Here is a 57,671-nt window from a genome sequence, read left to right as displayed (position 1 = left end):
GGCGTGCGGAAACCATCGTCGGACTGGGCTTCCGCGAGGGGCTCGACGTGGTGCAGGACATGTGCCTGGTCATGGACGTTGCGATGACCGGCGGTGCCCTTTTCTATGACGAAACCGCGGCATTCATGTACCGCCGCCACAAGGCCTCCGATTCCTCGTGGCGCGCACTGGACGGCACGCGATTCGACGAAGAGCGCCGCTTCTTCGAGACCATGGCGGAAGAAATGAGCGCTCTGGGATGGAAGAAAGCCGCGGCGGTTGCACGCCTGCACGTCTCCTCCCGTCTCCACGCGGCGAGCTTGCTGCCCAAGGCCGCGAAGACCAAAAACTGGGGTGGCGTCAAAAACCTGGCATCTCACCTGGTCAAGTAGGGGATCGAATGGTCCGAGCAGGCGAAGGGGAGGCCCCCGAGGTCAGCGGTGTGGGGTCCGAAGTAACCGGCGAGAATAAGGCCGGGCAGAGGTCCGTCACCAAGAAGGAATCCACCGGGATCCTGTTGGCCTCCATGATTTCGGCTGTCTCGGCGCTAGGCGCAACCTTCATCGCGAAGCACGCGCTTGCCGGCGAACAGGTCACGGAATTCCTGGTTTTCTGGTCGGCGCTCTTCGGTATCTACGGAATCGTTGCGGGGCTTCAGCAGGAGACGACTCGCGCGGTCGGTGCCGCCGAGCTGCGAACGAATCTGGACAAGCCGGATCGTCCGGGTGCACATGTGATGACGATAGCCGCGGGTTTCGGAATCGTCATCGCGGTGATTGTCGCCGCGACCTCGCCCGTGTGGGCACACGGACAGGTTCCCAGCGGTACGGGATTTGCGGTGCTGATGTTGTGCATCGGGCCGTGCCTGTACGCATTGCACTCGGCCATGAGCGGTGCCGCCGCCGGGCGCGAGAAATGGTTCCAGTTCGCCGGACTCGGCGGGGGCGAGGCCGCGTGGCGTCTGGTCGCCATGGTCGCGGTGGCTCTGATCGCCGGGTCGATTGGGGGTCTCGAGGCGGCTGCGGTGTCTCCCGTGCTTCTCTGGATCCTCATCGCCCTGTTCACTCGGGAAGGTCGTCGAACGTTCGCCGCTAAGGCCGACGTCGGGACCGGACGGTTCGTCCAGAACGTTCTCTTTGCGATGGGTTCCTCAGCGGCGTCGGCCGTGTTGATGGTCGGCTTGCCGGTGATCCTCAAGGCCAGTGCCGGGGCGGAGGCCTCGACCTACACCAAGATCGCAATGGGTGCATTGATCCTCGCGATCTCGATCACGCGTTCGCCGATCATGATCCCCTTGCAGGCGTTCCAGGGCGTGGCGATTTCCGCGTTCCTGAAGCAGCGTCATCGCCCGTTGGCGGCCATGGTCAAGCCTTCCGGAGCCCTCCTCGGGATCGGGCTCTTCGGGGCGGTTCTGGCGTGGATCATCGGTCCATGGCTGTTCTTCCTCATCTACGCGCCCAAACCGGAGGAATCCGCCGCCTATCACGATGTCATCCACGGGTGGTTGCTGGGGACGCTGACTTTCGGATCGGCGATCATGGCCTTGCTGGTTCTGTCCGGTACCGCGGTCCTGGCTCTCAATGCGCACCGGCTGTACATTCTCGGGTGGGTTGTAGCGGCGGTCGTCGCGGTCGCGCTGCTCTTCTTGCCTCTCGACCTCGTGCCCCGCACGATCATCGCCCTGTATGTGGGGCCCGCGTGCGGATTTACGATCCACCTCGTGGGAATGTCAGTCGTCTCCCGTAAAGCTGTAACCGGCTGACGCCGCCGCCTGGTCGTGCATCTCCCGGTGTGCCGTCATGAGGCACCGGTATCTTTACTTCGGGCGGACGGTGCCCACGCACGTTTGAAGATGCGAACGGGCTCAGCGCGGAAAGCTGCGTATTTACCCTGGTCATCTCCCTCATCAGGGCGGGTTGTGGCTCGAAGTCGTGCCCGGCGTCAACCCTCGGCTAGAGGCTGATCAAAGCGACGCCGCCCACCACGAGCAGCGCCCCGACAAGGCGTCTGCCAGGTCGTGGTTCCCTGAAGATGAGCCAGGCGAGCAACGAACCGACCACAATGCTTGTCTCGCGCAATGGCGCGACCAACGAAACGGGCTGGGTTTGCATCACTGTGAGCACGAGGATGTACGCTGCGGGCGAGAGAACCCCGATGGTTGCAATGATGCGCCAATTCGATTTCAGGGAACCGCTTAAGGCGGAACGGCGTCGCCGTCCCAACCCCACGGTCATGAATACCGCCTGATATACCGATGACAGCGCAAAATAGGGAATCGGGGATTGGTTCAGAGCGGTCACCGAATGGTCGTCCCACAAGGTGTATCCGGCGATGAAAGTGCCCGTGAGCACTCCCCAGCGGAGGCCCGCGAGAATTCGCGAGCCGGAGGAATCGGACGGGCCGTCCGTGGCGGCCACGGAGTTTTCGAGCAGGCTCCTGCTGGGATCCGGGTTCCTCCCGGGCACCGCCGTAACCACGATCCCGCCAACGATCACCAATGCCCCGGCAAGAGCCCACCAACCGGGGCGTTCGGACAGAAATGCCACCGCCACGATCATGGTCAGGATCGGCCCGGTTCCTCGAGCCGCGGGATAGACGACGCCGAGGGGAGCGCGATCGTACCCGGTCTGAAGTGCGAGGTTGTAGCCGATATGGATGGCAGCGGAAAGAGCCGGAGCCCACACGAGTGCTGGTCCGACCATGTTCCACCCGCCGGACTGGATAATTTGCCCGATGCCGATCGGTGCGGTGACCGCCGCAGTCGCCACCGCGTACCACCAGACGAAGGTGTATGCGTCACCACGCTTCGCTTTGGCCGCCAGATTCCACGCCGCATGGAGAACGGCGGCGACCAGGACCATGGCGAGGGCGGAGGAAGTCACCCGCCCAGTCTAGGTCTGTCAGGGAATTCTGCAGGGTGGCTTGGTCGCTTACGCTATCCATACATATCCACGGTTCTGCGTGTATAGCGTTGCAGCGCTGCTGCGTCCCAGGGCGGAGCGGAGGGTCTAGGCCTTTGCCGAGCCGTCTACGTCGCCGAACTGGTGAGTGAAGGACGCGGCTCTTGTCTCTGACGCGGTCCCCGGAGAGATACAGCGCGGATTGGCCCGTGTTCTTCACCCGGACGTATTCCTGGTTGTAGCCGCGACTCGCGGGTCGTTATTGGCCTTGATGATGTCCCGAGGCTTGACGACGGCTGCCGCAGGGACGCTCAGAGACAACAAATGTTGCCCATAGCAAAACTCGCCCTGGTCGAGGCTGAATTTCGTGTGGTGGGATGAGTATCCTAGTGGAGTAAAGACGACCACAACGAGGTGGTCCCGTCTTCGAGGAAGGTTATTGACGTGCCCTTAAACCAGCAGTCCGATCCCGCCGAACCCGAATCCAAGAGCTCCCCCAGCTCGAACGGGAGCCCTGGAGGCAACGGAGGGGACCGAGAGTCCTGGATCTCAACGTATTATCAGCACGCAACCCAAGATGACCTGGCCGAATTCAGCGAAGAAGAGCTGGTCGAGCGGGCCCAGTTGCACCGCGAACTTGCCGAGACGCGCGAGCCGAACGGAACTAACGTCAAGGTCATCCACCACGGAAACTCGTGGATTCTCATGGTTGTCACCGACGACATGCCGTTTATCGTCTCCTCGGTCACCGCCGAGGTTGCAGCCAGGTACGGCGGCTCCAACGCCTTGTTCCACCCGCTGTTCCTGGTGCACAGGAACAAGCAGACCGGCACGATCGAAAGCCTTCGCGGCCTCAACCTCAAGCAACAAGTGGCCAGCGGCGATACCGCGGCCCTGCCGTCCCTGGGAGGTGCTGCAGGACGCGACAGCGCCGTCGAGTCCTGGATATCGGTCGAGCTTCTGGGATGCGACGACGAGGAAACCGCACAGAACGTCGTCGAAAGCGTCCGTTCGGTTCTTCGCGATGTCCGACACGCGGATACTGATGCCGAATCCGTCCGCGAGAAGGTCCTGAACCTCTCCGACCGCGTCGGAAACCTTCCGGAACCCTCGAGGAACAATTCCCAGGGCACTCCGGATGCCGCGGAACACCCCAAAGTGGTTCAGGAGTTCCTGAACTGGATTGCCCGTGACAACTTCCTGTTCTTCGGGTACAAAGAGCGTGATCTCCGGGACGGGCCGGAAGGGCTGACAATCTCGGATCGACCCGGAACCGGGCTCGGAATCCTGGCCGAGCACCGCGAGGACGGAATCCAGCAGGACCCGATGACCCCTCGCTCCAAACACCTCACCGGTCTTTCCCAGGACAATGCGCGGGATTCCAAGATCGTCTACGTGACCAAAGCGAACTCCCGCTCGACGATCCATCGCCATGAATACCTCGATTACGTGGGCATTCGCGATTTCGATTCGAGCGGCCGGGTCGTCGGCGAGTACGTGATTCTGGGCCTGTTCTCTTTGCAGGCATACTCCTTGCCGGCTACCGAGGCCCCGCTCATGCGGGAACGTGTTCGCGTGATCCGGAATCGACTCGGCTTCCAGCCGGGTTCGCATTCGGACAAGACGCTCACGGGCATGATCGAGGACTACCCGCGCCTCGAAATGCTGCAGGCCGACCAGGACTCCCTGACGGAGACGTTCGCCGGAATCATCGGCCTTGAAGAACGACGCCGCACACGCCTATTCCTTCGCCCTGACGAGTTCGGGAGGTTCGTCTCCGCGGTGGTATTCCTGCCCCGCGACCGATACAACACCGGCGTTCGAATTCGCATCGAAAAGGTACTGAGCGAGGCGATGGATCTGGCGTCGATCGACTTCGAGGTCCGGCACTCGGCATCCGCCCTGGCGAGACTGTTCCTGCGCCTGCGCCTTGCAGAACCCAATCACATCCCGGATATCGACGTGGCCGATCTGGAGAAGAAGCTCCAGGCCGCGACGCGTTCTTGGCCCGAATCCCTCGAAGCGGCACTCGGCAGCCAGAGCGCCGAGATCGCGAAGCGCTGGTTCGACGCCGCGCCGGTAACCTATCGTGCCGATTACGAGATCCCCGAGGCCGTCGCCGACGCTGGAATCTTCGAGGCTCTCGAGGTCGCCGGTCCGGATCGCCCAGCAGCCGTGAGGATTCACGGCAGGCAGAGTCCCGCGGACGGGAGCGATGTCGAGAACGAATACCGTCTCAAAACCTACCTGCGTGAGCCCAAGACACTGACCGAGCTCCTGCCCATCATGCAGAACCTCGGTCTGACCGTCATCGACCAGAAGCCCTACGACCTGACCACCGCGGACGGTCGCGACTTCTTGCTCTATGACTTCGGAGTCACGTTTCCGGCGGGGGTGAACCCGAAAGAGATCGGCGATCTCTATGAAGACGCGCTGTGTGCCGTGCTCTCGGGTCGGGCCGAATCTGACTCTCTGGACCGATTGGTCCTCGCAGAAAAGCTCCCGTGGCACACCGTGTCCGTGTTGAGGGCCTATGTCCGCTACCTGGTCCAGTTGGGCACGGGTCTTTCGCACGCTTTCATGGCCGATACTCTGCTGGCCAATCCGAAGGTCACGCGCCTGGTGGTTCGGCTCTTCGAGACCAGCTTCGATCCTTCTCGGAACGAATCGGTCGAGGAACGCAAAGCGCGTCGGGCAGAGATTCTGGACGAGATCGAGTCCGCGCTCAACGAGGTGCCGACCCTCGACGCCGACAAGATGTTGCGGGCCCTGACCGGGGTGGTCTCCGCGACCGTCCGGACCAACGCTTATCAGGACGGGCCGTCGATCGCGGTGAAACTCCTCCCGCAGGAGATCTCCGCGGCGCCGTTGCCGCGTCCGGAATACGAGATCTGGGTTTACTCACCCCGCGTCGAGGGTGTGCACCTTCGGTTCGGTGACATCGCGCGCGGCGGCCTGCGGTGGTCCGACCGGCGCGAAGACTTCCGAACCGAGGTCCTCGGTCTGGTCAAAGCCCAGATGGTTAAGAACGCCGTGATCATTCCGACCGGCGCGAAAGGAGGGTTCTTCGCCAAGCAGTTGCCGGATCCCTCGGCAGACCGCGAGGCGTGGATGAACGAGGGGCGAGGAGCCTACAGCCTCTTCATCCGTTCTCTCCTAGACATCACCGACAACTTGGTGACTACAGGGAACGGGGAACAGTCCGTAGTGACTCCGGAGAACGTCATCGCCCTGGACGGCGATGACACCTACCTGGTGGTTGCCGCCGACAAGGGCACCGCATCGTTCTCGGACCTCGCCAATTCGATCTCCCAGGAATACGGTTTCTGGCTGGGTGACGCGTTCGCCTCGGGTGGCTCCGTGGGTTACGACCACAAGGCCATGGGAATTACAGCTCGCGGTGCTTGGGAATCGGTCAAGCGGCATTTCGCCGAACTCGGGATCGACTGCCAGACTGAAGAATTCACGGCCGCCGGCATCGGCGACATGTCCGGCGACGTCTTCGGTAACGGCATGTTGCGTTCCGAACACACGCGCCTGGTCGCGGCATTCGACCACCGGGATATCTTTATCGATCCGAATCCAGACGCCGCAGCTTCCTTCGCGGAACGCCAGCGCCTCTATGATCTGCCGCGTTCTTCCTGGCAGGACTACGACCGTTCGCTGATCTCCGAGGGCGGCGGGGTCTTCTCGCGGTCGGAAAAATCGATCGCGCTTACACCTGAAATCCGAAAAGTTCTGGGACTGGACGAAAGGATCACTCAGCTGTCTCCGGCCGAATTGGTCTCAGCGATCCTCAAGGCTCCGGTAGACCTGCTGTACAACGGCGGCATCGGGACCTATATCAAGGCCTCCTCGGAATCCAACGCCCAGGTCGGAGACAAGGCCAATGACACCTTGCGCGTCAACGGGTCCGAGCTGCGCGCTCGCGTGATCGGTGAGGGTGGCAACCTCGGACTGACACAGCTCGGCCGCATCGAAGCTGCGCGCCAGGGAATCCTGGTCAATACGGATGCGATCGACAACTCTGCCGGCGTCGAAACCTCCGACCGCGAGGTCAACATCAAGATCATGGTAGATCGCCTGGTCTCCCGGGGACTGTTGGACGCCGACGAGCGCGCCTCGTTCATCGAGGCACAGACAGATGCCGTCCGCACCCTCGTCCTGGAAACCAACCGGGAGCAGAACGGTCTGCTGCAGGCCGAACGCCTGGGAACCATGCCGACCACCGCGACGGCTGCTCGCCTCATGGATCATCTCGAGGAACGCGCGGGACTCAATCGCCAGATCGAATTCCTGCCCTCCGATGACGAGCTGGAGGAGAGAGTCGCCGAAGGCTGGGGACTGACCGGACCCGAGCTGGCCGTTCTCACCGCATACGTCAAGATCGATATCACCAATTCGTTGCTGGCCAGCGGTTTCGGCAACGACCCGTGGCTCTCGCAAATTCTCGACGAGTACTTCCCCGAGGCAGTCACGGAGCGATTCCGGGCCCAGCTGGACGACCATCCGCTGCGTCGGGAGATCATCTGCACGCGCGTGGCTAACGAGATGGTCAACCTGGCCGGAATCACGTACGCATACCGCGCCGTCGAGGAAACCGGTGCCTCCGTTGCGACCGTGGCCAGCGCATTCCTCGTGACTCGGGAGCTGTTCGATATTCGCGAGCTGATGAGGGCTCATCGCGAGCTTCCTGCGAATATCGACCCCGCTGCGTGGCGGGCCATCGCACGGGAAACCCAGCGATTGATTGACCGTGCGACCCGCTGGCTGATCAACGAGGGTTCTCTGGCCACCGGGGATCTGCGCAGCGAAGTTCCCGAACACCTGCAGATCAGGGCCGTGATCGACCGGTATGCCCCGGCCCTCGAGCTCGGTTCGGAAGTGCCCGGATTGCTCGGAGAGCAAACCCGAAAGCGCCTGGAGGAACGCGAAAAGCAGGCGCGCTCCTGGGGCATTCCCGAGGACTTCGCGGCCACGTGGGCGCGACTGCTCGACATCTACCCGCTCATGGACATCGCTGTTCTCAACGAGGAAACCGAGTGCGACCTGCGGGAATCGGCCTTGCTGTACTATGCGCTGTCGGATCGATTCGATATCGATCGGTTGCTCGTGGCGATTTCTCACCTCTCCCGCGAGGACCGCTGGGAAACGTTGGCTCGTTCATCACTGCGATCGGACCTCTACGAGACGGTCGCGGCTCTCACGGTGACTGTTGCCCGGGAGGTCACGCAGGGCGACTTGCATCCAGCGGGTGCCACTTCGTGGCCGCGGGACACCGAGGCAGCCCAAAAACTTGTGGCGGCCTGGGAGAACCAGCATCCGGTGCATTCATCGCGCATCGAACGGCTCATGGGTGAGCTGGACCAGGAGCTCGGACGGGAGAACGCCGCACCCCGTATCTCGACGCTTTCAGTCGCGGTTCGCACGTTGCGCGGTTTGATCTAGAGCAAACAACGCCTCGACGCCGGGTCGGAACGCCAACGTTCCGGCCCGGCGTCATGCGTTGGGGGAGAAGCTGGCTTTCGGCGTCGGCGAAAGTAACCACCGTGGGTCACGGGTGAGGGCCGACGGCGCGGTTAGCCGCGGGTCACCAGGATGATTACGACGCCGATCACGCACAGACACGCGACCGCGGCCCCGGTTCCAAGGACCGCGACCGGGGCGGCGGACAGAGAACCGTGGCGGACGCCCCGGGACTGCCGCCGGTAACGGCGACGTTGGGTCCCGTAGATCGACAGAGAAACGAGCCAGGCCAGAAGGGCCAAAAGCACCACCCACCACCCGAAGTAGGGGAGCCACCTCAGGAATCCGGCCCCGACCACGCCGACAGCGAGAAGCGTGCGGCCCCAAGCGAGCGCAGTCCGCTCCGGCTGCAGACCAGGATCGGCGGGCGAATCGGCCTCGGGGTTGATATGCACGATCAGCCGAGGATCATGCCGAAGATGAGGCAAGCCGCAACGGCTCCGCCCAGGCTGAGCAACGGGACAATAAGGGGCAGGCTCAACGGCCGGCCCTTGCGCATATTGTTCTCGATGCGCCACCAGCGAACCGCCGCCCCCAAGCTGATCAGGAATGCGATCGCGATGACCAGAATCGACAACGCCCGGTGGACACCCTCCGGGAAGATTCCGTCGCCGATGGTCTCCAGCGCGATACCGCCGGCGAGGAAGGCAAGGGACGTGCGGATCCAGGCGAGAAAAGTGCGCTCGTTGGCGAGGGTGAACCGTGGGTCCGGCTCCTCGCCGCCGGGAAGGACAGTGCGGGAAATCCAGTCTCGGTCAGTGCGTTCTTCGCTCATTCATCCTCCGGATCGATTCACCCCAACCCTATATTGCTCCGTGTGACAACGGTGGCCATTTTGCGACGTCATGAAAAGGCACCGCGGGCCGGGACGCGCGCGGCTTCGTGAAGGGCGAAGAGACGAACGATATTGCCCATTCGGCGGGCCACTCGCGCACGTAACGTTTTTCCACATCTTGGTCTTGGCTCTATTTATGACGCACCCGAGCCTTAACCTTGGAAAAACGTAACTTGAGCCACCTGTGCGGCTCATGTCTGTAGGGAAGGGGGAGTCGCATGGCTCACCAGGAGAAAACCGGTACAACTGTGGAACGCGTGCGGTACGAGCTTCCCGAGGAGCACACTGACACCTCAATACTGCAGGATTTGGCACAAGCCGGCCCCGAGCGTCCCGCTGCGATTCGACTTTTCCGTCCCTCAGAAAATGACAACCAGAATCCCGTTTCGGAGAAGGAAGTTCGACTCCGCGTCTACCTTCGTGAACCCCGGGCCCTCTCGGATCTTCTGCCGATCTTGCAGAACCTGGGTCTTCACGTGGTGGACCAGATCCCCTATGATGTCCGAAACGCCGATGGTGCAGTTTTTGCGCTCTACGACTTCGGAGTCGTCTTCCCCGAAACCGTGAACGTTGACGAAGTGCTGCCTCTCTTGGAAGAGGCCCTTTGCGCGGTGCTCGCGGGTCGGGCCGAAGCCGGTTCCGCCAACCGATTGGTCATGTTCGAGTCTCTTTCTTGGCGCACCGTTGCGGTGCTGCGGGCCTACTGTCGTTACTTGCTGCAACTCGGGGTCGGGTACAGCAGAGATTTCATGTCGGATACCTTGGTCGCGAATGCCCACGTCACCAAGCTGTTGGTCGAGCTGTTCGAGGTGGGACTGGACCCCAAGTGGGAAAGTGGTGCTGCCGCGGATCGGCGTCGCGAGAAGCAGGAAGAAATCCGTGGGCGGATCCTCGATGCTCTCGACGACGTCCCTGACCTGACACAGGACCGTTTCCTCCGGACGATGACGGAGGTCGTCTCCGCGACTGTCCGCACCAATGCTTACCTGGGCAAGGAATCCATAGCTCTCAAGCTCCTCCCGCGAGAAATCGAAGAAGCCCCCTTGCCTCGCCCCGCCTTCGAAATCTGGGTCTACGCGCCCCGGGTCGAGGGCGTCCACCTCCGGTTCGGGAAGGTAGCCCGAGGCGGGTTGCGCTGGTCCGACCGCCGGCATGACTTCCGCACCGAGATTCTCGGCCTGGTCAAGGCCCAGATGACCAAGAACTCTGTCATCATCCCGACCGGTGCCAAGGGAGGCTTCTTCCCCAAGAACGCCCCGGGCCGCGACGAAGACCCCGAGGGCTACCAGAAAGAAGGCGAAGAATCCTACCGTCTGTTCATCCAGTCTTTGCTGGACGTCACCGACAATATGGTGACCCGAGACAACGGAGAACACGAGGTCGTCTCGCCTGAGGGCGTGGTCGTGCTGGATGAGCCGGACCATTACCTCGTGGTCGCCGCAGACAAGGGAACCGCGACCTTCTCCGATTTTGCCAACTCGATTTCCCAGGACAACGGCTTCTGGCTGGGAGATGCCTTCGCCTCGGGCGGGTCTGTGGGATTCGACCACAAGGAAATGGGCATCACGGCCAAAGGCACGTGGGAATCGGTTAAGCGGCATTTCGCCTCGTTGGGTGTGGACTGTCAGACCGAGGACTTCACCGCCGTCGGCATCGGTGGCATGGCCGGAGACGTCTTCGGCAACGGGATGCTGCTGTCCGAACACACCAAACTCGTGGCCGCCTTCGACAGCCGGCACATCTTCCTCGACCCCAACCCGGATGTCACCCGGTCCTTCGCGGAGCGCCAGCGTCTGTTCGACCTGCCGAGGCCGTACTGGACGGATTACGATACGTCTCTCATCTCCGAGGGAGGCGGGGTCTACAAACGGACCGACAAGTCGATCACGATCACACCCCAGGCGCGCGAAGCGCTGGGGCTGGGTGAAGACACCAAGCGGCTTTCCCCCGCGGAACTGGTTTCCGCGATCCTTCGCGCACCCGTGGACCTGCTCTACACGGGAGGAGCCGGAACGTACGTCAAGGCATCCACCGAAACTCATCAGGACGCCGGGGACAAGGACAACGACCCTCTTCGTATCGATGCCTCAGAGCTTCGCGTCCGTGTGGTCGGCGAAGGCGGAAACCTCGGTCTGACCCAACGTGCACGCATCGAGGCGGCCAAGAACGGGATCCTGGTGAACACCGACGCGGTGGACAACTCTGCCGGGGTCGAGACCTCAGACCGGGAGGTCAACCTCAAGATCCTGGTCGACCGACTGGTCGAGCGGGGAGAAATCAACCGTGAGGAACGAGCTCGTTTTATCGAAGAACAGGTCGACGAAGTCTCCGAGATGGTTCTGCGGAGCAACCGTGACCAGAACATGTTGCTCCATGCCGAACGGCTGGGAACCCGACCGACCAACAGCAGCGCGCCGAGATTCATCCACTTCCTCCAGGAGCACGCCGGCCTCAACCGCGACGTCGAATTCCTGCCGTCGGACAAGGAGCTCGAGAAACGGCGTGAGAACGGTGAGAGGCTCACGAGCCCCGAGCTGTCCGTCCTGACCGCTTATTCCAAGATCGAACTGACACAGGCTCTGTTGGACGCCGGGTTTGGCGACGATCCTTGGCTCGAGGAAGTCCTTCACGAGTACTTCCCCGAACCCGTTACGGAAAGGTTCGGACAGCACTTCGGCGAGCACCCTTTGCGGCGCGAGATCATCTGCACACGCGTTGCCAATGAGATCGTGGATACAGCGGGCATCGTCTTCGCTTTCCGGGTCATGGAAGAGACCGGTGCTTCGGTCGTGACCGTCGCGCGCGCCTTCCTGGCGATCCGCGAACTGTTCGACGTGCGGAAACTGCGCAGACTTCACCGGGAGATCCCGGCCGACGCCGACCCCGAAGCGTGGCGGACGGTCATCCAGGACATTCAGCGGTTCACGGACAGGGCCGTTCGCTGGGTCATCCGTCACGGACTCGTTGCGAAGGGCGACGACACCCGGGCGGGTCGCGATGTTATCGCCTCCGTCATCGAAGAGCTATGCCCCGGCGTCGCACTCCGCGACGACGTGCTGGAGCTCGTGGGACAGAAGTCCGAGGCCTCGATCCGCCGCCGATTCGACCAAGCCGAGGAGTGGGGCCTCAACGACGAGCTGGCACGTTCTTGGGCGCAGCTCTGGGAATCGCTGACTCTCCTGGACGTCGGGCTGGTTGCAGAGGAAACCGGCGTCGAACCTCGTCAGGCCGCGTTGGTGTACTTTGCGGTGATGGACCGGTATGCCGTGCACGAATTGTTGAGGGCGGTCACCGAGTTGCCTCGTGTCGGTCGGTGGGAATCGATCGCGCGCGCATCGTTGCGATCAGACCTGTACCGGGCGACCGAAGAGTTCACGAAGCGTGTGCTCGAGGACCTTCCCGGGACTGCCCGGATCACCGGGCCCGAAGAAGCCCGTTCGGCGTTGCTCGAGTGGGAAGATGACCACCCGGCCTATGCTCCGAGCATCGCGAGGCTGACCGACGAGATGGACCTGGAAATCCAGGGCTACTCGGAAGGCTCCCAGCAGGTCGACTTGGCGACGCTTTCGGTCGCGGTTCGGACGCTGCTCCACCCGACGGGAGAGTTCTAGAGTGCACCCTTGCGGGGCGTCCCCATGAGGGCGCCCCGCAAGCCGATTAACCAGGAGAGGGACAATGACGACCCCAAAAGGCCCTGAGGCCAGTACTGACGCGTTGAAAGATCGCCTCGGCGGCCGGCTTCTCACAGACCCGGTAACCCTCCGTGACTTTTCGGACGACCGTTCACTCGCTGTGCCGGAAGGCGCGCCGCTGGGTGTGGTCCTCGCACGAAACGCCGAACACGTTTCCGCGGCCTTGGCATGGGCTAACGAGACACGCACTCCGGTTTCTGTGCGGGGTGCAGGCTCGGGCCTTTCAGGAGGGGCGGTCTCCTACCCGGGAGGGCTGGTCATATCTCTCGAGGCAATGAATCAAGTACTGGACATCGACGTCGAAAACAGGTTGGCCGACGTCGAACCCGGGGTCATCACCTCGAAGCTGGACGAGGAAGTTCGGCGGCACGGCCTGTTCTTCGCCCCGGATCCGGCAAGCGTGCATTTGTCCACTGTCGGCGGCAACATTGCAACCGACGCGGGCGGGCTGAGATGCATTGCTCATGGAACCACCGCCGCGGCGGTTGCGGCACTCGAGGTGGTCCTAGCGGACGGCAGCATCATCCACACCGGTGCGCGGACCATCAAGAATGCGACAGGGCTCAACATGACACCTCTTTTCGTGGGCTCGGAGGGGACCCTCGGCGTCATCACGCGAGCCACCGTTCGCCTCAAACCGGTCCCGGAAGGAACGCCGCGGACGTTCTTCGCGAGCTTTGGCGATATCGAGTCGGCGGGCAGGGCCGTCACCTCGATCGTCTCGACCAACCCGCGGCCAGAAGTCCTCGAGCTGATCGATTCCATCTGCGCTCGCCTGATCGAGGAATTCGAGCCGAGCGGGCTTCCTCAGCCCGAGGCCGCGTTGCTTCTGGGCCAGACCGTGGGGCCGACGGCGCAGCGTGACGCGGAAATTCTGGCGGCAACCTGTGAACGATTGGGGGCAACACGTACGCACGTGCAGGAGGGTAATGACCTGCTGGAGGCGAGACGATTGGCCAACGGGGCGCTCATGGCGGGGAAGTACGCGGTTCATTGCGACGTCGGGGTTCCGGTCGGTCAACTGGTCGAGATGATCCGCGGCGTTGAAGCAATCGCGGAAGAATCCGGGCGAGGGGTCAGTATCCTGGCCCACGCGGGCGACGGGAACCTGCACCCGGCCGTCGAATCCGATGAGACTCCCGAGGACCGAGCCCGTGCCGAAGAAGTGGTCGACCGCATCACGGAACTTGCGATCAGCCTAGGTGGGGTGATCACCGGAGAGCACGGTGTCGGGTCGATCAAGCACCGTGAGCTTCCTCTCCAATTCGACGAGCCGACCCTCCGCGCGCAGCGGGCCCTCAAAGCGGCCCTCGACCCCAACGGAATCCTCACGCCTGGCCGCGGCATCTAGCGCGTCCCGACGGCCCTATCGCCAAGTCCCCGAAAAGGCACCACCATTGGGTATCTTGGTGGCGCCTTCTCGGTTCTCCGGCGATCGAAGTGCGGCGCTAGACGAGGCTGTCCGCGGCACGCTCGGCGATCATGATGGTCGGAGCGTTGGTGTTGCCCGTAGGAATCAACGGCATCACCGAAGCATCCACGACGTGCAGACCCTCCGTGCCCTTGACCGCAAGACGATCGGGGTCCACGACGGAGCCCTTGCCGTTGCCCATGGCGCAGGTTCCCACCTGGTGGTGGTACGTGACGACCGAATCGCGAACATATTCCTCGAGGTCTTCGTCGGCGACATCGGGACCCGGCCATATTTCTTGAGCGCCCCACGCGTCCGCGAGGGCCGGTTGCCGACCGATCTCCCGACAGTGGCGTACCGATGCGACAAGGGCGTCGACGTCGGTCTTCTGGCTCAGTGCGCCCAGATCTACTTCGACCGGCTCATCGAGACTGGAGCCTGTCAGAGTCACGGACCCTCGGCTGACGGGCCGCACGAGTCCGCCGAGCAGGCTGAACGCCTTGTCCGGCCCGTTCATCGTGCCCTTGCTGTACCCCTCCGAATACATGGGAACCGAGAAGAAGATCGGTTGCGTGTCCGGAACCGTCAAATCCGGGCGAGACTTGGCGAACAGGTGAACCTCTGCCGGAGCCACATTCGGGTCAGGGACGGGGTACGAGTCCTCCGTCGTGAAAATTACGGGGGACAACAAGTGATCCTGAAGGTTCTTCCCTACCCCGGGAACATCGGCGACGACGTTGATCCCCAGAGCCTCGAGCTCTTCCCGCGGTCCTACGCCCGAGCGCAGGAGGACTTCCGGACTTCCCAAGGCGCCCGTGCACAGTATGACCGTGCCGCCGTGAACTTCGTGCGTGGCCCCGCCCTGGTCGTACTCGACCCCGACCGCCCGCGTTCCCTCGAAAAGGACCCTTCGAACACGGGCCCCCGTGATCAGCGTCAGCGCTTCGAGGGACGCAACGGGCTCGAGGTATGCCTGCCACGTGTTGTAGCGCTCCCCGTCCCGGACGTTGAGCTGCATGCGGGAAACTCCCTCCGGGTCTCCGGAATTGTAATCCGGGTTCAACGGGAAACCGGCCTCTTGGGCGGCGTCGACCATAGCCTCCTGGATGGGGTTCCGCTCGAACTCTGTCCGAACGTCTAAGGGGCCGTCCGCCCCATGGAGGTCCGAGGCCGGGCCGTCGAAGTTCTCGATCTTGATGAAATACGGCAGGACTTCGTCCCACGTCCACCCGGGACAACCCAGGTAGGCCCACGTGTCGTAGTCCCGCCTGGCTCCTCTGACCCAGATGCAGGCGTTCAATGCGTGCGAACCGCCCATGACCTTGCCGCGCGGTAGGTGAAGTCGGCGTCCCGAGCAACCTTCCTGGGGAACCGTGAAGTAGTCCCAGTCCTGGGGGCTGTGCCATATCTTCCCCAGGTCGTAGAGATGCCGGATATCGGGATTGGTCTCTTCGCCTCCGGCCTCGAGAAGAGTCACGGAATGACCGGCGTCGAGAAGTCGGCGGGCCAGAACGTTGCCGGCCGATCCGGCACCAACGATCACATAATCAGTGGTACTCATGATTTCTCCTAACCGTTGATGACCTGGGGAACGCCCAAAGCTTTGAGTCCTTCTACACCGAATTCGAGGCCATAACCCGACTTCTTGACACCGCCGAACGGAATCCTAGGATCCACGCCGCCGTGTCCGTTGATCCAGATTGTGCCGGATTCGATGCGGGAAGCGACTTCGCGGGCCTTGTCCGTATCGGAGGACCACACGGAGGCTCCGAGCCCTACGTCGACCGAGTTCGCGGCCTCGATCGCTTCCTCAACCGTGGAATACCGAATGATCGGCAACGCCGGTCCGAATTGTTCCTCAGTGACCAACGGATTTTCCGGGTCGATGTCCGCGACCAGAGTGGTGGGATAGAAATAACCCGACTGGTCGGCAGCGGGGTCACCGCCCATCAAGATGCGGCCGCCGCCGTCCTTTGCGGCCTCCACGAGTCGGTGCACGACGTCGTACTGTGCCTTGTTCTGCAACGGACCCAATACATTGTCTTCGTCGAGCCCGATGCCCATCGGCATCTTGTCTGCGATGTCCACGAGGGCCTGGCAGACATCGTCGTAGATCGAATCCGGAACGTAGAGGCGTTTGAGGGCGGCGCAGGTTTGGCCCGTGTTGATGAATGCGCCCCAGAACAGCCCTTCGGCGATGTCGGACGGGTCGACGTCGTCGAGCACGATGCCCGGGTCGTTGCCGCCCAACTCGAGGGTGAGACGTTTGACGGTTTCGGCCGAGGACTCGATGATCTTCTGGCCGGTTGCTGTGGAACCGGTAAACATGATCTTGTCGATATCCGGATGGCTGCTGAGGGCAGCTCCGACCTCCCGGTCACCCGAAACGACCTGGAGCAGGCCGTCGGGCAGAACAGAATTGAGGACCGAACACAACGCCAGGACGCTAAGAGGTGTGTATTCGGACGGTTTCACGACGACGGTATTTCCCATGCGCAGGGCCGGGGCAATTTGCCATATGGTGATCATCATCGGCCAGTTCCAGGGACCGATCGCTCCGACGACACCGATCGGCCGGTACCGCAGGATGGCGTGCGTCTCCTCGTCGTCGACCAAGGTGGTTTCGTCAAGTTCGAAACTCGCGTTGGCGCGCAACCAGGATGCGGCGGCACCGACCTCGAAGCGGGCATTGGGGCCGTTCAACGGCTTTCCCTGCTCGCGGGAGAGCAGTTCGGCCAATGGCTCTGCGCAGGATTCAACGGCATCGGCGGCCTGAAGAAGGAGGTTGCTGCGTTCTTGGTGGCTGACACTGCCCCAATCGGGTTGCGCCTTTCGTGCCGTGGATACTGCCCGGTCGAGATCGTCGGTGGTGTGCCGAGGCGCATGAGCGACCAGCTCCCCGGTGGCCGGATCATGGATTTCACGGCCCCGGGGGCCCGCGTCGACACTCGACAGAAGCTCGCTGTAGGTGGACGGCAGCTTACTCATGGAGGCTCCTCGCTTCATTGGGATGAGATGTTTCCATGTTCTCTGTATTCCCATGCCGACTAGTTGCTTTACAGTGCAGGCCTTTTGGCCTGAAGCGTGTTCCGGGTCACTGCGATGATAAATTCGACAAGGAATGGCCGGCGTGCAGACTCCGCCGCAGCGACGGGCAATGGGGCCTCGTCGGAGAGCTTGGAAGGTGATGACGTGACCCAATATCCGGCAGATGTGACCCGTGCTTCACGATCCGGACTGACGAAGCAGGAGTGGCGGGACTTCGCTGCGGAATTCTTCGCTCCGCTGCGGATGACATTTCCTCCGGGACATGACTTCCGGGCCGAAGTCCACCAGGTTGCGGTAGGGGATGTGCACCTGCATGACATGGTGACTGACCCACACATTGTGACCAGGAGTCCCGACCTCATTTCCGGCAACGAAGCGGCCTTCTGTAAGTTGAGCCTTCAGCTCGCGGGGACGTCGAGGCTAGCCCAGGACGACCGTGAGTGTTTCCTGTATCCGGGGGACTTGGCCCTGTACGTCACGCAACGGCCTTACGAGCTGTCCTATACCGAGCCTCAGCACGGGCTGGTGGTTCACTTCCCGGCATCCTACGTTCAGATGCCCCCGGACCAGATGAGCATGGTGACGGCGCGACCCATCAGCCGCGATCAGGGGCTGGGAAAAGTAGCGGTACCGCTCTTCGAACAGTTGGCGCAGAATATGGATCTGCTCCACGGGGCGCACGCGATGAATCTCATTCGTTCGGCCTTGGACATGTTGGTCACGGTCCTGTCGGCCGAATCCCAGGATCACGGCCAGGACCTGGCGGACAGTTTCCTGCTCCACGAGGCGATGTCCTTTATCGAGCACCACCTCGCGGACCCCGATCTCGGGCCCAGCCGGATAGCCGCACATCTTTACGTTTCGGTGCGTCAGCTGCACAGCCGATTCGCGTCGCACCGGCTGACGGTTGCTTCCTACATCCGCAATCGACGGCTGCAAGCGATCCGGCAGGACCTCGCGAATCCGTTATTGAGCAACGAGACGGTGCACACCATCAGCGCCCGATACGGGTTGTTGGACCCCTCGCACGTCAGCAAGGCGTTCAAGGCCGAGTACGGCGAATCGCCGTCGGTTTACCGAACGCGTGTCCTCCAGGACGACGCCGCCTGACGAGGTCGGCCGGGTCGCGGCCGCTCACCGCAAAGGACCCGATTTCGGAGGAAATCGGGTCCTTTGCGGTGTTTCGGTCGGACGGGAGGGGCAGTGGTGAGAGCCTCTAGGCGGCGTTCAGGCGTTCGAACGCGAGGGTTGCCAGTGCCGCGGACTGGGTCGGCAGGACGGCGTCGTCAAAACGGACTTCTGCGGAATGATTCATCGGCTGAGTCATGGGGTCCACTCCCGGGTAGCTTGCGCCGACGAACATGAATGTCCCCGGGACCTCTTCCAGAACGAAGGAGAAGTCTTCCGAGCCCATGCGGGGTTCGGGGATCTCCCGGGTGGATTCCTCGCCCAGTGCATTCCGGAGGGCTGCGGCGGCCCACTCCGTCTCGGACTGGTCACATACTGTCGGTGGATAGAGGGTCGAGAATTCGACCTCTGCCGTGCAACCGTGTGCCGCGGCGATGTTTTCTGCAAGGCGGTGAACGACGACGCCAAATTTGTCGCCCGATTCACGAGACATGGCGCGCACCGTTGCGCCGAGGCGGGCGTCGTCGCCGATGACGTTGACCGCAGCAGTTCCCGCTTCGAGCTGGGTGATCGTCGCAACCACGGGATCGAATACGCTGAACTGCCTGGTCACGGCATTCTGAAGGGCCGAAGCGATCTCGGTGAGCGGCGGCACGGGGTCCAGGGAGGAATGCGGGGCCGAACCATGACCGCCCTTGCCGTGCACCGTGATGCTCAAGTTGTAGGCACCCGCCATGACCGTGCCGGAGCGGTATGCGAAAGTACCGGGTTCGCCCGGGGCCACATGGAATCCGTAAGCGGCGATCGGGCGTTCACCGGTGACCTCGAGGAGTCCCTCGTCCAGCATGGGCTTCGCGCCGCCGGGGCCCTCTTCTCCGGGCTGGAACATGAAGACGACCTTGCCGGGGAGCTCGTCCTGATGCGCGCTGAGCAATTTGGCGGCTCCCACCAAACCTGAGGTGTGGAGGTCGTGTCCGCATGCATGCATATTGCCGTTGGTGGATGAGAACTCTTCGCCGGAATTCTCCCGGATGGGCAGGGCATCCATATCGCCCCGGAGAAGAACGGTCGGGCCGGGCTTGCCTCCCTCGAGGACCGCAACGGCGGACGAGACGTTCTTGCCGCGGTGGACCTCGAGCGGCAACCCGTTCAGGGCCTCGATGACGGTCGCCTGGGTCTGGGGCAGATCATTGCCGAGCTCCGGGTTCTGGTGAAGGGTCCGTCGGAGATGGCTGAGCTCGTTGGCAATCGCGTCTGCTTCCGAAAGGAAGTTGGGGGAATTGTGTTGCGGATTTCGGCTCTCAGCCATGTTTCACTCCGTCGCGTACAGACATTGGATTATCAGTCCATCATGTCCACGTGCGCCGGACGTGTCCACCAACTCGCCGGGCAGGGAAGGGCCTCAGAATTTGATCAGACGCCCACCGGCAGGATTCAAGGGGCAGAGGAACGGAACCGCCTGAAATGTTAAGCGTGGCTATGTTTATGGCGTGGCCGTTTTGCTCCGGCAGTTTCCGATTCCGCCCCTCGAAGTGCTTGTGGAGCGGAGCCGGACCCGGACGATCCTGTGGCCCTTCGGATCGCCCCGTCCGGCTTCTGCCCTATCAGCGTTCCGCGAGGATCGGCTCGAAGAACGTCGCGAGGCCTTGCCGGTCGTTCAAAGGCAGAACTGCGGACACGTACTGATCCGGGCGCACGACGATGATCGCTCCGTCCTTGCTGATCCCGCGTTCTACGAAAATGTCGTCGTCCGGGAGCGTCGCATAGACCTTGTCCAAGCAGGTCAGGCCGAATTCTCCGACCGACGGCTTGAAGATCGGGGGAACCCGCATGATGTCGACCTCCGTGTGAGGCTGCTGGTACACGACCTTGGTGTCGAAGACGGCGTCGTCATCCCCGGTTCGCGGCGTGTACCTGACCTGGGGCGAGGCCGGATCGTGAGCGAACCAATCCGCGAATTCGGTGAGCTGGGAATCCTCTCCAGCGGCCGGTGAATCGGCGAAAACATAGATGCGCCAGCGTCCGTCCGCTTCGGCCAGGTGCCCCAAGTGCAGTGGGTTGGCATCGCAGACTCGGTTGACCCTGGCCGACTTGAAACGCTTGCCGATTGGGAAGCCACTGGCCAGCTCCTGATGATCTGTTCCGGCCGTGACCATCGACGGGGCATACTCCGTCATGAACCCCGCGGGGAACTCTGCCGTTTTGACGTAGAAGTCTTCCAGATAGGATTCGTCGGGCAGGTCCTCGGGCTTGGCGGCCATCAGGGTCGACCACTCTTTGTCGAAGTCGATAAGGTTCTTCGCGATGACCTGCCGTTCCTCGGAGTAGGTGGTCAACAGGGATTCCGGGCTCAGGCCCGTCAGGACGTGCCCGAGCTTCCAGCCCAAGTTGAACCCGTCCTGCATCGAGACGTTCATGCCTTGACCGGCCTTGGCGGAGTGCGTGTGGCAGGCATCGCCGGTAATGAACACGCGAGGCGTGCGCTGACCCGTTTCCTCGTCGGGGACGTCGTCGAACTTGTCCGTCAGTCGGTGGCCCACCTCGTACACGCTGTGCCAGGCCACGGACTTCACATCGACGGAATATGGGTGCAAGATCGCGTTGGCTTTGGCGACGATCTCGTCCAGGGTCGTGTTGCGCACGGCGTGGTTGTCATCCACGGGCACTTCGCCCAGGTCCACGTACATCCGGAACAAGTGTCCGCCTTCGCGGGGGATGTGCAAGATCGAACCGTTCACCGACTGAATTGCACATTTGGTGCGAATGTCCGGGAAGTCGGTCGTGGCCAGCACGTCCATGACGCCCCACGCGTGGTTTGCCGCGTCTCCGGTGAGCTTCCGGCCGATCGAGGTGCGGACGGGGCTACGGGCGCCGTCGCATCCGACGACGTACTTGGCGCGAACCGTGCGCTCCTCGCCGTCGCGTTCTCCGGCGGTATACCGCAACCGGGCGGTGATGGGGTATTCCCCTTCGCCCGTGTTCTGAAGGTCCAAGAACTCGATGCCGTAATCGGGGGTTATGCGTCCCGGAGCCTGGCGTGCGAAATCCGCGAAGTAGTCGAGTACTCGTGCCTGATTGACGATCAGGTGAGGAAATTCGCTCACGCCTTGAGGGTCGTCGCTGGGGCGGGCGGCACGAACAATGTTCTCGGGATTCTGGGGATCGGGTTTCCAGAAGCACATTTCGGTGATGTGGTATGCCTCGTCGATGATCTGACGGGCGAAACCGAAGGCCTGGAAGGTCTCGACGCTGCGTGCCTGAATACCGTCCGCTTGGCCGATCTCGAGGCGCCCGGGGCGGCGTTCGATGATGCGGGCGTTGACCTCCGGGAACTGCGAGAGCTGCGCTGCGAGGATCATCCCGGCGGGCCCCGTCCCGACAATCAGAACGTCCATCTCGTCGGGCAGTTCCTCGGATCGGTCGATGCCGTAACCGGCTGGTTCCTTAATCTTCGGATCCCCCGAGACGTATCCGTGATGGTGGAACTGCATGTGAGACGAACTCCTTCCCCAACCGCGCTGTTGGAGTTTGATTGATATTCGATGTTCTATATGCGAACGTATTGTTCACATAGCGAATCTGGAATAAATCATATACGACCCACGTCACACGTGGCAAGGATCTCAGTGAAGGTGAAATATGCCCATGTCCTCCGCGCCGAATGGAGCAGGATCGCAAACTCTCAGTAGGGGGCTGAGGGTCCTGGAGATCCTGGCGGATGCCTCTGAACCCCTGAGTATCGACGACGTCGCCCGGCAGCTCGGGGTGCACCGTTCGGTGGCCTACCGTCTCATTCGCACCCTGGAAGAGCACGGGTTGGTGGTTCGGAAAGATACCGGCGGATTGGCACTGGGGACTCGGCTCGCGGCGCTCGCGGCCGGCGTCGAGCGGGACTTGCAGGCAGTCGCCGTGCCCGAGTTGACCCTCGCCGCCCGTGACTTGAGGATGACGTGTTTCTTGGCGGTTTACGATCGGGGCGAATGTCTGACGTTTGCGAGCGTGGAGCCGCCGCAGACCGTCGCCGTTGTTGCCCAACGTCCAGGAACTCGCCACCCGGTGACGTTGGGTGCACCGGGCAAAGCGATCCTTTCGATACTCCCGGAGGAGCAGTGGCCCGAAGGAATCACTCGGGAGCAGAGAGCGCAGGTTGAGAATGCGGTGGCCAAGGGTTGGGCCGAGACGACCGATGAGGTCATTATGGGGCTGCATTCCGTCGGTGTGCCCCTCACCCTGGATGACGGTCAGCCGGCAGCCCTTGCGGCAGTTTTTGTGGGGGAAGGCGACCGAGCGGAAATTGCCGCGAGGCTCGGACGGGCAGCCGCCGTGATCTCGCATGGAGAGGGCTCAGGCTCCTGAGGCGGGCTTGGGCGAGGTGATGGTCCGGAACCGCGCGGGACTTCCTTCTTGATGCCCTCGCGCGGTAACGGTTGCGCAATCCGCCGGAAAGGCCTATGTTAGGCGTGTCCGACATCACAGGTTATGTCCGGTGTTCGAAAAAGGGACACTCAGCTACGGCGATCCCGGAGCGAGACATATATGGCTTACAAGTTCATATGTGGTTCCGGAGGAACATCATGCAATCCGTATCCGAAACGGTTGCGCGCGCCCTGACGCGCCATGTCGATCATTTTTTCTGCCTCATGGGCAACGGCAACGCCTATTTCATTGATGCCCTCGAACGTCTGGGCGTCCCGCCCATCCCCGTTCGCCACGAGACCGCTACTGTGGCCTCGGCCGATGCCTATTACCGGATGACCCGCAAAGTTGCGGTTGCGACCGCAACCTACGGGGCAGGGTTCACCAACGCGTTGACCTCCTTGGCCGAGGCCTCGCTGGCCAAAATGCCGCTTGTGCTGGTCGTGGGCTCCAAACCGACCACAGGCCCGCGGCCGTTGGACATCGACCAGACCATGACCGCCGAATCCATGGGCGTGCCCACATACACGGTGGGGGTGCAGGACGCGGGCAGCGTGACCATTGAGGCGCTCGCGGACGCGATCAGCAATTCGCGCCCCGTCGTCCTGGCGATCCCCTACGACCTCGCGCCTGAATTGATCGGCGAACGGGGGGAAATCATTCCGGATCTCCCCGAGGCAGAGCCGTTGCCTCGGGCCGACCAGGTGCTTGCGGCCAAGATCGCCCACACACTCGCCGACGCACAACGTCCCCTGATTCTCGCCGGACGTGGGGCTCTGGAGGCTCGTTCCGATCTCCGCTCGCTCGCGGAAGCCCTCGGGGCCGACGTCGCAACGACCGTCCCGACGCAGGGGTACTTCTCCGTTGCGGCCGACCGGGTCCCCAATTATCGTGACCTCGGAGTATGCGGCGGGTTCTCCGCACCGTTGGCGGCCCGGGAGATCGCCGCGGCTGACGTCGTCCTCGTGGTCGGTGCGGGGCTCAACCAGTTCACGATGGCTCTAGGGAATGCATTCGGGGACAAGGCGTGCGTGATTCAGATTGGTATCACCGACGAAGCCACGAACCCCCGGGTGGACCAGTATTGCCGGTCCGATTCCCGCGACGCCGTTCGTTCGATTCGCGAGAACCTCGACCGGTTGGGCGTCTCCGGGCGCAAGCCGATCAGTTCCCCCACATCGGACGAGGCCCAGGAGCGGACCGAGGGGGTCGAGATCGCACCGGATGGCCGGCTCGATCCTCGACGCATCATGAGCCGCCTTAATGAGGTCCTGCCCGAGGACCGCGTGGTCTTCACGGACGGGGGCCATTTCATGCAGTGGCCGCTGACCTATCTCCGCGTTACCGAGCCGGACAGCCACATCACCGTGGGCACGCAATTCCAATCGATTGGGTTGGGCTTCCCTTCGGCTGCTGGTGTCGTGACCGCCGCGGGCGACCGTTTTCCCGTGCTGGTCTCTGGGGACGGTGGTGGTCTCATGGGGATCGCAGATGCGGAGACTTTCGTGCGAACGACCCGTCGCGGCGTGATCGTTTTCCTGAACGACGCCGGATACGGAGCCGAGGTGCATCAATATGCAGCGCGCGGATTGGCTCCGGAGCCCATGCTGATTCCCGATGTCGACTTCGCGGGGATCTTCGCGGCTCTCGGCGCGCGAGGGAGCACCGTTCGCAGCCTGGGCGACCTCGCCGACTTCGAGCAATGGGTGGCCAGTGGCGAGGACGGGACGTACGTCCTGGACTGCCGCATCACCAATAGCATCCGAGCAACGTGGATCGTCGAGGCCGTCGAAGAATCACGCAGGACGTCGCCGCACGTCGAAGAAATGTTGGGGATGGGCCGGCCTGCCCCGGAATCGCCACAATCAGCCGGAGCCGCTGCCTCGCAAAGCGGCGACGAAGGGAAAACGGGCGGGGCCGGTGACCGGCACATGCACGTCTAGTCCTCTACGGCGCACGTCTTCATGAGCAGGCGGCCAGGAGCCTCGAGCTCCTGGCCGCCTTGTGATTGTCTGCCCTATCTGCGCTCGGCCGTGATCGGGCGGTCCCTGTGCCAGGTCACGGTTCCGTGCTGGAACGTTTGCCGGACCCCGCCGTCGCCGGTGGGGGACTCTTCACCGGTCGGGTAACCGAGCCACCCGTTTTCCCAACCGGAGTCGGCCCAATAGGACTTGATCGCACCGCCGGTGGCATGTGCGCCCGTGCTCGGCGACCAGTGGATCTGGCCCCCATCGAAGACCTGGGAGGCTCCATTTCTGAGTTTCTGCTCGCCGGTGCGGGGATACCCGAGTTTTCCGGATTCCCACTGATATTGACCGTATCGCCCGAGGATCGCACCGTTGACAGGATGTACTGTGCCTGTGCGAGCGTCCCAGAAGAGGGTTCCGTTCTGGAAAGTTTGGGATGCTCCGCCTCCGGCGAGGCCCGTGAACTCATCGCTGGTCGGATATCCGAGCCAACCGTTCTCCCAGCCCTGACCTGCCCAGTGCGCCTGGATGGCCCCGCCGCTGGCGTGTCCGCCCGTGCTCGGCGACCAGTGGACCTGACCGCCCTGGAAGCTTTGCGACGCGCCACCCTTCAGCTGGCGTTCATCCGATGTGGGCAGGCCGAGCAGGCCGCCCGCCGCACCGTGGGCTTCATAGGACCCCTTGATGCCGCCACGGACGGAGTGAGCCCCCGTGCTCTCGGACCAGTAGACCAACCCGTTCTCGAAAGTCTGGACCCGGGATCCCGGTACTTCTGCATCGCGTTCACCCGTCACCGGTTCTCCGAGCCAAGCGGATTCTTTCCACTTGGACTTGATGGCGCCGGTGGGGAAGACATCCTCGCGGGGCGACATGCGAATGTAGTCGACCTTGTCCACTCGTGCAGGGAACGGCCGATCGGCGCGGGGCGGGTTGATCCAGCCGGTGTCGGTCGGGAAAGCCAACGAATCGATGATCGCCTGATATGGGTTCTCGTTCAGGGTCGCGCGGAACTCCTCGTCGCTCATCCCTACCGTGGAACTCGTGGTTTCGGGGGTTTGACCCCAGCTGGAGGGAACCAGCTGACCATCCAGGTAATACCGGATCGCGTACCCGTCCCACGTCATTTTGAAGTTGTGCCATGCGCCTGCGATCTGGGTATCGAGCTTGTGGGCATCGCGCTTGGTCCCGCTTCCTCCGTCGTCCTGTTTGGTGCACGAGATATGTGAGGTATTGGTTGTGTAGGAGTGCTGGCTGAACACCTCCATGGTGTCCAGCTCCGAAATGGCCGATTTCTCGATCCCTGCTTGCGTGCAATACGGCTGGTTGTTGCGGATCCATGCCGCGAAGTGGAGGCCATCGACAACGTCATCCGACATTCGCGCCCGAACGTCCATTTCGAAAGGCGCGTTGTAAATGAAGTCCGTATTGATCCGGCCCGAGGTGTATACCGTTCGGGTTCCGCTGGGGCATACGGCACCGCCCGGGCTGACGGTTTGGGCCGAAGGCTCTTGCGAACCGGCCAGGCAGTGGCGCTCGGTCCTGATCTCGAGGTTTCCGTCTTTGACCGAAACATTTTCCGGCGTGTACACGGTGTTCCCGTTGTTTCCGAGGTTCGCAGCACGGGTCGTGTAGACCGACCATTGGCTCGACGGCAGCGCGGAGGGGTCGTTGAACTCGTCCCCTGCCTCGAGAGAATAGGAGGGACGATCTCGGTACGTCGTCTCCCACCGTGTCGTACCGGTCAGAACGGTCGCCGAGCCCGCTGATTTGGCAGTTACCGTGATGGGGGCGCCGGGGGCTATGCCCTCGTCCTCGGTGTAGGTGCCGGGTTTGGCGTAGGGGAGACCCTCTTTGGTGATGTTCTTGCCGGCGACGTCGATGTAGTAGCGCACACCGGCGTCTGACGGGATATAAACGGTCCGAGCGATTTCGTTGAACGTTGGTCCCTTGGGGGTGACTTCGGTGGCTGCGGCGGTACCCGACTCGACGGCTCGGGCAGGAGCGGTTACTGCAGGAGCGGGGCCGCACGACAGGGTGATGGCAAGGACCGTTGCGACGCTTATGCGCGTGATCCTCCTCGACAGTGGGGAGAAATTCATTGTGGACTCTTCACAGTTTGGCCATTGAGGCGGAAAAACCTGGGTACTACCAGTGAAGATACCCCAAATTCTTGATTTGTCCGGCCTATGCCGGAAAGTTAACGTTTGTAGCCGGTCAATGATGTTTATATCGAAGTTAGGCTGAAGTGTAACCTCTATCAGTCGGGTCGTGTTCGAAGACATCGTCAGGACACGTTGCGAAGGGGTACCGAGGACCAGTTCGCTGATTTTTGTGGAAAGGACCCTAGTGGCGGTCGACCAGCCTGTGACCATGTGGAAAGTGCGAACCGGAAAAACCATAGTTGTTTTCGTGGTGGTTCTGCTGCTCGTCTCGTGCACGGCACATTCATCCGACGAACCCCCTCACCTGAGTGTTCAGAATTCCACCGTGGCGTTGGCCGAGCAGCCCGTGGCGGAAAGAAGCGGGCTGCAAATTGAACGAATCAATTACCCCGTTCAGGGGCAGGCGGATCCGTCCCAGAATTGGGGTGACTTGTATCTACCGGGTGGGATTCACAAAGAAAAGACGGTTCCCATGGTCGTTCTCGTCCATGGAGGGGCATGGCATCACTCCATCGGCGCGGACAAATTCAGCAAATACGCCCGAGCAATCGCGGCTCGTGGCGTGGCGGTTTACAACATCGAGTACCGACGCGTCGGTTCCGGCGGGGGCTGGCCGACGACCTTCACCGACGTCTCCTCGGCCTTGGATTACGTACCGCAATTGATGAACAATCATGCGGAGCTGTCCGGACGATCGGAAGTGGTCGGTCACAGCGCCGGAGCCCAACTGGCCGTTTGGGCGAGTACCCGCGGCGCTGCCCACAGGGATCGATTGGGCGGACAGCCGAAGTACCGGCCGGACCGGATTGTCTCCCTGTCCGGACCTCTGGACATGACCTACGCGTCCAGGAAAAGTGGCGAGGACATGTACAACGCATTGGGCGGTCCCCCGTCACAGGTCGCCTCCCGGTATGCCGAGGTCGACCCCATACAGAATATCGATACGGGCATCCCCGTGACCGCGGTCCACGGCACCGCGGACTCGGTGGTCACCTGGCAGAATTCGCAACGGTACATCCAGGCGGTCCAGCAGGGCGGTGGCCTTGCGAGCCTTCATTTAATGTCCGGAGATACTCACGGCTCATTCCTCAAGCCCGGGGGCGTGCATTACAACGACGTCCTGGACATCATTACCCAGGGCATGTGAGGTTCGGCAGGCAGCCGAACCTAGGTGAAGATCCCGGACACGAGGCTCACACCGGTTGCCAGTATCACGGTACCGAAAACGAAGGACAGCAGCCCGTGGCGCAGCACGATGGCGCGCAATCTTCTCGTCATCACTCCGACGTCGGTGGTTCCATAGGTCATGCCGACCATGAAACTGAAGTAGAGAAAGTCGACGTAACAAGGTTTCCCGGGCTCCCCGAAATCCAGGCCCCCTGCCTTGTCGCCGCTGAAATAGAAGTGGGCGTACTGGGTCGTGTACATCATGTGGAGCATCGCCCAGGAGAGAAAAACCCCGGCCAAGCCTATGAGAGCTGCGAGGGAACCGCGGCCCGAATCGTCGATGACCATGACCATGACCATTCCAACCATGCTGACGACCGCGGCGATGGTGATCAGGAGTTCTTCCAATACCGGGTTGTACTGCTCGCGCAGTGAATGCCGTTGTGTCTGGTCCGCGTCCATGGGCCACAGGATGGCCCCATTGAGTGCCACGAAAGCCAGTGCCACGACGGTCAGGCCCACCAGGACTCCCCATTTCACGTCCGCGCCAAGCGTCGTGAAGAACGCCGCCAAAACCCCCAGCGCCAGGGAATACAGGAGACGCATGTGGGCGGAGAGCGGAAGGAATCTGCGCATGGCCTCACCCTATAAGAGGTGCACTCTCGCGGAGACCCCCCCCGGCGGACCTCTAGATGTCCGACATATCCGGTGGAGCCTGCCTGAACCCTCGGGTAATGAACCCCAGCACGACGACGCCGAGGCAGAACCAGATGATGCCGACCGTGAGCGCATGGACGTCGAGCTGCGTGATGAGGAAAATGCTGATGACCGCCCCGATGATGGGGAGCAGGACGTAGGCAATGACGCTGTGGCGCCTACCCTGGCGCCGTTGCCTGAAGAAGTAGAAGATCACCGAGACGTTCACCGCTGTGAAGGCAATGAAGGCGCCGAAGTTGATGAACGACGTCGAGGTCGCGACGTCCATCAGCATTCCGCCCAGACCGATCACACCGGTGATCACGATGTTGATGACCGGGGTGTGGAACTTGCTGTTGAGCCGGCCGAAGATCTTTTTCGGGAGCGTGCCGTCGCGGCCCATCGCGTAGAGCAAGCGCGAGGCACTGGCTTGTGCCGCAATACCGGACGCGAACTGGGCGATCACGAGTCCGGCAAGGAAAATCGCCGCGAAGAGAGAGCCGCCGATCTGCAGGGCGACGTCGCTCGCGGCCGAGTCGGGGTCGGGGAAACTGCCACCGGGGTGGACCAGCTGCGTGGCGTAGGAAACCACGACGAAGATCGCTCCGCCGATCAGGGCAATCAGGAGGATCGCCCGGGGCATGTTCTTCTTCGGCTCGATCGTTTCTTCGGTGAGAGTCGTGATCGCGTCAAAACCCAGGAAAGAGTACGCTGCGATGGCTGCTCCGCTGGTGATCGCGGTAATGCTGGTGGACGAGTTCACGAACGGTTGCACGCTGAGCAACGAACCTGCGCCCCGGTCTGAGACGACCGAAGCGATGCACAGCGCAACGAAGATCACAATGACCAACATCTGAAAGGCCATCAGAAGGAAATTGGCTTTGTCGGCGACCTTGATTCCGAGGATATTGAGCGCGGTCGTGATCGCCATATACATCACGATCCATATCCCGATCGGTACTGACGGGAACTGTGCCGTCAGGTACGAACCGCCGATGAGCCAGATGACCAGTGGCAAGAAGAGGTAATCCAGCAACATGGTCCAGCCGACCAGGAAACCCGTGCGGGGCTCGATCGAGCGCCGCACATACGTGTATGCGGAACCCGCCACTGGGTGAGCGATTGCCATGCGCCCGTAACTGTGGGCGGTGAACATCATGGCCACGAGGGCCACGAGGTACGCGGACGATGCCGCCCCACCCGTCGTCTCGGCGATGACGCCGAAGATGCCCAGAACGATCAAGGGCGCCAAGTAGGCGAGCCCGAAAAGGACCAGCGAAGGGAGGGTGAGAGTTCGCGTCAGGTGTGTGCCTTCGCTGGATGCTGTGCTCATGGGATAACTGCCTTTGTGCCGGGACAACAAACGTGACCTGAGCGATACTAAACCACGCCGTGCAGTCTGACCGCATTGAAGGTCCTGGTCCCAGATCCCGACACGCCCCGGTTGTGTTCGCAAACCGGGGCGTGTCGGGGACTCGTCGGGTGTTACTTCTTGGCGAAGACGAGCGGGCTGACCGACTGCTCCTTTTCGCTGCCGTGGCCCAGCGGAATGCCCGTGCGGTCCCGGAGCAGGAGCGTTGCGACCATTCCCAGGACCACCATGATGCACAAGTAGATGGTGATGGAATGAGTACTGCCGGTTGCGTTCAGCAGTGCTTGGGCGATGGTCGGTGCAAAGGCGCCGCCGACGATCGCGCCGATCGCGTACGAGATCGAGACTCCTGAGAACCTCACCGAGGCGGGGAAGAGCTCGGTGTACGTCGCCGACTGCTGTCCGTAGGTGAATCCGAGCCCAATCGTCAGAATGGTCAGGCCCAAGAACAGCATTCCGATGCTTCCGGTGTTGACGATGGGGAAGAGCGCCACAATTCCTGCGAAGAGGAGGATCCAACCCAGGATGTAGGAGTTGCGTCTGCCCATCTTGTCCGACGCCCAACCGGCGATGAGCGTGAAGATCAGCCACGTGACCGCGGATCCGGTGACGGCAAGAAGTACTGGGCCGCGTTCGAAGCCGAGGGGGCCGTCCGGATTCGTCGCGTAGCTCTGGATGAATCCACCGGTGGTCATGTATCCGGCGGCATTGTTGCCCGCGAAGATCAACGCCGCGAAAATGACGAGGAGGCCGTGCTTCTTGAACAAAACACCGATGGGGGCCTTGCGCTCGTCCTTGAGTTCAGCGATTTCGGTGAAAACGGGTGATTCTTCCACGCCGTGACGAATCCAGTATCCGACGGCAATGAGCACCACGCTCATCAGGAACGGAACGCGCCATCCCCATTCCATGAAGGCATCGCCCGGTGCGATGGCAGTCATGAGGGTCAGCATTCCCGAGGCCATGAGCAGTCCGAGGGGGACGCCGATCTGCGGTGACGAGCCGTAGAGGCCGCGACGATCCACAGGAGCATGTTCCACGGCCATCAAGGCAGCTCCGCCCCATTCGCCACCTGCGGAGACGCCCTGGAGCAGGCGCAGAAGGATCAACAGAATGGGGGCGGCGGCGCCGATGCTCGCGTGCGTCGGAAGAACGCCGATCAATGTGGTCGAGGCTCCCATTCCGATCAGGGTGACCATCAGAACTCGCTTGCGGCCCCACTTGTCGCCCAAGTGACCGGCGATGAATGCGCCGAGAGGTCGGAAGAGAAAGCTGAGACCCACGCTCATGAAGGACACGATTACGGAGGCTTGCGGGCCCAGCGGTCCGAAGAACAGTTTGCCGAAGACCAGCCCGGCGGCCGAGGCGTAGAGGAAGAAGTCGTACCACTCGATGCTCGTGCCGATCACTGTTCCGGCAATCACACGACGTTGTTCCTTGGCTTGCTCGACGGTACGCAGTGCGGCCGTCGTGGTGGTTGGGTCATGTTGGGCCGTCATCTCAGACTCCTTTGTCTTACGGTGCGGGATTGGTACGGCACTGAGTGTCAGCGTGGTAATCCAGGAGGTAACGTGATCCAGGATACGAAGTATATGATTTTGAATAATATACGATCCCATCATCGGGTCAAGATGAGACGTCGAAGACACCGAGGTCTCACGATCGCAGTTCGGGGTGGGTGATCCGTTGGGGTGATGGTTTTGCGCGGCATGGCAGGCTTCTGGTCGTCAGTAGTGTCATCTCTGCCGGGCGCCCCGGCCCCGAATCCCACTGCGAATGTGACGCGGTGTACTTGTTGCCAAATCTGAAATGATATACGATCTGACATGAATCAAGCATCAATGAGGAGGCTGGATGTCCACCCCGTATGAGGTCCCCGAGCAGGCAGTGAACCGGCAGGAGAGCGGCATCGCCGAGGTGCCGGTGCAACCCGGCAAGATCATCGCGGTTCACGTCGCGTACGAGTCGCGCGCTGCACAGCGAGGCCGACGTCCCGCGAATCCTTCCTATTTTATGAAACCCGCGAGCTCCCTGGCCGGATCCGGCGCTGAGATCGAGCGTCCGGCAGGAACCGAGCTCTTGGCTTTCGAGGGCGAGATCGCCCTGGTGATCGGCCGGCAGGCGCGCAATGTGGCGCTCGAGGAAGCCTGGAATTACGTTGGCTCGGTCACGGCCTCCAACGACTTCGGTATTTACGATTACCGCGCGGTGGACAAGGGCTCGAACCTTCGCAACAAGGGCCGTGACGGTTATACACCGCTCGGCCCCGATCTGATCGATGCCCGTCAGGTGGATCCGACGGCCCTCCGGGTGCGTACCTGGGTCAACGGAAGCCTGGTCCAAGAAGATGGCACATCTTGCGAGCGGTTGATCTTCCCTCTCGCGCAATTCGTCGCCGACCTTTCCCAGCACGTCACGCTCGACCCGGGCGACGTGATCCTGACCGGAACGCCCGCAGGATCGAGCGTCGTGAAGCCCGGCGACGTCGTCGAGGTCGAGGTAGATGCGCCGAGCGCCTCCGGTGCCCCCACTTCCGGGCGGTTGTCGACGCGCGTTGTCGAAGGAACCGGCCAATTCGACGAAACCCTGGGCGCTCTGCCCTCCGTGGACGACAAGCAGCGCGAAGAAGCTTGGGGCTCCCGCGAAGCGGCCGGACTCCCCGAACCGGCGAATTCTTGCGAACTTCCCGGGGACCTGCGGGAACGACTCGCTGAATTGCCGACCGCGGGTCTGTCGGCCCAACTTCGGCAACGTGGGCTGAACCAGGTCAGCATCGAGGGCGTGCGCCCCTCGATCCCAGGAAGCAAGCTTGTGGGGGTGGCCAAAACCCTGCGGTTCGTCCCTGCCCGCGAGGACCTGTTCACAAAACACGGCGGCGGCTACAACGCTCAGAAGCAGGCGTTCGACGCCGTCGGTCCGGGTGAGGTCATCGTGATCGAAGCACGCGGAGAATCCGGTTCGGGGACCCTCGGAGACATTCTGGCGCTGCGGGCCAAGAGCCGCGGGGCCGCAGGTGTGGTGACCGATGGCGGGGTTCGTGATTCGGCGGCCGTCCGGGACATCGGGCTGCCGGTGTTCTCAACCGCATCGCACCCGGCAGTGCTGGGCCGAAAGCACGTTCCGTGGGAATCCGACGTAGCCGTGGCATGCGGCAACGCGACCGTCCTACCCGGCGACGTCATCGTGGGGGATGACGACGGAGTCATCGTAATCCCGCGGGATTTGGTCGAAGACGTGGTGTCCGGGGCCGAGGCCAAGGAGACCCAGGATGCCTGGGTCGCGGAACGGGTCGCCGAGGGCCATCCGGTGGACGGTTTGTTCCCGCCGGTCGGACAGTGGAAAGAGCAGTACCAGACATGGCTGTCCTCCCGTGAGGATTCCGCCACTAACCAGGAAGATCACGCATGATCCAGACCCAGGAGACTCGGGTGCCGTCGAGCGGCTTGAGCAAAGCGCAGCGAGCTTACCAGTGGCTCAAACAGAAGATTTCGCGGCAGGAATTCACCCCGGGATATCGGCTCGTCCTGAGCACCATCGCCCAGCAACTCGATATGTCGGTGGTGCCGGTACGAGAGGCCATTCGGCAACTTGAGGCGGAAGGCCTGGTAACTTTCCAGCGGAATGTCGGCGCCCAGGTGGCCATGGTCGATGAATCCCGGTACCGCTCGTCGATGGAGACCCTGGGAATTCTGGAAGGTGCGGCAACCGCGCTCGCCGCACCGAACCTCGGCACGGAGGACCTTCGCCGAGCACGCGAACTCAATGACCGCCTCGCGGCTTCCTTGGACGACTTCGATCCTCATGCATTCACTCAGACCAACCACGAGTTCCACCAGGTTCTCTTCGCTCGGTGCCCCAATGAGCGACTCACCGAATTGGTCAGTGCCGAATGGGAGCGACTGGGTCACTTGCGAGATTCGACCTTCTCCTTCGTCCCCGGGCGTGCTCGCGAATCCGTCGAAGAACATGCTCACGTGCTCGAACTCATCGAGAACGGGGCGAGCGGTGTGGAGATCGAGCGGGCGGCACGCGGACACCGTCAGAACACCCTGACGAGCTACCTGAAGAACAAGCAATCGACCGCAGATTCTGAAGACTTCACCACGAATTCCTGATCGAAGGGAGCATTATGACAACCGAAAACACCACATCCACTGCCCAGCCGAAGGGTCTTCCGGAGACCATCCGCCACTACATCGGCGGGACATCGGTTGATTCCAAGGACGGCGAGACCTTCGACGTGATCAATCCCGTCACGAACAAGCCGTACATCACGGCAGCCGCGGGCAAGAAGGCCGATATCGACGACGCCGTCGCCGCGGCGAAGAAGGCGTTCGACGAAGGCCCCTGGCCCAAGATGCTCCCTCGGGAACGTGCGCGAATTCTGAACAAGATCGCGGATATCGTGGAGGAACGCGGCGACCAGCTGGCAGAGATGGAGTGCTACGACACGGGCCTCCCGATCACACAGGCCTTGAGCCAAGGGCGGCGCGCCGCGGAGAATTTCCGTTTCTTCGCGGACCTGATCGTTGCCCAGCACGACGACGCCTTCAAGGTCCCGGGACGCCAGGCCAATTACGTCAATCGCAAGCCCATCGGTGTCGCGGGCCTGATCACGCCGTGGAACACGCCGTTCATGCTGGAATCCTGGAAGCTCGCCCCCGCGATCGCGACGGGCAACACCGTGGTCCTCAAGCCGGCGGAGTTCACCCCGCTCTCGGCCTCGTTGTGGGCCGGAATCTTCGAGGAAGCCGGTCTTCCTGAGGGCGTCTTCAACCTGGTCAATGGCTTCGGCGAAGATGCGGGCGATGCCCTCGTCAAGCACCCGGACGTCCCCCTGATCTCTTTCACGGGCGAGTCCAAGACCGGCCAGTTGATCTTCTCCAACGCTGCACCGTATCTCAAGGGGTTGTCGATGGAACTGGGTGGCAAGTCGCCCGCGGTCGTCTTCGACGACGCCGATCTGGAAGCCGCGATCAACGCGACCGTCTTCGGCGTCTTTTCCTTGAACGGCGAGCGGTGCACCGCCGGTTCTCGTATTCTCGTGCAGCGCGGTGTCTATGACGAATTCGTCGAGCGCTACGCCGCACAGGCCAAGCGGGTCAAGGTCGGCCTGCCCTCCGAATCCACGACCGAGGTCGGTGCGCTCGTACACCCGGAGCATTTCGAAAAGGTCATGAGCTACGTGGAACTCGGCAAGTCCGAGGGTCGCTTGGTCGCCGGCGGGGGCCGTCCCGAAGGCTTCGAGGAAGGAAACTTCGTGGCTCCCACGGTATTTGTGGATGTCCCCTCGGACGCGCGGATTTTCCAGGAAGAGATCTTCGGCCCGGTCGTCGCGATCACCCCCTTCGATACCGAGGAAGAGGCTCTGGAGCTGGCCAACAACACCAAGTACGGGCTCGCCGCATACATCTGGACCAACGACCTCAAACGGGCACACAACTTCTCTCAGGCCGTCGACGCCGGGATGGTGTGGCTCAACTCCAACAACGTGCGTGACCTTCGCACGCCGTTCGGGGGTGTCAAGGCTTCCGGTCTTGGGCACGAAGGTGGTTACCGTTCGATCGATTTCTACACCGACCAGCAGGCCGTTCACATCAACCTCGGTGAAGTGCACAACCCGGTCTTCGGCAAAGCCGAGTGACCTTTTCGGCCGCAGATCTTGCGGCCGCCCGAATGGCCTGGCACGTGCGCCCGGCCTCCCAACCAACCCATCGATAGAGCAAGGACGCTTGAGATGACAGAAACAGTCGATAACCCGATTCCCACCCCCTCGGTCCCTGCGCCGGACATCCTTCGTTGCGCGTACATGGAACTGATCGTGACCGATCTGAAGAAGTCCCGCGAATTCTACGTAGACCTCTTGGGCCTTGTCGTGACGGAAGAAGACGACGAGGTGATCTACCTCCGGTCCATGGAGGAGTTCATCCACCACAATCTGATTATCCGTCAGGGTCCGGTGGCCGCGGTCCGCGCCTTCTCCTACCGTGTGCGCACGCCGGAGGACGTGGACAAAGCCGAGGCCTACTTCAAGGAAATGGGCTGCCGTACCGAGCGACGTCGCGACGGCTTCGTCAAAGGCATTGGTGACGCGGTCCGCGTGGAGGATCCGCTCGGATTTCCGTACGAATTCTTTTACGAAGTCGAGCACGTGGAGCGTCTCGCATGGCGTTACGACCTGTACGGGGCCGGTGCGCTGGTGCGGCTTGATCACTTCAACCAGGTCACGCCGGATGTTCCGCGGGCATGCCGGTACATGGAAGGCTTGGGATTCAGGATCACCGAGGACATTTCGGATTCGGAAGGCACCGAATACGCCGCGTGGATGCGTCGCAAAGCGACTGTGCATGACACTGCCATGACCGGCGGAAACGGTCCCCGGATGCACCACGTGGCCTTCGCAACCCACGAGAAGCACAACATTCTCTACATCTGCGACAAGATGGGCGCCCTCCGTCTTTCGGACCGGATCGAGCGCGGTCCAGGGCGCCACGGCGTGTCGAATGCGTTCTATCTCTACATCCTTGACCCGGATGACCACCGCATCGAGATCTACACCCAGGATTACTACACCGGCGACCCGGACAACCCCGTGGTCCACTGGGACGTCCACGACAACCAGCGACGTGACTGGTGGGGCAATCCCGTTGTGCCCTCGTGGTACACCGAGGCGTCCTTGGTTCTGGACCTCGACGGCAATCCGCAAGAAGTCCGTGAGCGTGACGACAAGTCGGAGATGGACGTGACGATCGGCGCGGACGGATTCTCCTACACGCGGTCCGACGACGAACAAGGCACCTACCGTGGGCAGGCGTCCAAGGGGTTCAAACTGGGGCACCAAGTCTAAAGAAACTCGATCCGAGGGGCTCCGCCGCCGGCAACATACACGGGCGGCGGAGCCCGTGCACCATCCACGGAATGCATCGACACGGAATGCATCGAAGGAGAGAAATGCTCGAGAACGAACAGCTCACGTCGATCGCGGACGAGCTCGCTTCGGCGGAGGAATCCCGCGGGATGATTCCGCGGCTGACCGCTCGGTTCCCCGATATGACGGTCGAGGATGCATACGCCGTCCAGAACGAATGGCGACGTCGAGGTGAGCAGGCGGGTCGCCGACTCGTTGGCCGTAAGATCGGCCTGACCTCCAAGGTCATGCAACAGGCCACCGGGATCACCGAACCGGATTATGGCGCGATCTTCGGCGATCAGGTTTATGAGAACGGTACGGTGATCGACCACGGTCAGTATTCCAATGTCCGTATCGAGGTCGAGCTCGCATTCGTGCTCAAGGAGGACCTTGAGGGCCCTGACGTCACGATCTACGACGTCCTCAGAGCTACCGAATACGTGACTCCGGCTCTGGAGGTCCTGAGCTCGCGCGTCGAGATGGAAGGTCGCACGATCGTCGACACCATCAGCGACAACGCTGCGCTGGGCGCCATGGTCCTAGGTGGCCGCCCGGTTGCCCCCGATGCCGTGGACCTGCGGTGGGTCTCTGCGATGCTGTACCGCAACGAGACGATCGAAGAGACCGGTGTCGCGGCGGCTGTGCTGAACCATCCGGCGGCCGGCGTCGTCTGGCTCGCGCGGAAACTCGCCGAACACGGGGATTTGCTCAAGGCGGGGGAGATCATCCTCGCCGGTTCCTTCACTCGCCCGATGTGGGTCGAGAAGGGGGACACCGTTCATGCCGATTACGGAGATTTGGGGTCCATCACATGCCGTTTCGTGTAGAACTTCCGGAAACCTTCGCCAGCGCGTTGGACGCCGCGGACCGGCCCCTTGTGGGCATGTGGGTTTGTTCGGGCTCCCCGGTCGCGGCAGAAATCGCCGGGTGCTCGGGACTGGACTGGGTCCTGCTGGACGGGGAGCACTCTCCGATCGGGCTGGAAACCACCGCTTCGCTGCTCAGAGCACTCGCTGCATATCCGACGACGCCGATGGTTCGAGTCCCCGAGCTGAATCCGGCGCTCATCAAGCAATTCCTCGACCTGGGTGCGCAAAACCTTCTGGTCCCCATGATCGATACCGCCGAGGAAGCGCGGCGGGCCGTCGAGGCCGTTCGATACCCCACAGGCGGGGTGCGCGGCGTCGGCTCGGCCCTGGCCCGGGCTTCTCGGTGGGGAGCCGTTGAGGGATATCTCGGTAGGGCGGAGGAGACCATCTCGCTCACCGTGCAGATCGAATCCGAGACCGCCGTGGCCAACGCCGACGAGATCGCGGCGGTCGACGGGGTGGACGCGATTTTCGTAGGCCCCTCGGACCTGGCCGCGTCGATGGGGGTATTGGGAGAACAGACCCACCCGGACGTCACCGCGGCCGTTCTGTCGGTCTTCGACAAGGTGCGTGCCGCGGGCAAGAGGGTCGGCGTCAACGCGTTCAACCACGAGCAGGCGCAGAAATACCTCGACGCTGGTGCGTCATTCGTACTGGTTGGCGCGGATGTTCAATTGCTGACGCAGGCCTCCCGGGACTTGGCGGAGAAGTTCATCGACTAAGGGCCCGCTCTTCGGCCTTTCCGAGCCAACATCGCGGTCCCGCCTTTGAGCACCCATTGCTCCGGATGATTTGCCTTGAAGACGCGAGAAAGAAACCGTCGAAAACATTCTTGCCGGCATAATGCCCGCATGCTGTGTCCGTAGCGGTGGCTTTGATCGCAGAAGTATTCGCTCGGTGGACGCCCTGGGTCCGCGCCTGGGCAGAAGTGATCCTGCCCCACAGCTGCTCCGCGAGCTCGCGGGTGATCTGGAGTCGTCGCACCAGAGTCGAATACGGACGTCGATTCTGTGCGTTTGGGGGTCGTGCGAGTGTGCCGTTTCCTTCTGCCGCCCGGTCCTCATCGATATCCCGAATTGTGTTTCATGCCGATATAATTCCAAAGCTATTCTTTTGATTTTAACTTTTCTCTGCAAGTGTTGTACTTTTCTTTTTGGACGTGACGAACCTATCTGTCCGTCCGATACCGCTGCGAACCAGTCCGGTATTCCGCCGCGGTTTCGTCATCAGTCATCACTTAGCTGAGGATAAGAAATGCAAAACTCTGACAAAGTCCCTTTGGACAAGATAAAACGTAGGGGTTCATTCATTGCCGTCCCCGGGTTTGCCCGCCGGTGGGCATGCACGCTGACCGCCGCGACCATGATCGCGGGCTCGTTCGGTGCGGCCACGGGCGCGACGACCGCAGCCCGAGCCGTCGACGCCCCTTCGTCCGCGTCCGCGGAGGCGCTGATCGAGGACAGCCGGCTCGACCTGAATCAGGGCGAGGCCGACAGATTCGTCGTCAAGTACAAAGACGGCTACCACCCCGCTGAGGAGCGTGACCGGATCCTCAGCGACGCGGAACGGTCCACGGGCACGGAAGCGACTGAGATTCGCGAGGGTGCCGACAACCGCTTCGTCGTCGTCACCGAAGAGAAACTGGACCAGCGCGAGTCTGGCGAATTCATCCGCTCCTTGGAGAGCGATGCCGCCGTCGACTACGTCAAGCGGGATTCGCGGGTGACTATTGACGAGGACGCACTGAAGACGTCCGAAGTTCAGAAAGCCACCGACGCGCCGAAGACTCCGGCACCAACCGACGACGAGTTCTACGCCAGCCTGTGGGGCCTTCATGGCGAGTGGGGTGCGAACGTTCCCGGCGTATGGGAGAGGTCTACGGGCAAGGACGTCACCGTGGCGGTGCTGGACACGGGGATAACCGATCACCCGGACCTCCAGGACAACTTGATTCCTGGTTATGACTTCATTTCCGACCCTGGTTCCGCTCGGGATGGTGACGGCAGAGACTCTGACCCTCATGACCAAGGGGACTGGTACGGCGCGAACGAATGCACGGCAGGCAATAAGCCCAAGAGCTCCTCGTGGCACGGCACGCACGTCGCCGGAACCATAGCCGCCCTACAGAACAACCGCCAGGGGATCTCCGGGGTTGCGCCCCATGCGAAGATCCAGCCTGTGCGTGTTCTGGGCAAATGCGGTGGGTGGACCTCCGACATCGCCGATGCGATCACGTGGGCTTCCGGAGGTAAGGTTCCCGGCGTCCCGATGAACGATAAGCCCGCTCAGGTCATCAACATGTCCCTGGGTGGCCGTGGACAATGCGGAAGGATCTACCAGGACGCCGTTAACGGGGCCGTTGCACGTGGGACCACTGTGGTCGTCTCCGCAGGGAACAGCACGGCCGATGCCGCAGGGTTCACGCCGGCCAACTGCAGCAACATTGTGACGGTAGGGGCGAGTGACGCCAAGGGTGAGCTGGCCTACTACTCGAACTTCGGATCTACCCTGGACATCATGGCACCGGGTGGCGACGTGCGAACCCGGGGAGGCGGCATTCTTTCTACGCTCAACTCCGGAACGACGACGCCCTCTGCGCCCGTCTACAGCTGGTACCAGGGAACTTCGATGGCCTCGCCTCATGTCAGTGGGGTCGTCGCGCTGATGAAGTCGGCGGCACCCGAGCTGACGCCGTCTCGCATCAAGGAAGTTCTGAAGTCCTCCGCCAGGCCGATGGGTGTGGCCTGCGGACTTGGGTGTGGCGCCGGGCTGATTGATGCCCAAAAGGCGTTCGATGCCGTCGCGCCTGCCCCGGAGAAGCCCGCACCAAAACCCACTCCGGAGCCCAAGCCGACTCCCGCACCCGTGGTGCCTGCACCCCCGACTCCCGCACCCGAAAAGCCGAGTCCAGGACCTCAGCCGGTGAAGCCGAAGCCCGTAAAGCCGAAGCCGACGCCTGTGAAGCCCAAGCCGAAGCCGAAGCCGGTGAAGCCGAAGCCGACGCCCGTAAAGCCGAAGCCGACGCCTGTGAAGCCCAAGCCGGATAAGCCGTGGTACGCCTCCTGGTGGGAGCGGGTCGTCGACTGGTGGAATAACCTGTGGTACCGCCTGAGCTGATCTAGGATCACGCTCCCTCATTCCCTGCGCGCCGAGGCAACGAGTCCGTACTTCGGATGCGGGCCTGCACATCGGGTAATCAGGTTGCCTGATATGCATGCCCCTCGTGTTGCCCGGCGCGCGGGGACCACGGGTTTCGGGTAGGGCGGCCCGTCTCCGGCCGCTAGCGCCACCCCAATGCCGGGGCGACGTGGGTCAGGATCGACTCGATCACGTGGGCGTTGTAATCAACACCCAATTGGTTCGGCACGGTCAGCAGGAGAGTGTCTGCGGCCTGGATCGCTTCGTCGGCGCGCAACTGCTCAATGAGGGCCTCGGGCTCGTCCGCGTAGGAGCGGCCGAATACGGATCTGGTGTTGTCGATGTACCCGACCTGGTCATCGCGTTCTCCGGTACCCAGGAAATAGCGCCTGTCCTGGTCGTTCGTGATTGCGAAGATCGAACGGGAAACCGAGGTGCGGGGATCGAAGCCGTGGTCGTGCTGGGCCCACTCCTCTCGGAAGGCCTCGATCTGCTTGCGCTGTTGCACGTGGAAGGGCTCACCCGATTCGTCGTCCTTGAGCGTGGAGGACATGAGGTTCATGCCGTTCTGAGCTGCCCAGCGTGCAGTCGCATCCGATCCGGCACCCCACCACATGCGGTTGCGGAGCCCCTCGGAATAGGGCTCAACACGTAGAAGCCCGGGCGGATTCGGGAACATCGGCTGCGGGTTGGGGCGCGCAAAGTGTTTGCCCGACAGAGCCGCGAGGGCGACCTCGGTGTGCCGGCGTGCCATGTCCGCGTCGGATTCGCCGTCCTCCGGTTCGAAGCCGAAATAGCGCCACCCGTCGATGACCTGTTCGGGCGAGCCTCGCGAAATGCCGAGTTGCAGACGTCCGCCGGCGATGAGGTCAGTTGCCCCGGCGTCCTCGGCGAAAGCGAGAGGATTGACGTAGCGCATGTTCGTGTTATGGCTCTCGTTTTCTCGGTCCGCGTCCCTCTACAGGTACCGGCAGACCTGGTCTGGGCTGCATGTGTCGGGGTCCGGGTGCGCGGCGTCGTGCCGGAGGTCGGCGATGGTGCCGTGCAGGGCGGTGAGCTGGGCGATCTGCTGCTCGATCTCGGCCAGGCGCGCGTCGAGGAGGTCTCGCACGTGCTCGCAGGGCGCGTGGCCGCTGTCGCGGATGTCGAGGATTTGGCGGATCTGGGCGAGGGTGAGGCCTGCGGCCTGGCCACGGTGAACGAAGTCGATCCGGGCGACGGCGTCGGGCGCGTAGTCGCGGTACCCGGATGGCGTCCGGTCGGCCGGGGGCAGCAGTCCCTGCTCTTCGTAGAACCGGAGCGTCTTCGAGGTGGTGCCCGCGCGTTCGGCGAGTTCTCCGATGCGCATTGCGGCCTCCGATCATTCGGCAGGGGCCACGCTTGACCTTCCCCTGCACTGGAAGGTCCAGTATGGCTGAAACGGAACAGAAGTCCAAGCCTTGACGGGAGCAGCGATGCCTACGAAGTACGATCTCGCCATCATCGGATCGGGCGGCGGAGCGTTCGCCGCCGCGATTCGCGCGACCATGCTCGGGAAGTCGGTGGTGATGATCGAGCGTGGCACGCTCGGCGGCACCTGCGTGAACACGGGCTGCGTGCCGTCGAAGGCCCTCATCGCCGCCGCCGATGCACGGCACGTCGCCGCCGACGCCGCCGACCGGTTCCCGGGGATCGCGACGACGGCAGGCCCAGTGGACATGCCCGCGCTGATCGCCGGGAAGCAGGCGTTGGTCGAGACGATGCGGGGCGAGAAGTACGCCGACGTCGCCGATTCATACGGGTGGCACGTCCGGCGGGGAGACGCCGGGTTCGCGGGCACCCCGGACGCGCCGGTGTTGGAGGTCACCGCCGCAGACGGAGCGGTCGAGACGATCGAGGCCGAGCACTACCTGGTCGCCACCGGTGCGCGGCCGTGGGCTCCGCCGATCGACGGCCTGGACGAGGCCGGGTACCTGACCTCGACCACGGCGATGGACCTGACCGAGGTCCCCGAGTCGATGCTGGTGCTCGGCGGCGGCTACGTCGCCCTGGAGCAGGCGCAGCTGTTCGCCCGCCTCGGCTCCCAGGTCACCGTGCTGGTGCGGTCCCGGCTCGCGTCGAAGGAGGAGCCGGAGGTGTCCCGGACACTGCAGGAGGTGTTCGCCGACGAGGGCATCCGGGTGGTCCGCCGCGCGGTGCCGACCCGGGTGTCCCGGGACGCGGCGACCGGGCAGGTCGTGGTTACCGCGGACGTGTCCGGCGGCTCGCAGGAGTTCCGCGCCGACCAGGTGCTCGTCGCCCTCGGACGCCGTCCCGTCACCGACGGCTTGAACCTCGATGCGGTCGGGGTGAAGACCGGGGACTCCGGCGAGGTGGTCGTCTCCGACCATCTGCAGTCGTCGAACCCGCGGATCTGGGCCGCGGGCGACGTGACCGGGCACCCGGAGTTCGTCTACGTCGCGGCCCACCACGGCACCCTCGTCGCCGAGAACGCGTACGCCGACGCCGACCGGTCCGTCGACTACTCCCATCTGCCGCGGGTGACGTTCACCGGACCGGCGATCGGCGCGGTCGGGATGACCGAGAAGGAGGTCGTCGCCGCGGGGATCCGCTGCGACTGCCGCGTGCTGCCCCTGGAGTATGTGCCCCGGGCGGTGATCAACCGCGACACCCGCGGGTTCATCAAGATCGTCGTGAACGCCGATACGAGCGAGATCCTCGGCCTCACCGCCGTCGCCAAGGACGCCGGGGAACTCGCCGCCGCAGGCGTCCACGTGCTCGGCAAGACCATCGCCGAAGTCGCCGACGCCTGGGCCCCCTACCTGACCATGACCGAAGGCATCCGGATCGCCGCGAAGTCCTTCACCACCGACCCGTCACTGCTCTCGTGCTGCGCATGAACGGCAACGCATGCAATCGGGGAGATCTCATCCGGAAGAGGTGCAGACGATGAGCGCCGATCACGACCGCGACGAACGGCGCGCCGGTCCCATCGTCGCCGCAGGGACCGGGCTGCTCCTACTGGCATGCTGCGCGCTTCCGTTGCTGCTCTGCTGCGGCCTGCCGCTCATCGCGGCGGGCGGAGCACTCGCAGGCGTCGGAGGGCTCCTCGGCAATCCCTGGATCATCGGTGCCGGGATCGCCGTCGCGATGGCCGTCACGGCCGGGATGCTCGTCAGGCTACGGCGGCGGCACCGAGGCCGCAGGACTGGCTGCTGCGAAAATCCTTCGACTGCTGATCGGAACCGGTAGCTCGATCGGATCCAGCCATCACCGCCAACGGGGCCACCTCGGCATCCCGCGGCCCTTCCAGGTCTCCACGAGACCGGCGACCCAGCGGACGGACGCGAAGAGTCCGTAGCCGGCCCCGGCGAGGCCCATGGAGACCACGAGCCAGCGACCGATCCCGAGCCACACGCTCCCGTCCACGTCGAGGGCCCACTGAGCGCCCGTGATAAGCCCGGCGACGGCCATCCAAACACCCGCGACGATCACTGCGACCGGCAACAGCGCGAGGCACATCGACGCGGCGACAGACCAAAGCTGACGGGCCTCCAGCTTCGCCGTTGTGGCGATGATCTTTTCGGCCCGCTCGTTCGCGGCGTCAATCTTGGCTGTTGCCACGGCCCCGGCGTCGGCAGCGGCCCTCTCGATCGACTGCACAGCCTGATCCCGGGCCGTGCTGATCGCGCTCGTCGCCTCGGCGCTGGCTTGGGTGATCGACTCCCGCCAGGCCTTCTGCGCACCGTTCGCGGCCCGCTCGAACTTAGCCCGGCTCTCATCGAGATGCTTGGCGGCAGCCTCGGACTTAGAGGCTGAGCCCTTCAGACTCTCCCCGTTGAGGTTCACGCTCATACCCGCGAGAGTGGACGCGATCCCGGCGAGCAGTTCGCTGTTCTCGTTCGACTCCGGCGGCGGCGACGTTGAGGTCAGCTGATGCGAGATCGCGGAGAGCTGCTTCTCCTGCTCCTCGCTGTCCACCTTCACGAACCCCGCGAGCTTCTTCTGCTGCTCGGTCAGCGTGGCGATCCTCGTAGTCTGCGCCTCGACGGCGGCGAGGATCGAGGTCAACAGCTCCATCGTCTCCGGACTGCCGAGCGGTTGCGGCGACTGCACGGGCCCGTTCTGCTGCTTCAGCCTGTCGAGTGCTGCGCTCATGTTCCTGCTCCTTCTGCTGCTGGTGGTAGTCGAAGAACGCCTGCGCGCCCTCCGGGGTGAAGTCCGCCGAGAGTGCGCTCGTGCGCTTGCGGCGCTCGGCACGCCCGGACTCGCCGCGGCGGTCCTCGATGTAGAGCGTCCAGGTCTCCTGCCCGGCGCGTTTGCCCTTCTTGCTGACGGGGCTGTGCAGCCGCATCCGTGGCACCCGATCCCCGTCATCACCGAGCTGCTGGTTCTGCTCCTCGATCACCGAGACCAGACCGGCCTTGTCCACCGCGCGGGGATCGGCCAGCGCCGCACTCATCCGGTCGCCCATCTCGCGGTCGAGCGACCCCTCGGCGAAGTCTTCGCGGCGCAGCTCCCAGTCCTTCGGCGCGTGCTCCAGCCGCTTCACGACCGAGAGCCCGTGCTCGCGCATCAGCTCGTCGTTCGCCGACTGCACGCCCTTCTGATTCCCGGCCTTGCGGTCGTGGAACGTGCGATAGTCCGAGAGCGCCTTTCCCGTGCGGTTGTTGTGATTGAGAACCAAAATATGGTTGTGCGGCTTCTTTCCCCGCCCATCCACATGACTGACGACGAGGCAGTCGGAATCCGGGTGCATCTTCTTGGCGAGCTGGTAGCCCAGGTCGTTCACCCGCTGCACGTGTTCGGGGTTCTTCGGGTCGAACTCCTCGTCGCTGAACGACTGGCGGTAGTGCAGCGCCTCGACCTCGCGCGTCGTGTTCTGCGTGAGCGCCCGAGCGCGCGCCGAGAACGCGCCGGGGCCTCCCGGCACATCGCACGTGATCGCGACGCCCCGCTCGTCCTCCTTGCCCCGGATATAGCGCTCCGTGTCGGCGGCGCTGGCGCTCGGGCTGTAGTGCGTCGTGCTCACGAGGCCGTCCGATCACCGAGCAGGGCGCGGACCTCGCGCAGCAGCTCGATCAGCTCGGGCACCTCCGACGACAGCGCCACCGCCTCACCGGCACGTGCTCGGTGGTCCAGGTCGTTGACGTTGATCGCCAGCGGGCGGATCTGCGCGGCCAGCTCGCGCGCGTCCGCCGACACCTGCGCGCGCGCCTCGACGCCGAGCAGGTGCGCGGCCACGGCGGCGTCCAGCTCCTCGCTCCGAGAGGCGTGGAGGGCATCTCGGACGACGGCCCGCACCCACGTGCTCGGAGCCAGCCCGAGCCGCTTCGCACGAGTGCGAAGCGCCGCGAGCGTGGCCTCTCCGAAGTCGGTATCGAGCTTCGCGCGGCCCCCACGACGACGCTTCGCGCCGCCGTGACTCTGCCGCACAGCCTCCGCATCAGCCCGACCCGTGTTCACCTGGGAGTCGGTCCGCTGCTCCACCTGTACGCCAGAGTGGCAAGCAGTAGCCGTGTCGGACATTTCGCTGAAGCTCATGTCCTCCCCGGCTGCTTGCGAGGGGCCTCCGGCCCCCTCGACCCCCTGGAAGAGCGCATCACGTTCGGTGCTCATCGCGCACCTCCCACGACCAGCAGCCCGCCGTTCGCGCGGAGGCGCTTGACCTTCCGGTCAAGCTCCGCCCGGTGCGCCTCGGCGCGCTGCCGACGCTCGTCCTCGGTGAGCACCGGGCAGGTGTCGGCATGCCGCCCATAGGACGCAGCGGGGCGCGGCGAACAGGTGCACGTCGCCAGCTTGCGCCGCTCCGCCTCCCACCGCTCGATCTCCTTCTCCCGCTTCTTGGCCGCGGCCTCGGCAGCGCGCTGCGCGGCCTCTTCGGCAGCTGCGGCAACAGCCTGCTTGCGTCGTTCGCTCTCCTCGGCGGCAGCAACCTCGATCGCGGCCCTCTGCGCGAGGTACGCGGCCAGCTCGGATTCCGGGATCAGCTCGATCACGTCCCGGTTGTTCTCCATCAGGATCGACACGGCGAGGAAGCGCGCCGCGTCCTGAGCGCCCTTCACCACCGCGACCGGAGCCATCTCGTGCGTCGTCGTGATCTCGCCGAGCGGCTCGCCCTCACGACTCAGCACCGGCTCGATCCGGCGAGCCGCATTCACCGTGACCCTGCGGATGCTCACGAGCATCTCGGCGCGGATCACCGGATAGTCCTGGTGATCATCACCGGTGAGCTGGACCGACTCCGGGATCGACACCTCGACCGCCCACCCGATTCGGCGCAGGAACTCATCGATATCCACCGGCGGGAACCGCTTCGAGCCCTGAGCGTTGAACGCCAGCACGTCGCTGGGCTTGCGCGCCTTCATCGTGAGCCCGAGCGACTGCGGCGTCTCAGTGCTCGACATCATGATCAGACGCGGCGCGACCACCTGCCCGCTACGTGTGTGGCGCTTGTACGCCTCCGTGGCCCGGTGGTTGTCCGTGTATCGCAACGTCTCGTCATACGTCGGCGTGATGTCGAACCGGGCATCATCGTGGTGCGCGATCTTCGCTTCCCCAACGGCCTCCAGCGCATTGCGCCCCGGCGGCTGCACGTACGGCCAGTCGCAGCCGGCCAGAGCAACCAGCGCCTGAGTCTGCGCGGCGACCTCATCGGCGAGGATGCCCTTACCCGACCCCTTCGGTCCGCAGATCGTCAGCACCGACTTGTGCCACGTCGTACCGAGCCCCTCCGCGACCAGAGCGCTCCGCTTCTGCTCGTAGCGCGAACGGAGCAGCTCCAGCCGCGGCAGATCATCGGCGAACGCATCCCGATCAGCGACCTCGGCCGCAGCGAGCGTCATTCCATCCATCACCGCGCGCCGAAGCTTCCGCTTCCGGGCGGTGAGGCTCTTCCCTCCCTCGGCGGCCGACACGCGACCGGCCATGTGTGCGTCCAGCTCGGCGCTGAAGTCGAAGTTCGCCACGACGCGCCCGCGCCCGTACTGGTACTTGCCCGGGTTGCCGTCCTGCGTGCTGTCCGTCAAGTACGTTCGATCGGTCTGGTGCACGCCAGGGATCGCATCGGCCCGCCGCGACTCGTGCGGCAGGTACTCGCAGAAGTCGAAGAACGCCTTCGGCGCGGCACCGGAGCCCTTGTGCTGGTCCCCGCCCTCCTGAGCCACGACCTCCTTCGGCACCCGCACGCGGGCACTCGGGATCTCCAGCGCATTCGAGACCGTGCGGATCTTCGGGCGCTTCTCCTTGAACAGCAGCACGAGGTGCCAGTGCAAGCCCTTGAGACCGACGCACCGGCACTCCACGGTGCCCTCGTCCACTTCCACGAGGCGATCGAGCGGATGAGCGATGAATGCCGACCACATCGCACCGAACTGCTCCTCGAGCAGGGCGAGCCCGGCTTCCAGCTGCTCCTGGCTGCACATCGGCTCACCCGTCTCCGGGTGGTTCGCGTACTGCATCACCGAGAACACCCGCGAGAGCGTCTGAGCGCGCTTCACCTGCTCCGGAGTCTCGGCGGCCTTCTGTGCCTCAAAGAAGGCGCGGGCAGCCTCGATGTGCTCCGGCGACGAAGGCACCTCGAACGGCTCCACGTCATCGCTGGGATCAGCGCCCGGCACATCGAACGCGGAGTAGTCCACTGCGGTATCCGTTTCTGAAACGGATACGCGCGAACCCAAGGAGTCGCGCGTGCACACAGGCATCTGACCAGGGGAAACGTTGTTATCAGTGGTGTCTTCGTCGGTCGTGTATCCGATATCCGTTTTCTGAGCGGGAAAAAGTTTCGGCTCAGAGCCCATGTCCTCGCCGTTCGGAACGACGACGGGCAGCCCGCCTTCGGCGGGTGCCAGGCCAGGCCCTCCGGGCGGGGTCAGGTCGGCGGACACGAGGGCGCTGGTGCGGTCGGTGGTGCTCATCGGGCACCGCCCTTGCTGTAGCGCTTGATTACGGCCTGGTGCGTGACGCCGAGGGCGTCGCCGATCTTCGCCCAGGTCACCCCATCGGCGCGGGCGTCGGCGACGGCGATCTCGACGGACTCCTCCAGCACGGAGCGGAGCACGCCGAGGTCGTAGAGACGTGCCTCGGACTCGGCGAGGGAGGGGTCGCCCTGTCGCCAGCGGAAGCCGTTCACGTGGTCGAAGGCGGAGGAGTTGGCGCTCATCAGTGACCACCGCCCATCACGGCGGCGACCGCGGCGCGCTGTCGCGGGGTCAGGGGCGTGCGAGCCAGGCGTTCACCGGCCAGACGACCAGCAGCACGAGCGGCGGCGATGACGGGATCGAGGCCGTCTGCCTGCGGAGAAGGAGTGGAGCCCTGATCGAGGCCAGGGCGGTCGAGCGCGGATGCGCGGGGAACGTCGATAACGACAGACATCGGAAGTCCTCAGACATGAGTATCTTCCGGTTCCCCGCCACGGTAATTGGGCTGTTTGACCGGCTACTCATCCGGGAGCAGAACCCCGCGCTTCTAAGTCGCGGCCCCGGTGGGATCTTCTTGTCTGCAACCATTCTCCCACGAGTCGACTCACCATTGCAATGACGAGTCGACTCATGAGTCAGTCGCGACGCGGCTCTATACGAATGAGGTCGGGGTCGAACTTCACGTGACCGGGCGCGATGGGCTCGATGGTCACCGTCACCAGCTCGTCCACGAGCATCCGGCGGCGGTCCACGTCCAACGTCTTCCACTTCGCCTCGACCACCTCGCGGCGCTCCGCGGTGCCGACCGGCTCGTCCACGTCCGCGAGCAACTTCGCCGCCACCGACACCGAACGGTCGAGCAGCTCCGCGTCGATCTCATCGATGCGGGCCTTCACGTCGTTGATCGCCGCCGTGATCTCCAGGACCGGCTGATGGATGTCACGCAGCAGCGGGCTCAGCTCCTTCACCCGCTCGACCAGGGCGTTCCGCTCCGTCAGCAACTCCTCGTGATCTGGCCCATCGTCCTCCTGCGGCATCACGAGGTTGTGCACATCCACCGAGGACAAGCGGGTGAGCACCGCCTCGGTCACCATCGCATCGACGGGCTCGCGCTGGCGGGTGAGATGGAACTGCTCGCCGCAGCGATACGTCGGCTGCTTGCGGCTGTTCGTCCCAGAGACGAGCGTCGCCCCGCACTTGCCGCACAGGCCGATCGTGGACAGGAGGTACTTCGGCTGGTTACCCTGCCTCGCCGATCTCCGCACGTTGTCCTCCAGCTTCGACACCGCAGCCCGCCACGTCTGCTCACCGACGATGGGCGGGAACGCGTCGCCCTGCACCGGGTACAGCTCGCCCGACGCGTAGTGCTTGATGTAGCCAGCGTAGAGCGGGTTCGCCAGGAGGTAGCGCACGGCATCGACGGAGAACTCCGACCCGCGGGCGGTGAGATGACCGGCACCGTTCAGATCCTCGCGGATTCGCCGGATCGACAGCGACGGCTCGCCGAGGAACGCGGCGAAGGCCCGCCGGACGGCGTCGGCCTCCTCCGGGATCAGCTCGCCCTCTCGCGTCCACCCGAACGCCTTCCAGGCGCTCGTCGGGATGCCCTCGAAGCGTCGGCGCTCGTTCGACCTGATCTGACGCTCCGCCTTACGCCTGGCCTCGAACCGGGCCAGTGCCGCGAGCATCGTCGCTCGGAACTCACCGTCGGCCGTCGAGAGGTCGATCTCGCCGTCCACGGTGACGACCCGCAGCCCCAGGTCAATCAAGGTGTTGAGGTCCTTCGTGCTGCGCAGCAGCCGGTCCATGTCCACGGCGACCACCATCGAGAAGCGGCCCGCGCGGGCGTCGTCCAGCATCTCGGCCCAGCGGGTGCCAGCGCGGCGCTTCTTCGTCGCCGACACGGCGTTGTCCTCGTAGACCTCGACGACGTTCCAGTCCTTGGCCTCGGCCAGCGCCCTGATCTTCCTCAGCTGCGTATCGACCGTCCAGCGGTCGCCCTTGCGGTCCATGGAGGCGCGGACGTACGCGGCCACCTCGTTCGTCTTCCTCAGCGCTACCAGTTCGACCATGCAACCAAGCTTACGGAACGAGTGTCACAACCGCGACATGCTCTATCGCATGTCGATGACACCGGTCCCGAGCTCTATGCGACTCGTCCTGGCGCCTGCGGCGGCCAAAAGTGGAAAAGGCGAACCCAATTGGCGCGCGAAGTGGTGCACGCGGAAGTAAGCGCCGTCGGCCCCAAGTTCTTCTGCGGCCACAGCCAAATCGACGCTTTGCGCAAGGGCATCGGCTCCGCTCTGAGTGGCAGAAGTGGGATGCGGAGTCCAATGGCCGAAGGAAAGGAAACCGATATTTTTACGAGTGTTCACACCTGGATCAACCGGTCCGTGAGAGTTTCTATTCCGGACTTGCCGCCCCGCAGCTCATCACGTGCGAGGGCAGTCTGCTTTCTCCAGTCTCAGTGCTCGTAGGTCTCCAGATCGTTGTTCTTCGACTCGCGGGTCAGAAGAATGAAGATCGCGGAGACCCCTCCCAAAGCGATCAGGTACCACAGCACCGGCGCAATCTCGCCCTGGGACTTGGCGAAGATCGAGGTGATGATGGTGGGAGTAAAACCCGCCCCGATGAGTGTGGCCAACTGGTAGCCCATGGATGCGCCGGTATACCGCGCTGAGGTTCCGAATTGTTCCGATACGAACGCTGCCAGGGGCCCGTAGATCGCTGCGTGAGAACACAGTCCGATGACCATCGCGAGGAAAATCAACCCTGGGTTGCCCGAGGCGTACCAGCCGAACATGGGAAAGATCAGCATCAGGTAAATGACGGTCCCCGCGATCATGATCGGCTTGCGCCCCACCACGTCGGAGAGTCGGGCCCAGCCGACCACGCACGGAATGCTGATCACGGAGGCAAGAGCGAACAGATATAGAACCAGGGAACGATCGGCGCCGTTGTCGACCGCGTACCCGATGGCGAAGATCGAGATCACCGCCTGCAGGGCAAAACCGCCTGCCCCGCCCAGCATCACCAGAATCAGGTTCTTCGGGCGACGGAGAATTTGCCAGATGGGCAGTTTGGGTTTGTCGCCCAGCTTTTCCTCTTCCTCCACCGCTTCCTTGAAAATCGGGGATTCGGAGACTTTGGACCGAATGAAAATGCCCACCGCGAGCAGAACCACGCTCAACAGGAACGGGATTCTCCACCCCCACTCCAGAAAGGCATCCCCGGTCCAGTGGTTCGCAAGTCCCATCACGGTGGTGCCCAGAGCGGCGCCCATGGGCGCTCCGGCGTTGGTGAAGGAAGCGGCGAAGCCTCGCTTTCCCCCTTTTGCATGTTCGAGGGCCATCAACGCTGCCCCTCCCCATTCACCGCCGATCGCGATTCCCTGAAGGACCCTCAAGACGATCAGAATGACCGCACCCCAAGAGCCGATACTTGCCTGACCGGGTACCAACCCGATCAGCGTCGATGCCGACCCCATGGACAGCATCGACAGTACGAGCATCCTCTTTCGACCGAGACGGTCACCGAAGTGACCGAAGACGGCTCCTCCCAGGGGCCGCGCAATGTAGCCTGCCGCGAATGTGCCGGCCGAGGCGATAGCCCCGGCCAGCGGGTCCAGGTTTGTGAAGAAAACATGTGGGAAAACCAGCGCTGTCGCCGTCGCGTACAGCAGGAAATCGTAGAACTCGATCGTGCTGCCGATGAAGCTCGACGCAATGACTCTTCGAGCCTCGCGTTGTTTGTCCCTTGCGCCGAGCCGCTCTGCTCGGACTTCCGAAGCGGGGATGCTCATTTTTTATCTGGCCTCTCTGCTGACTGACGCCGTGGCATCACGAGTAGAACCTCAAGACGGACCGGGCGACGACGGCCGGCTTGGACGCGCCCTCGGATGTCACCGCGTTGTCGATCTCCACCTGGACCCCGCCTTCGATGTCCTTGACCTCCGCGAGAATCGAGGTCATGCAGACGCGGTCTCCGACTTTCACGGGAGAAGGGAAACGAACCTTCTCCAAGCCGTAGTTGATCTTGGTGGAAACATCCGTGACGTCGAGGATTTCGGCAAACATCGGCAAGGTGAGGGACAGCGTTAAGAATCCGTGGGCGATCGTCGTCCCGTACGGACCGTTCTTGGCACGCTCGGGGTCGACGTGGATGTACTGGTGGTCGCCGGTGGCATCCGCGAACGTATTGACCTGCTCCTGGGTGATTCTCTGGGCCTTGCAGGGGCCGAGTTCTTTGCCCACGAGGTCCTTGAGTTCGGCGAGAGTGGTGTTGACGATGGCCATGGTGGTCTCCTGACGTTGTGCTGTTGTTGTGATCCCGTGGGGATCAGTAGGTCTTGCGCAAAAGGTTCTTCTGGATCTTTCCCGTGGTGGTCCGAGGCATTTCCCCGACCACCAGGACTTCGCGGGGAATCTTGTACTTGGCCAAGCGCTTCGCCAAGTGTTCGCGGATTTGGTTTCCCGTGTGGCTTGCCGCGGATTCGAGGACCACGAAGGCCACTCCGGATTCACCCCATCGCTCGTCCTCGACGCCGATCACGGCCGCTTCCGAGACAGCCGGGATGTTGAGCAGGGCGTTCTCCACCTCGGCCGGATATACGTTTTCTCCGCCGGAGATGTACATGTCCTTCATGCGATCGTGGACGCGCAGATAGCCCTCGTCGTCTACGCTTCCGACGTCGCCGGTGTGGTACCAGCCGTCCTGCAGCACCGAGGCGGTTTCCTCCGGCTTTCCCCAATAACCACTCATGAGGTTTGGGCCGTGGGCCCAGATTTCCCCTGCCTGGCCGGATGCCACATCTTTGCCGTCCAGATCGACGATGCGCGACTCGGTGAAGAAGTGCTCTTTGCCCGCCGTGCCGGCTTTGACTATGCCGTCTCGCGGATCGAGCATCCTCACGCCAGGGGCCGTCTCGGTCATCCCGAATCCTTGGCTGATGGAGATCCCCTTGGCCGCCCACGTGCGGAACATGCGCTCGGGCAACGGAGCGCCGCCGACCATGAGATTTCGCAGCATGGACAAGTCCGCTTCGTCGAACCCCTCTTCGTGGGACAGCGCATCGAGCATCGCCGGAACCATGAACGCCGTGTTCACCCGGTGTTCCGTGAGGGCTTTGAGCGCATCGGCCGCTTTGAACCGTCGATGGATGAGAATCCGTCCGCCCATCATGAACGTGGGGACTGCCAGCATGTTCAAACCAGCGATGTGAAACAGCGGGGCCGCAGCGAGGTTGACGTCGTTCTGCCGAAAGTCTTCCCCGATGAGCGCGTTGAGGTATTGGAAGAGCAGGGCACGGTGGCTGAGCATGACCCCTTTGGGTCTTCCGGTGGTCCCCGACGTGTACATGATCAGGGCCGTATTGTTCTCGTCGAGTGGAATGGTCGCGTCGTCGGTCCCACCGCTGGCGACCAACGGCTCGTACTCACCCTCGTCTACCCCGAACCACGTGATCTTCGGGCCCAGAGCCGTGCGCAATTGGTCCGCATTCTGGGCCTGGTCCTCGCCGTAGAAGACCACCGCGGGAGTGCAATCGCGCAGGATGTAGTCGACTTCCGGAGCCGCAAGCCGTGGATTGATCAGCACGCACACGGCGTCGATCAGCGTCGCCGCGAAGAAGACTTCCAGCAGAGCCGGGTGGTTGAACCCCGCGTACGCGACGCGGTCGCCGGGGCGGATTCCGAGAGTCGTGAGAGCGTCGGCCAGCCGGTTGACCCGCTCAGCGACTTCCGCGTACGTCGTTTCGGATCCCTCGAAGCTGAAAGCGATATCTTCCCCGCGGATCTTGGCGCGGCGCGCGGGATAGGTTCCTATTCCGTATTCAATGGTGGTCATGAGAACTCCTTCGTCCTGGACCGGTGATGCTATGTGTTGGTGCGAGGCAGAAACGAGCCAATACCGGTCAGCGAGCGCCCCACGATCAAGCTGTTGATCTCATGCGTCCCCTCGTAGGAGTAAATGGCTTCGGCATCCGCAAAGTACCGGGCGACGTCGGCCTCCAACGTGATTCCGTTCCCGCCGCAGACCTCTCGGGCCAGGGCAACGGTCTCGCGCATACGAAGACACACGGTCGATTTGGTGAGGGCCGAATGCTCGTCGCGGTAGGAGCCGTTTTCTTGCGCCTCGGACAAGGAAGCGCAGAGTGACAGTGCTTGTGCGACGTTTCCTTGCATTCGGGCCAGTTTCTCTTGGACCAGCTGGAATGAACCCAGCGGTACCCCGAACTGCCGGCGCCGGTCCACGTAACGCAGTGCCGCCTCGAACGCCCCTGCGGCCACGCCCGCCGCGATCCACGCGACGTCCGAACGCATGAGGCGCAACATCCTTGCGACGTCTTTGAAGGAATGAACGTTCTTCAGGCGCAACGACTCCTGGACCGACACGTCCTCCAGCGTGATTTCCGCATTCTGCACGATGCGCAATGCGGTTTTGCCGGAAATGGTCTCCATGCTGACACCGGGTGCTTCGCTGGGCACCAGGAAACCTTTGACCTCGCCATCGTCGTCGTCGCGGGCGAAGATCGCCAACCAGTCAGCCTGGGTGGCCGCGCCGATCCAACGTTTGGTTCCGTTGATTCGCCAGGTCTCGCCCTCGCGCCGGGCCGAGGTGGCCAATCCGCCTGCGACGTCGGAACCGTGCTCGGGCTCGGTGAGACAGAAGACGCCGAAGCGTTCCCAGGAAGCAATCTTGGGGCGCCATTCGGCGACCATCTGATTGTCGCCGCCCTCGAGCACAGCGGTTCGGAACAAGCCCGCTTGTGCCGTGTGGAACGTTGCCACCGAGGCGTCCGTCCGCGCTAGGGTGAAGCACCGGAACCCACGAAATATGGGGCGGGGGTCGGCCTCGAGGGCCGCCGGTTCCACCAAATCCAGATCCACGAGTGGTTGCACGATGGCCTGTGGGAAGCGCGCCTGGTCCCACGCCTCGTTGACAAGGGGTGCGACATCACGCTCGAGGGTTTCCTGAAGGGTCAGGACGAGTCCGCGCTCACTATCGTTCAGCGAGGCGGAAACTCCCAGTGGATCGGACAGCGGAAAAAGCGTCCGAGTCGGATCTGCTGTCATCGACATCTCAGGCCTCCTGCCCCGGGTTCTCGCGCGGCGTCAATCCCAGAAGGTGGGCCGCATTGTTCTTGAGGATGTCCTCGCGAATGTCCTCGCGGAATTCCCTTTTCTCGAAGGCTTTGAGCCAAGCACCGGGCTGGATAAGGGGGTAATCGGTGCCGAACAGTACGCGGTCCGGAAAGAATCGATTGGTGGCCCGGACGAGGGAATCGGGGAAATACTTAGGCGACCAGCCGGACAGGTCGATGTGGACATTGGTCTTATGCGTGGCGATGGAGTTGGCTTCCTCCTGCCACGGAACCGAAGGATGGGCCATGATCACGTCGAGATCGGGAAAATCCGCTGCGACGTCGTCCAACAACATTGGATGGGACAATCGCGCTTTGATTCCGCCGCCCCCTCGCATGCCTGCGCCGATACCGTTCTGGCCTGTATGGAAGAGCGCCGGGACGCCGAGCTCCGTGATCGCCGACCACAGAGGATAGAAGTTCTCATCCGAAGGATCGAAGTCCTGGAGCGAGGGATGGAATTTGAATCCCATGACACCGTGATCGTGTACGAGCGTGCGGGCCTGCTCTATTGCCGCTTCACTCTTGCGGGGGTCCACCGAGCCGAAGGGGATCAGAACGTCAGCATGGTCCGCGGCCTGCTCGGCGATTTCTTCGGAGCTGATGGGGGCGTGATGAAGTGCGGTCTCCGCATCAACCGTGAACACCACGGCTGCCATGCCCCAATCCCTGTACCTCTGAGCGATGGCCTCCAGACGCGGAGTACGGTCCCCGGACCTGAAGTACTTTTCCGAGGCAGCGATGAACTCCCGTGGCATTGACTGGTGTCCGTGAGAGTCTTCCTCGATATGGGTATGGATGTCGATGGCCGAGACGTGTGCGGGGTCCACAGCGCATTCGTAGCGAGACATGATCAGCTCTCCTCGGGCCGGAGCTCTTCGGGCAGGGGCAGAAACTCTTCGCCGACGGGTTGGCGGTGCGCACTCACTAGTGCCGGAAGGTCCCTGGCCAGATCGTCGTAACTCCAGCCGCCGTCGTGGTATTCGGTGGCCTCGGGCAGCGGGTGCGTCCACACTTGCAACCGGTCACCGCCGATGCCTAGCACCTGGCCGGTCTCGCCCAGATCGCCGCCGACGAGGTACGCGACCAGACCCGCGACGTCCTCCGCGGTGCCGAACCCTAGGTCATGGCGGAAGAACGCGGGCATAGGGCTCTGCCGGTCCTCGGCCTCGATGGCTTTACGGAAATAGGGGACGGTGCGGGTCATGGCGGTCGAGGCCACAGGTATTGCGGCATTGATCTGCACGCCGGCTTTCTTCATTTCCAGGGCCCAGGTGCGGACCATACCGACAATTCCTGCTTTGGCGGCGGCATAATTCGTTTGGCCGAAGTTGCCGCGCTGACCGGTTGGAGAGCCGATGCAGACGATGGAACCTTGAACGTCGTTTTCCTTGAAGTGGCGGTAGGCCTCTCGAA

42 protein-coding genes and 3 pseudogenes (2 of these 45 cut by a window edge) are annotated in these 57,671 nt (G+C 63.1%); 18 read left to right on the top strand and 27 right to left on the bottom strand.

The annotated features are described in order from the left end of the window. Positions 1 to 371: the end of a glycosyltransferase family 2 protein gene (locus sake_RS12555; RefSeq protein WP_129360192.1), read on the top strand. 505 nt of this gene lie to the left of the window's left edge; 371 of the gene's 876 nt are visible here — the last part of the coding sequence; the start codon falls outside the window, past its left edge; it ends in the stop codon at positions 369 to 371. An 8-nt stretch (positions 372 to 379) separates the two neighbouring features. Beyond that, the gene (locus tag sake_RS12550; protein ID WP_238147665.1) at positions 380 to 1,741 is read left to right on the top strand and encodes a hypothetical protein; all 1,362 of its coding nucleotides are present in this window, start codon (positions 380 to 382) and stop codon (positions 1,739 to 1,741) included. Between the two features lie 190 nt (positions 1,742 to 1,931). Here sake_RS12550 and sake_RS12545 read toward each other — a convergent pair whose 3' ends face one another. After that, a complete protein-coding gene (locus sake_RS12545) occupies positions 1,932 to 2,861 on the bottom strand; it encodes a DMT family transporter (RefSeq protein WP_129360193.1) in 930 nt (309 codons plus the stop codon). 462 nt (positions 2,862 to 3,323) lie between these two features. Here sake_RS12545 and sake_RS12540 point away from each other — a divergent pair, with 462 nt between their 5' ends. Beyond that, positions 3,324 to 8,327 (top strand): NAD-glutamate dehydrogenase, encoded by a 5,004-nt coding sequence (locus tag sake_RS12540; protein ID WP_129360194.1) that lies wholly within the window; start codon positions 3,324 to 3,326, stop codon positions 8,325 to 8,327. A gap of 131 nt (positions 8,328 to 8,458) precedes the next feature. Here the strand turns inward: sake_RS12540 and sake_RS12535 are convergent, their stop codons facing one another. Continuing rightward, positions 8,459 to 8,800 (bottom strand): DUF202 domain-containing protein, encoded by a 342-nt coding sequence (locus sake_RS12535; protein WP_243155698.1) that lies wholly within the window; start codon positions 8,798 to 8,800, stop codon positions 8,459 to 8,461. A gap of 2 nt (positions 8,801 to 8,802) precedes the next feature. Beyond that, the gene (locus tag sake_RS12530) at positions 8,803 to 9,180 is read right to left on the bottom strand and encodes a YidH family protein (protein WP_178946187.1); all 378 of its coding nucleotides are present in this window, start codon (positions 9,178 to 9,180) and stop codon (positions 8,803 to 8,805) included. Positions 9,181 to 9,458: 278 nt separating this feature from the next. Between sake_RS12530 and sake_RS12525 the strand changes: the two genes are divergently transcribed. Then, positions 9,459 to 12,851: an NAD-glutamate dehydrogenase domain-containing protein gene (locus sake_RS12525; protein WP_129360196.1), complete on the top strand. Its 3,393-nt coding sequence runs from the start codon at positions 9,459 to 9,461 to the stop codon at positions 12,849 to 12,851. A gap of 64 nt (positions 12,852 to 12,915) precedes the next feature. Beyond that, positions 12,916 to 14,283, top strand: coding sequence for an FAD-binding oxidoreductase (locus tag sake_RS12520; protein WP_178946186.1), 1,368 nt, complete (start codon positions 12,916 to 12,918; stop codon positions 14,281 to 14,283). A 97-nt stretch (positions 14,284 to 14,380) separates the two neighbouring features. On the opposite strand, the gene sake_RS12515 is transcribed toward sake_RS12520, so the two are convergent. Beyond that, entirely contained in the window at positions 14,381 to 15,904 is a 1,524-nt protein-coding gene (locus sake_RS12515; protein ID WP_178946185.1) for a GMC family oxidoreductase, read from the bottom strand. An 8-nt stretch (positions 15,905 to 15,912) separates the two neighbouring features. Then, on the bottom strand, positions 15,913 to 17,331 hold the full coding sequence (locus sake_RS12510; protein ID WP_178946184.1) for an aldehyde dehydrogenase family protein: 1,419 nt from the start codon (positions 17,329 to 17,331) through the stop codon (positions 15,913 to 15,915). Positions 17,332 to 17,535: 204 nt separating this feature from the next. On the opposite strand from sake_RS12510, the gene sake_RS12505 reads away from it, so the two are divergent. Beyond that, on the top strand, positions 17,536 to 18,501 hold the full coding sequence (locus tag sake_RS12505) for a helix-turn-helix domain-containing protein (RefSeq protein ID WP_238147667.1): 966 nt from the start codon (positions 17,536 to 17,538) through the stop codon (positions 18,499 to 18,501). Positions 18,502 to 18,607: 106 nt separating this feature from the next. On the opposite strand, the gene sake_RS12500 is transcribed toward sake_RS12505, so the two are convergent. Together sake_RS12500 and sake_RS12495 are read right to left on the bottom strand one after the other, a co-directional pair. Further along, positions 18,608 to 19,828 (bottom strand): M20 family metallopeptidase, encoded by a 1,221-nt coding sequence (locus sake_RS12500; protein ID WP_178946182.1) that lies wholly within the window; start codon positions 19,826 to 19,828, stop codon positions 18,608 to 18,610. A 295-nt stretch (positions 19,829 to 20,123) separates the two neighbouring features. Beyond that, positions 20,124 to 22,010, bottom strand: a complete 1,887-nt coding sequence (locus tag sake_RS12495) for an FAD-binding monooxygenase (RefSeq protein WP_178946181.1) — start codon at positions 22,008 to 22,010, stop codon at positions 20,124 to 20,126. A gap of 154 nt (positions 22,011 to 22,164) precedes the next feature. Between sake_RS12495 and sake_RS12490 the strand changes: the two genes are divergently transcribed. Continuing rightward, entirely contained in the window at positions 22,165 to 22,875 is a 711-nt protein-coding gene (locus sake_RS12490; RefSeq protein ID WP_371811898.1) for an IclR family transcriptional regulator, read from the top strand. A 218-nt stretch (positions 22,876 to 23,093) separates the two neighbouring features. After that, on the top strand, positions 23,094 to 24,878 hold the full coding sequence (locus sake_RS12485; RefSeq protein WP_178946179.1) for a thiamine pyrophosphate-binding protein: 1,785 nt from the start codon (positions 23,094 to 23,096) through the stop codon (positions 24,876 to 24,878). Positions 24,879 to 24,952: 74 nt separating this feature from the next. Here sake_RS12485 and sake_RS12480 read toward each other — a convergent pair whose 3' ends face one another. After that, on the bottom strand, positions 24,953 to 27,001 hold the full coding sequence (locus sake_RS12480) for a family 16 glycosylhydrolase (protein WP_178946178.1): 2,049 nt from the start codon (positions 26,999 to 27,001) through the stop codon (positions 24,953 to 24,955). A 247-nt stretch (positions 27,002 to 27,248) separates the two neighbouring features. Between sake_RS12480 and sake_RS12475 the strand changes: the two genes are divergently transcribed. Next, the gene (locus sake_RS12475; protein ID WP_165000997.1) at positions 27,249 to 28,211 is read left to right on the top strand and encodes an alpha/beta hydrolase; all 963 of its coding nucleotides are present in this window, start codon (positions 27,249 to 27,251) and stop codon (positions 28,209 to 28,211) included. A 20-nt stretch (positions 28,212 to 28,231) separates the two neighbouring features. On the opposite strand, the gene sake_RS12470 is transcribed toward sake_RS12475, so the two are convergent. The 3 genes from sake_RS12470 to sake_RS12460 form a co-directional block, all read right to left on the bottom strand. After that, the gene (locus tag sake_RS12470; RefSeq protein WP_129360207.1) at positions 28,232 to 28,867 is read right to left on the bottom strand and encodes a DUF1345 domain-containing protein; all 636 of its coding nucleotides are present in this window, start codon (positions 28,865 to 28,867) and stop codon (positions 28,232 to 28,234) included. Positions 28,868 to 28,919: 52 nt separating this feature from the next. Continuing rightward, the gene (locus tag sake_RS12465; RefSeq protein WP_178946177.1) at positions 28,920 to 30,260 is read right to left on the bottom strand and encodes an APC family permease; all 1,341 of its coding nucleotides are present in this window, start codon (positions 30,258 to 30,260) and stop codon (positions 28,920 to 28,922) included. Between the two features lie 152 nt (positions 30,261 to 30,412). Beyond that, entirely contained in the window at positions 30,413 to 31,798 is a 1,386-nt protein-coding gene (locus sake_RS12460; RefSeq protein WP_129360209.1) for an MFS transporter, read from the bottom strand. A gap of 355 nt (positions 31,799 to 32,153) precedes the next feature. Here sake_RS12460 and sake_RS12455 point away from each other — a divergent pair, with 355 nt between their 5' ends. From sake_RS12455 to sake_RS12425, 7 genes are all read left to right on the top strand, one after another. After that, a complete protein-coding gene (locus sake_RS12455) occupies positions 32,154 to 33,707 on the top strand; it encodes a fumarylacetoacetate hydrolase family protein (protein WP_178946176.1) in 1,554 nt (517 codons plus the stop codon). Continuing rightward, positions 33,704 to 34,414, top strand: a complete 711-nt coding sequence (locus sake_RS12450; protein WP_129360211.1) for a GntR family transcriptional regulator — start codon at positions 33,704 to 33,706, stop codon at positions 34,412 to 34,414. The genes sake_RS12455 and sake_RS12450 overlap by 4 nt, the downstream gene beginning before the upstream one ends. Positions 34,415 to 34,428: 14 nt before the next feature. Next, positions 34,429 to 35,943, top strand: a complete 1,515-nt coding sequence (hpaE, locus tag sake_RS12445; RefSeq protein WP_178946175.1) for a 5-carboxymethyl-2-hydroxymuconate semialdehyde dehydrogenase — start codon at positions 34,429 to 34,431, stop codon at positions 35,941 to 35,943. A gap of 93 nt (positions 35,944 to 36,036) precedes the next feature. Then, on the top strand, positions 36,037 to 37,146 hold the full coding sequence (hpaD, locus tag sake_RS12440) for a 3,4-dihydroxyphenylacetate 2,3-dioxygenase (RefSeq protein WP_129360213.1): 1,110 nt from the start codon (positions 36,037 to 36,039) through the stop codon (positions 37,144 to 37,146). Positions 37,147 to 37,250: 104 nt separating this feature from the next. Further along, positions 37,251 to 38,036, top strand: coding sequence for a 2-oxo-hept-4-ene-1,7-dioate hydratase (gene hpaH / locus sake_RS12435; RefSeq protein WP_129360214.1), 786 nt, complete (start codon positions 37,251 to 37,253; stop codon positions 38,034 to 38,036). Beyond that, entirely contained in the window at positions 38,021 to 38,800 is a 780-nt protein-coding gene (locus sake_RS12430; protein ID WP_178946174.1) for an HpcH/HpaI aldolase/citrate lyase family protein, read from the top strand. The genes hpaH and sake_RS12430 overlap by 16 nt, the downstream gene beginning before the upstream one ends. Positions 38,801 to 39,332: 532 nt before the next feature. Continuing rightward, the gene (locus sake_RS12425) at positions 39,333 to 41,195 is read left to right on the top strand and encodes a S8 family peptidase (RefSeq protein WP_243155697.1); all 1,863 of its coding nucleotides are present in this window, start codon (positions 39,333 to 39,335) and stop codon (positions 41,193 to 41,195) included. A gap of 163 nt (positions 41,196 to 41,358) precedes the next feature. Here the strand turns inward: sake_RS12425 and sake_RS12420 are convergent. Both sake_RS12420 and sake_RS12415 read right to left on the bottom strand, forming a co-directional pair. Further along, a pseudogene (locus sake_RS12420) lies at positions 41,359 to 42,138 on the bottom strand (LLM class flavin-dependent oxidoreductase); the annotation flags it as partial. A 36-nt stretch (positions 42,139 to 42,174) separates the two neighbouring features. Then, positions 42,175 to 42,564, bottom strand: a complete 390-nt coding sequence (locus tag sake_RS12415; protein WP_042529932.1) for a heavy metal-responsive transcriptional regulator — start codon at positions 42,562 to 42,564, stop codon at positions 42,175 to 42,177. 106 nt (positions 42,565 to 42,670) lie between these two features. On the opposite strand from sake_RS12415, the gene merA reads away from it, so the two are divergent. After that, positions 42,671 to 44,095: a mercury(II) reductase gene (merA, locus tag sake_RS12410; RefSeq protein ID WP_178946172.1), complete on the top strand. Its 1,425-nt coding sequence runs from the start codon at positions 42,671 to 42,673 to the stop codon at positions 44,093 to 44,095. 49 nt (positions 44,096 to 44,144) lie between these two features. Continuing rightward, the gene (locus tag sake_RS12405) at positions 44,145 to 44,447 is read left to right on the top strand and encodes a hypothetical protein (protein ID WP_081275423.1); all 303 of its coding nucleotides are present in this window, start codon (positions 44,145 to 44,147) and stop codon (positions 44,445 to 44,447) included. A gap of 18 nt (positions 44,448 to 44,465) precedes the next feature. Here sake_RS12405 and sake_RS12400 read toward each other — a convergent pair whose 3' ends face one another. The 14 genes and pseudogenes from sake_RS12400 to sake_RS12335 all read right to left on the bottom strand — a co-directional run. Beyond that, positions 44,466 to 45,353: a hypothetical protein gene (locus sake_RS12400; protein ID WP_371811897.1), complete on the bottom strand. Its 888-nt coding sequence runs from the start codon at positions 45,351 to 45,353 to the stop codon at positions 44,466 to 44,468. A gap of 412 nt (positions 45,354 to 45,765) precedes the next feature. Next, positions 45,766 to 46,128, bottom strand: a pseudogene (locus tag sake_RS13655) (relaxase/mobilization nuclease domain-containing protein); the annotation flags it as partial. A 95-nt stretch (positions 46,129 to 46,223) separates the two neighbouring features. Then, positions 46,224 to 46,814 carry a hypothetical protein gene (locus sake_RS12390; protein ID WP_178946170.1) on the bottom strand — a complete coding sequence of 197 codons (591 nt, stop codon included), beginning with the start codon at positions 46,812 to 46,814 and terminating at the stop codon, positions 46,224 to 46,226. Further along, positions 46,811 to 49,111 (bottom strand): hypothetical protein, encoded by a 2,301-nt coding sequence (locus sake_RS12385; protein WP_178945174.1) that lies wholly within the window; start codon positions 49,109 to 49,111, stop codon positions 46,811 to 46,813. The genes sake_RS12390 and sake_RS12385 overlap by 4 nt, the downstream gene beginning before the upstream one ends. Continuing rightward, on the bottom strand, positions 49,108 to 49,356 hold the full coding sequence (locus sake_RS12380) for a helix-turn-helix domain-containing protein (protein ID WP_166824972.1): 249 nt from the start codon (positions 49,354 to 49,356) through the stop codon (positions 49,108 to 49,110). The genes sake_RS12385 and sake_RS12380 overlap by 4 nt, the downstream gene beginning before the upstream one ends. Next, positions 49,356 to 49,568: a hypothetical protein gene (locus tag sake_RS12375; RefSeq protein ID WP_003780572.1), complete on the bottom strand. Its 213-nt coding sequence runs from the start codon at positions 49,566 to 49,568 to the stop codon at positions 49,356 to 49,358. Before sake_RS12375 ends, sake_RS12380 begins: the two co-directional genes overlap by 1 nt. 181 nt (positions 49,569 to 49,749) lie before the next feature. Then, on the bottom strand, positions 49,750 to 51,186 hold the full coding sequence (locus sake_RS12370) for a recombinase family protein (RefSeq protein WP_123045101.1): 1,437 nt from the start codon (positions 51,184 to 51,186) through the stop codon (positions 49,750 to 49,752). A 45-nt stretch (positions 51,187 to 51,231) separates the two neighbouring features. After that, positions 51,232 to 51,489, bottom strand: a pseudogene (locus sake_RS12365) (LLM class flavin-dependent oxidoreductase); the annotation flags it as partial. A gap of 89 nt (positions 51,490 to 51,578) precedes the next feature. Further along, the gene (locus sake_RS12360) at positions 51,579 to 52,916 is read right to left on the bottom strand and encodes an MFS transporter (protein WP_129360217.1); all 1,338 of its coding nucleotides are present in this window, start codon (positions 52,914 to 52,916) and stop codon (positions 51,579 to 51,581) included. Positions 52,917 to 52,953: 37 nt separating this feature from the next. Then, positions 52,954 to 53,409 (bottom strand): MaoC family dehydratase, encoded by a 456-nt coding sequence (locus sake_RS12355; protein ID WP_129360218.1) that lies wholly within the window; start codon positions 53,407 to 53,409, stop codon positions 52,954 to 52,956. A 43-nt stretch (positions 53,410 to 53,452) separates the two neighbouring features. After that, positions 53,453 to 54,958, bottom strand: coding sequence for a long-chain fatty acid--CoA ligase (locus tag sake_RS12350; RefSeq protein ID WP_129360219.1), 1,506 nt, complete (start codon positions 54,956 to 54,958; stop codon positions 53,453 to 53,455). 29 nt (positions 54,959 to 54,987) lie between these two features. Then, entirely contained in the window at positions 54,988 to 56,193 is a 1,206-nt protein-coding gene (locus tag sake_RS12345) for an acyl-CoA dehydrogenase family protein (RefSeq protein WP_178946169.1), read from the bottom strand. A 1-nt stretch (position 56,194) separates the two neighbouring features. After that, positions 56,195 to 57,106 carry an amidohydrolase family protein gene (locus sake_RS12340; protein ID WP_178946168.1) on the bottom strand — a complete coding sequence of 304 codons (912 nt, stop codon included), beginning with the start codon at positions 57,104 to 57,106 and terminating at the stop codon, positions 56,195 to 56,197. A 2-nt stretch (positions 57,107 to 57,108) separates the two neighbouring features. Next, on the bottom strand, positions 57,109 to 57,671 hold the 3' portion of the coding sequence (locus tag sake_RS12335) for an SDR family NAD(P)-dependent oxidoreductase (protein WP_371811987.1). It continues 334 nt past the right edge of the window; 563 of the gene's 897 nt are visible here — the last part of the coding sequence; its start codon lies off the right edge, out of view; the stop codon is at positions 57,109 to 57,111.

The organism is Kocuria sp. TGY1127_2 (assembly GCF_013394385.1).
Taxonomy (GTDB): domain Bacteria; phylum Actinomycetota; class Actinomycetes; order Actinomycetales; family Micrococcaceae; genus Rothia.
This window is presented reverse-complemented; position numbering and strand designations above follow the sequence as displayed.

What these genes read in the sequence shown, in the direction of transcription:
- sake_RS12390 (WP_178946170.1), bottom strand. Translation starts at nt 46,814, where the DNA reads ATGAGCACCGAACGTGATGCGCTCTTCCAGGGGGTCGAGGGGGCCGGA.
- sake_RS12520 (WP_178946186.1), top strand. Translation starts at nt 12,916, where the DNA reads ATGACGACCCCAAAAGGCCCTGAGGCCAGTACTGACGCGTTGAAAGAT.
- sake_RS12415 (WP_042529932.1), bottom strand. Translation starts at nt 42,564, where the DNA reads ATGCGCATCGGAGAACTCGCCGAACGCGCGGGCACCACCTCGAAGACG.
- sake_RS12515 (WP_178946185.1), bottom strand. Translation starts at nt 15,904, where the DNA reads ATGAGTACCACTGATTATGTGATCGTTGGTGCCGGATCGGCCGGCAAC.
- hpaH (WP_129360214.1), top strand. Translation starts at nt 37,251, where the DNA reads ATGCTCGAGAACGAACAGCTCACGTCGATCGCGGACGAGCTCGCTTCG.
- sake_RS12455 (WP_178946176.1), top strand. Translation starts at nt 32,154, where the DNA reads ATGTCCACCCCGTATGAGGTCCCCGAGCAGGCAGTGAACCGGCAGGAG.
- sake_RS12500 (WP_178946182.1), bottom strand. Translation starts at nt 19,828, where the DNA reads ATGGCTGAGAGCCGAAATCCGCAACACAATTCCCCCAACTTCCTTTCG.
- sake_RS12480 (WP_178946178.1), bottom strand. Translation starts at nt 27,001, where the DNA reads ATGAATTTCTCCCCACTGTCGAGGAGGATCACGCGCATAAGCGTCGCA.
- hpaD (WP_129360213.1), top strand. Translation starts at nt 36,037, where the DNA reads ATGACAGAAACAGTCGATAACCCGATTCCCACCCCCTCGGTCCCTGCG.
- sake_RS12530 (WP_178946187.1), bottom strand. Translation starts at nt 9,180, where the DNA reads ATGAGCGAAGAACGCACTGACCGAGACTGGATTTCCCGCACTGTCCTT.
- sake_RS12405 (WP_081275423.1), top strand. Translation starts at nt 44,145, where the DNA reads ATGAGCGCCGATCACGACCGCGACGAACGGCGCGCCGGTCCCATCGTC.
- sake_RS12425 (WP_243155697.1), top strand. Translation starts at nt 39,333, where the DNA reads ATGCAAAACTCTGACAAAGTCCCTTTGGACAAGATAAAACGTAGGGGT.
- sake_RS12350 (WP_129360219.1), bottom strand. Translation starts at nt 54,958, where the DNA reads ATGACCACCATTGAATACGGAATAGGAACCTATCCCGCGCGCCGCGCC.
- sake_RS12525 (WP_129360196.1), top strand. Translation starts at nt 9,459, where the DNA reads ATGGCTCACCAGGAGAAAACCGGTACAACTGTGGAACGCGTGCGGTAC.
- sake_RS12460 (WP_129360209.1), bottom strand. Translation starts at nt 31,798, where the DNA reads ATGACGGCCCAACATGACCCAACCACCACGACGGCCGCACTGCGTACC.
- sake_RS12470 (WP_129360207.1), bottom strand. Translation starts at nt 28,867, where the DNA reads ATGCGCAGATTCCTTCCGCTCTCCGCCCACATGCGTCTCCTGTATTCC.
- merA (WP_178946172.1), top strand. Translation starts at nt 42,671, where the DNA reads ATGCCTACGAAGTACGATCTCGCCATCATCGGATCGGGCGGCGGAGCG.
- sake_RS12355 (WP_129360218.1), bottom strand. Translation starts at nt 53,409, where the DNA reads ATGGCCATCGTCAACACCACTCTCGCCGAACTCAAGGACCTCGTGGGC.
- sake_RS12360 (WP_129360217.1), bottom strand. Translation starts at nt 52,916, where the DNA reads ATGAGCATCCCCGCTTCGGAAGTCCGAGCAGAGCGGCTCGGCGCAAGG.
- sake_RS12450 (WP_129360211.1), top strand. Translation starts at nt 33,704, where the DNA reads ATGATCCAGACCCAGGAGACTCGGGTGCCGTCGAGCGGCTTGAGCAAA.
- sake_RS12385 (WP_178945174.1), bottom strand. Translation starts at nt 49,111, where the DNA reads ATGAGCACCACCGACCGCACCAGCGCCCTCGTGTCCGCCGACCTGACC.
- sake_RS12375 (WP_003780572.1), bottom strand. Translation starts at nt 49,568, where the DNA reads ATGTCTGTCGTTATCGACGTTCCCCGCGCATCCGCGCTCGACCGCCCT.
- sake_RS12485 (WP_178946179.1), top strand. Translation starts at nt 23,094, where the DNA reads ATGCAATCCGTATCCGAAACGGTTGCGCGCGCCCTGACGCGCCATGTC.
- hpaE (WP_178946175.1), top strand. Translation starts at nt 34,429, where the DNA reads ATGACAACCGAAAACACCACATCCACTGCCCAGCCGAAGGGTCTTCCG.
- sake_RS12370 (WP_123045101.1), bottom strand. Translation starts at nt 51,186, where the DNA reads ATGGTCGAACTGGTAGCGCTGAGGAAGACGAACGAGGTGGCCGCGTAC.
- sake_RS12465 (WP_178946177.1), bottom strand. Translation starts at nt 30,260, where the DNA reads ATGAGCACAGCATCCAGCGAAGGCACACACCTGACGCGAACTCTCACC.
- sake_RS12380 (WP_166824972.1), bottom strand. Translation starts at nt 49,356, where the DNA reads ATGAGCGCCAACTCCTCCGCCTTCGACCACGTGAACGGCTTCCGCTGG.
- sake_RS12345 (WP_178946169.1), bottom strand. Translation starts at nt 56,193, where the DNA reads ATGTCGATGACAGCAGATCCGACTCGGACGCTTTTTCCGCTGTCCGAT.
- sake_RS12510 (WP_178946184.1), bottom strand. Translation starts at nt 17,331, where the DNA reads ATGAGTAAGCTGCCGTCCACCTACAGCGAGCTTCTGTCGAGTGTCGAC.
- sake_RS12340 (WP_178946168.1), bottom strand. Translation starts at nt 57,106, where the DNA reads ATGTCTCGCTACGAATGCGCTGTGGACCCCGCACACGTCTCGGCCATC.
- sake_RS12430 (WP_178946174.1), top strand. Translation starts at nt 38,021, where the DNA reads ATGCCGTTTCGTGTAGAACTTCCGGAAACCTTCGCCAGCGCGTTGGAC.
- sake_RS12400 (WP_371811897.1), bottom strand. Translation starts at nt 45,353, where the DNA reads ATGAGCGCAGCACTCGACAGGCTGAAGCAGCAGAACGGGCCCGTGCAG.
- sake_RS12495 (WP_178946181.1), bottom strand. Translation starts at nt 22,010, where the DNA reads ATGCAGTTCCACCATCACGGATACGTCTCGGGGGATCCGAAGATTAAG.
- sake_RS12550 (WP_238147665.1), top strand. Translation starts at nt 380, where the DNA reads ATGGTCCGAGCAGGCGAAGGGGAGGCCCCCGAGGTCAGCGGTGTGGGG.
- sake_RS12490 (WP_371811898.1), top strand. Translation starts at nt 22,165, where the DNA reads ATGTCCTCCGCGCCGAATGGAGCAGGATCGCAAACTCTCAGTAGGGGG.